This window comes from Oceanobacter antarcticus (assembly GCF_044962685.1).
Classification (GTDB): domain Bacteria; phylum Pseudomonadota; class Gammaproteobacteria; order Pseudomonadales; family Oceanobacteraceae; genus Oceanobacter; species Oceanobacter antarcticus.
In genome coordinates this window covers 115,343-173,013 of sequence record NZ_JBBKTX010000008.1, presented here as the reverse complement: position 1 = coordinate 173,013, position 57,671 = coordinate 115,343, and the positions used below count along the sequence as shown (strand labels likewise).

The 57,671-nt window shown below is 55.4% G+C and carries 51 protein-coding genes, 1 other RNA gene and 1 pseudogene (1 of these 53 cut by a window edge); 30 read left to right on the top strand and 23 right to left on the bottom strand.

Annotated features, from left to right (window positions below):
- The 3 genes from glnA to WG929_RS08525 all read left to right on the top strand — a co-directional run.
- Window positions 1-255 carry the 3' portion of a glutamate--ammonia ligase gene (gene glnA, locus WG929_RS08535; protein WP_416205718.1) on the top strand. Its footprint begins 1,152 nt before the window's first position, so 255 of the gene's 1,407 nt are visible here — the last part of the coding sequence; the start codon falls outside the window, past its left edge; the stop codon is at window positions 253-255.
- 263 nt (window positions 256-518) lie between these two features.
- Window positions 519-1,352 (top strand): alpha/beta fold hydrolase, encoded by an 834-nt coding sequence (locus WG929_RS08530; protein ID WP_416205717.1) that lies wholly within the window; start codon window positions 519-521, stop codon window positions 1,350-1,352.
- Between the two features lie 391 nt (window positions 1,353-1,743).
- Window positions 1,744-1,872 carry a hypothetical protein gene (locus WG929_RS08525; RefSeq protein ID WP_369856145.1) on the top strand — a complete coding sequence of 43 codons (129 nt, stop codon included), beginning with the start codon at window positions 1,744-1,746 and terminating at the stop codon, window positions 1,870-1,872.
- Here WG929_RS08525 and WG929_RS08520 read toward each other — a convergent pair.
- The 4 genes from WG929_RS08520 to WG929_RS08505 all read right to left on the bottom strand — a co-directional run bounded on the left by WG929_RS08520 (window position 1,862) and on the right by WG929_RS08505 (window position 3,227).
- Window positions 1,862-2,455 (bottom strand): 5-formyltetrahydrofolate cyclo-ligase, encoded by a 594-nt coding sequence (locus WG929_RS08520; protein ID WP_416205716.1) that lies wholly within the window; start codon window positions 2,453-2,455, stop codon window positions 1,862-1,864. The genes WG929_RS08525 and WG929_RS08520 overlap by 11 nt on opposite strands.
- Window positions 2,456-2,476: 21 nt before the next feature.
- Window positions 2,477-2,655: non-coding RNA, 6S RNA (gene ssrS / locus WG929_RS08515), on the bottom strand.
- Window positions 2,656-2,707: 52 nt separating this feature from the next.
- Complete coding sequence (locus WG929_RS08510) at window positions 2,708-3,022, bottom strand: cell division protein ZapA (protein WP_369856143.1); 315 nt, start codon at window positions 3,020-3,022, stop codon at window positions 2,708-2,710.
- The gene (locus tag WG929_RS08505; protein ID WP_369856142.1) at window positions 3,012-3,227 is read right to left on the bottom strand and encodes a DUF904 domain-containing protein; all 216 of its coding nucleotides are present in this window, start codon (window positions 3,225-3,227) and stop codon (window positions 3,012-3,014) included. The genes WG929_RS08510 and WG929_RS08505 overlap by 11 nt, the downstream gene beginning before the upstream one ends.
- Before the next feature lie 148 nt (window positions 3,228-3,375).
- Between WG929_RS08505 and WG929_RS08500 the strand changes: the two genes are divergently transcribed.
- From WG929_RS08500 to WG929_RS08480, 5 genes are all read left to right on the top strand, one after another.
- Window positions 3,376-3,930 carry a UPF0149 family protein gene (locus WG929_RS08500; RefSeq protein WP_416205715.1) on the top strand — a complete coding sequence of 185 codons (555 nt, stop codon included), beginning with the start codon at window positions 3,376-3,378 and terminating at the stop codon, window positions 3,928-3,930.
- A gap of 12 nt (window positions 3,931-3,942) precedes the next feature.
- Window positions 3,943-5,280, top strand: a complete 1,338-nt coding sequence (pepP, locus tag WG929_RS08495; RefSeq protein ID WP_416205714.1) for a Xaa-Pro aminopeptidase — start codon at window positions 3,943-3,945, stop codon at window positions 5,278-5,280.
- Window positions 5,281-5,394: 114 nt separating this feature from the next.
- Window positions 5,395-6,687 carry a 2-octaprenyl-6-methoxyphenyl hydroxylase gene (gene ubiH, locus WG929_RS08490; protein WP_416205713.1) on the top strand — a complete coding sequence of 431 codons (1,293 nt, stop codon included), beginning with the start codon at window positions 5,395-5,397 and terminating at the stop codon, window positions 6,685-6,687.
- The gene (locus tag WG929_RS08485; protein WP_416205712.1) at window positions 6,677-7,936 is read left to right on the top strand and encodes a UbiH/UbiF/VisC/COQ6 family ubiquinone biosynthesis hydroxylase; all 1,260 of its coding nucleotides are present in this window, start codon (window positions 6,677-6,679) and stop codon (window positions 7,934-7,936) included. The genes ubiH and WG929_RS08485 overlap by 11 nt, the downstream gene beginning before the upstream one ends.
- 144 nt (window positions 7,937-8,080) lie before the next feature.
- Window positions 8,081-9,286 carry a class I SAM-dependent rRNA methyltransferase gene (locus WG929_RS08480; RefSeq protein ID WP_416205711.1) on the top strand — a complete coding sequence of 402 codons (1,206 nt, stop codon included), beginning with the start codon at window positions 8,081-8,083 and terminating at the stop codon, window positions 9,284-9,286.
- A 108-nt stretch (window positions 9,287-9,394) separates the two neighbouring features.
- Here WG929_RS08480 and WG929_RS08475 read toward each other — a convergent pair whose 3' ends face one another.
- Window positions 9,395-10,642 (bottom strand): imelysin family protein, encoded by a 1,248-nt coding sequence (locus WG929_RS08475; RefSeq protein WP_416205710.1) that lies wholly within the window; start codon window positions 10,640-10,642, stop codon window positions 9,395-9,397.
- 37 nt (window positions 10,643-10,679) lie between these two features.
- The gene (locus tag WG929_RS08470; RefSeq protein ID WP_416205709.1) at window positions 10,680-11,339 is read right to left on the bottom strand and encodes a histidinol-phosphatase; all 660 of its coding nucleotides are present in this window, start codon (window positions 11,337-11,339) and stop codon (window positions 10,680-10,682) included.
- Between the two features lie 395 nt (window positions 11,340-11,734).
- Between WG929_RS08470 and rppH the strand changes: the two genes are divergently transcribed.
- Window positions 11,735-12,229 carry an RNA pyrophosphohydrolase gene (gene rppH / locus WG929_RS08465; RefSeq protein ID WP_416205708.1) on the top strand — a complete coding sequence of 165 codons (495 nt, stop codon included), beginning with the start codon at window positions 11,735-11,737 and terminating at the stop codon, window positions 12,227-12,229.
- 6 nt (window positions 12,230-12,235) lie between these two features.
- Window positions 12,236-14,521: a phosphoenolpyruvate--protein phosphotransferase gene (gene ptsP / locus WG929_RS08460; RefSeq protein WP_369856133.1), complete on the top strand. Its 2,286-nt coding sequence runs from the start codon at window positions 12,236-12,238 to the stop codon at window positions 14,519-14,521.
- Window positions 14,522-14,601: 80 nt separating this feature from the next.
- Here ptsP and WG929_RS08455 read toward each other — a convergent pair whose 3' ends face one another.
- Entirely contained in the window at window positions 14,602-15,348 is a 747-nt protein-coding gene (locus WG929_RS08455) for an NRDE family protein (protein WP_416205707.1), read from the bottom strand.
- Between the two features lie 144 nt (window positions 15,349-15,492).
- Here WG929_RS08455 and WG929_RS08450 point away from each other — a divergent pair, with 144 nt between their 5' ends.
- From WG929_RS08450 to chrA, 7 genes are all read left to right on the top strand, one after another.
- Window positions 15,493-16,287, top strand: a complete 795-nt coding sequence (locus tag WG929_RS08450; protein ID WP_416205706.1) for a sulfite exporter TauE/SafE family protein — start codon at window positions 15,493-15,495, stop codon at window positions 16,285-16,287.
- An 84-nt stretch (window positions 16,288-16,371) separates the two neighbouring features.
- Window positions 16,372-17,178 (top strand): prolipoprotein diacylglyceryl transferase, encoded by an 807-nt coding sequence (gene lgt / locus WG929_RS08445; RefSeq protein ID WP_416205705.1) that lies wholly within the window; start codon window positions 16,372-16,374, stop codon window positions 17,176-17,178.
- 26 nt (window positions 17,179-17,204) lie between these two features.
- Window positions 17,205-17,999, top strand: a complete 795-nt coding sequence (gene thyA, locus WG929_RS08440; protein ID WP_416205704.1) for a thymidylate synthase — start codon at window positions 17,205-17,207, stop codon at window positions 17,997-17,999.
- Between the two features lie 141 nt (window positions 18,000-18,140).
- Entirely contained in the window at window positions 18,141-19,856 is a 1,716-nt protein-coding gene (locus tag WG929_RS08435; RefSeq protein WP_416205703.1) for a putative bifunctional diguanylate cyclase/phosphodiesterase, read from the top strand.
- Window positions 19,857-19,991: 135 nt separating this feature from the next.
- Window positions 19,992-20,498, top strand: coding sequence for a type 3 dihydrofolate reductase (folA, locus tag WG929_RS08430; RefSeq protein WP_416205702.1), 507 nt, complete (start codon window positions 19,992-19,994; stop codon window positions 20,496-20,498).
- 57 nt (window positions 20,499-20,555) lie between these two features.
- Window positions 20,556-21,626, top strand: a complete 1,071-nt coding sequence (locus WG929_RS08425) for a patatin-like phospholipase family protein (RefSeq protein WP_416205701.1) — start codon at window positions 20,556-20,558, stop codon at window positions 21,624-21,626.
- A 163-nt stretch (window positions 21,627-21,789) separates the two neighbouring features.
- Window positions 21,790-23,013: a chromate efflux transporter gene (gene chrA, locus WG929_RS08420; RefSeq protein WP_416205700.1), complete on the top strand. Its 1,224-nt coding sequence runs from the start codon at window positions 21,790-21,792 to the stop codon at window positions 23,011-23,013.
- 15 nt (window positions 23,014-23,028) lie between these two features.
- Here the strand turns inward: chrA and WG929_RS08415 are convergent, their stop codons facing one another.
- From WG929_RS08415 to argE, 3 genes are all read right to left on the bottom strand, one after another.
- Window positions 23,029-23,865, bottom strand: a complete 837-nt coding sequence (locus WG929_RS08415) for a spermidine synthase (protein WP_416205699.1) — start codon at window positions 23,863-23,865, stop codon at window positions 23,029-23,031.
- Between the two features lie 16 nt (window positions 23,866-23,881).
- Complete coding sequence (gene argA, locus WG929_RS08410) at window positions 23,882-25,186, bottom strand: amino-acid N-acetyltransferase (RefSeq protein WP_416205698.1); 1,305 nt, start codon at window positions 25,184-25,186, stop codon at window positions 23,882-23,884.
- A 140-nt stretch (window positions 25,187-25,326) separates the two neighbouring features.
- Complete coding sequence (gene argE, locus WG929_RS08405; protein WP_416205697.1) at window positions 25,327-26,499, bottom strand: acetylornithine deacetylase; 1,173 nt, start codon at window positions 26,497-26,499, stop codon at window positions 25,327-25,329.
- A 14-nt stretch (window positions 26,500-26,513) separates the two neighbouring features.
- On the opposite strand from argE, the gene WG929_RS08400 reads away from it, so the two are divergent.
- From WG929_RS08400 to WG929_RS08385, 4 genes are all read left to right on the top strand, one after another.
- Window positions 26,514-27,905, top strand: a complete 1,392-nt coding sequence (locus WG929_RS08400) for a CYTH domain-containing protein (protein WP_416205696.1) — start codon at window positions 26,514-26,516, stop codon at window positions 27,903-27,905.
- Window positions 27,906-27,934: 29 nt separating this feature from the next.
- Window positions 27,935-29,707, top strand: a complete 1,773-nt coding sequence (gene tfpB, locus WG929_RS08395; RefSeq protein ID WP_416205695.1) for a type IV pilus assembly ATPase TfpB — start codon at window positions 27,935-27,937, stop codon at window positions 29,705-29,707.
- Between the two features lie 98 nt (window positions 29,708-29,805).
- Window positions 29,806-30,300, top strand: a complete 495-nt coding sequence (locus WG929_RS08390; RefSeq protein ID WP_416205694.1) for a 3'-5' exonuclease — start codon at window positions 29,806-29,808, stop codon at window positions 30,298-30,300.
- A gap of 209 nt (window positions 30,301-30,509) precedes the next feature.
- Window positions 30,510-31,979: a hypothetical protein gene (locus WG929_RS08385; protein ID WP_416205693.1), complete on the top strand. Its 1,470-nt coding sequence runs from the start codon at window positions 30,510-30,512 to the stop codon at window positions 31,977-31,979.
- Window positions 31,980-31,981: 2 nt separating this feature from the next.
- On the opposite strand, the gene lpxL is transcribed toward WG929_RS08385, so the two are convergent.
- The 3 genes from lpxL to hldE all read right to left on the bottom strand — a co-directional run bounded on the left by lpxL (window position 31,982) and on the right by hldE (window position 35,375).
- Window positions 31,982-32,893, bottom strand: a complete 912-nt coding sequence (gene lpxL, locus WG929_RS08380; RefSeq protein WP_416205692.1) for an LpxL/LpxP family Kdo(2)-lipid IV(A) lauroyl/palmitoleoyl acyltransferase — start codon at window positions 32,891-32,893, stop codon at window positions 31,982-31,984.
- A 74-nt stretch (window positions 32,894-32,967) separates the two neighbouring features.
- Window positions 32,968-33,939: an ADP-glyceromanno-heptose 6-epimerase gene (rfaD, locus tag WG929_RS08375; protein WP_416205691.1), complete on the bottom strand. Its 972-nt coding sequence runs from the start codon at window positions 33,937-33,939 to the stop codon at window positions 32,968-32,970.
- A complete protein-coding gene (gene hldE / locus WG929_RS08370; protein WP_416205690.1) occupies window positions 33,936-35,375 on the bottom strand; it encodes a bifunctional D-glycero-beta-D-manno-heptose-7-phosphate kinase/D-glycero-beta-D-manno-heptose 1-phosphate adenylyltransferase HldE in 1,440 nt (479 codons plus the stop codon). Before hldE ends, rfaD begins: the two co-directional genes overlap by 4 nt.
- 51 nt (window positions 35,376-35,426) lie before the next feature.
- Between hldE and waaA the strand changes: the two genes are divergently transcribed.
- A complete protein-coding gene (waaA, locus tag WG929_RS08365) occupies window positions 35,427-36,728 on the top strand; it encodes a lipid IV(A) 3-deoxy-D-manno-octulosonic acid transferase (protein WP_416205689.1) in 1,302 nt (433 codons plus the stop codon).
- Window positions 36,729-36,843: 115 nt separating this feature from the next.
- Complete coding sequence (locus WG929_RS08360) at window positions 36,844-37,695, top strand: substrate-binding periplasmic protein (RefSeq protein ID WP_416205688.1); 852 nt, start codon at window positions 36,844-36,846, stop codon at window positions 37,693-37,695.
- Window positions 37,696-37,736: 41 nt separating this feature from the next.
- Here WG929_RS08360 and WG929_RS08355 read toward each other — a convergent pair whose 3' ends face one another.
- Window positions 37,737-39,653 carry an ATP-binding cassette domain-containing protein gene (locus WG929_RS08355; RefSeq protein WP_416205724.1) on the bottom strand — a complete coding sequence of 639 codons (1,917 nt, stop codon included), beginning with the start codon at window positions 39,651-39,653 and terminating at the stop codon, window positions 37,737-37,739.
- A gap of 28 nt (window positions 39,654-39,681) precedes the next feature.
- Here WG929_RS08355 and WG929_RS08350 point away from each other — a divergent pair, with 28 nt between their 5' ends.
- Entirely contained in the window at window positions 39,682-40,209 is a 528-nt protein-coding gene (locus tag WG929_RS08350) for a TIGR02444 family protein (protein ID WP_416205687.1), read from the top strand.
- Window positions 40,210-40,247: 38 nt separating this feature from the next.
- On the opposite strand, the gene WG929_RS08345 is transcribed toward WG929_RS08350, so the two are convergent.
- Window positions 40,248-41,027: a nucleotide-binding protein gene (locus tag WG929_RS08345; RefSeq protein WP_416205686.1), complete on the bottom strand. Its 780-nt coding sequence runs from the start codon at window positions 41,025-41,027 to the stop codon at window positions 40,248-40,250.
- A 141-nt stretch (window positions 41,028-41,168) separates the two neighbouring features.
- Here WG929_RS08345 and WG929_RS08340 point away from each other — a divergent pair, with 141 nt between their 5' ends.
- Window positions 41,169-41,630 (top strand): DUF4124 domain-containing protein, encoded by a 462-nt coding sequence (locus tag WG929_RS08340; RefSeq protein WP_416205685.1) that lies wholly within the window; start codon window positions 41,169-41,171, stop codon window positions 41,628-41,630.
- Between the two features lie 69 nt (window positions 41,631-41,699).
- Here the strand turns inward: WG929_RS08340 and WG929_RS08335 are convergent, their stop codons facing one another.
- The 3 genes from WG929_RS08335 to WG929_RS08325 all read right to left on the bottom strand — a co-directional run bounded on the left by WG929_RS08335 (window position 41,700) and on the right by WG929_RS08325 (window position 44,004).
- Window positions 41,700-42,671, bottom strand: coding sequence for a WD40 repeat domain-containing protein (locus WG929_RS08335; protein WP_416205684.1), 972 nt, complete (start codon window positions 42,669-42,671; stop codon window positions 41,700-41,702).
- A gap of 164 nt (window positions 42,672-42,835) precedes the next feature.
- On the bottom strand, window positions 42,836-43,312 hold the full coding sequence (rsd, locus tag WG929_RS08330) for a sigma D regulator (RefSeq protein ID WP_416205683.1): 477 nt from the start codon (window positions 43,310-43,312) through the stop codon (window positions 42,836-42,838).
- Window positions 43,313-43,491: 179 nt separating this feature from the next.
- Complete coding sequence (locus WG929_RS08325) at window positions 43,492-44,004, bottom strand: disulfide bond formation protein B (RefSeq protein ID WP_416205682.1); 513 nt, start codon at window positions 44,002-44,004, stop codon at window positions 43,492-43,494.
- A 176-nt stretch (window positions 44,005-44,180) separates the two neighbouring features.
- On the opposite strand from WG929_RS08325, the gene WG929_RS08320 reads away from it, so the two are divergent.
- Entirely contained in the window at window positions 44,181-44,588 is a 408-nt protein-coding gene (locus tag WG929_RS08320) for a flagellar basal body-associated FliL family protein (protein WP_416205681.1), read from the top strand.
- Between the two features lie 89 nt (window positions 44,589-44,677).
- On the opposite strand, the gene gshA is transcribed toward WG929_RS08320, so the two are convergent.
- On the bottom strand, window positions 44,678-46,276 hold the full coding sequence (gene gshA / locus WG929_RS08315; protein WP_416205680.1) for a glutamate--cysteine ligase: 1,599 nt from the start codon (window positions 46,274-46,276) through the stop codon (window positions 44,678-44,680).
- 274 nt (window positions 46,277-46,550) lie between these two features.
- Window positions 46,551-47,426, bottom strand: a complete 876-nt coding sequence (locus tag WG929_RS08310) for a helix-turn-helix domain-containing protein (protein ID WP_416205679.1) — start codon at window positions 47,424-47,426, stop codon at window positions 46,551-46,553.
- 161 nt (window positions 47,427-47,587) lie between these two features.
- Between WG929_RS08310 and WG929_RS08305 the strand changes: the two genes are divergently transcribed.
- From WG929_RS08305 to WG929_RS08295, 3 genes and pseudogenes are all read left to right on the top strand, one after another.
- Window positions 47,588-49,633, top strand: a complete 2,046-nt coding sequence (locus tag WG929_RS08305; protein WP_416205678.1) for a TonB-dependent receptor — start codon at window positions 47,588-47,590, stop codon at window positions 49,631-49,633.
- An 8-nt stretch (window positions 49,634-49,641) separates the two neighbouring features.
- A pseudogene (locus WG929_RS08300) lies at window positions 49,642-50,808 on the top strand (PepSY-associated TM helix domain-containing protein).
- On the top strand, window positions 50,805-51,023 hold the full coding sequence (locus tag WG929_RS08295) for a hypothetical protein (RefSeq protein ID WP_416205677.1): 219 nt from the start codon (window positions 50,805-50,807) through the stop codon (window positions 51,021-51,023). Before WG929_RS08300 ends, WG929_RS08295 begins: the two are co-directional and overlap by 4 nt.
- A gap of 53 nt (window positions 51,024-51,076) precedes the next feature.
- Here WG929_RS08295 and WG929_RS08290 read toward each other — a convergent pair whose 3' ends face one another.
- From WG929_RS08290 to trxA, 3 genes are all read right to left on the bottom strand, one after another.
- The gene (locus WG929_RS08290) at window positions 51,077-53,437 is read right to left on the bottom strand and encodes a Tex family protein (RefSeq protein ID WP_416205676.1); all 2,361 of its coding nucleotides are present in this window, start codon (window positions 53,435-53,437) and stop codon (window positions 51,077-51,079) included.
- A 647-nt stretch (window positions 53,438-54,084) separates the two neighbouring features.
- Window positions 54,085-55,347 carry a transcription termination factor Rho gene (gene rho / locus WG929_RS08285; protein ID WP_369856097.1) on the bottom strand — a complete coding sequence of 421 codons (1,263 nt, stop codon included), beginning with the start codon at window positions 55,345-55,347 and terminating at the stop codon, window positions 54,085-54,087.
- Window positions 55,348-55,519: 172 nt separating this feature from the next.
- Window positions 55,520-55,846: a thioredoxin TrxA gene (trxA, locus tag WG929_RS08280; RefSeq protein WP_369856096.1), complete on the bottom strand. Its 327-nt coding sequence runs from the start codon at window positions 55,844-55,846 to the stop codon at window positions 55,520-55,522.
- Window positions 55,847-56,005: 159 nt separating this feature from the next.
- Here trxA and ppx point away from each other — a divergent pair, with 159 nt between their 5' ends.
- Window positions 56,006-57,511 carry an exopolyphosphatase gene (gene ppx, locus WG929_RS08275; protein WP_416205675.1) on the top strand — a complete coding sequence of 502 codons (1,506 nt, stop codon included), beginning with the start codon at window positions 56,006-56,008 and terminating at the stop codon, window positions 57,509-57,511.
- Window positions 57,512-57,671 lie beyond the last annotated feature (160 nt).

Here is a 57,671-nt window from a genome sequence, read left to right as displayed (position 1 = left end):
AAAATCCACCCTGGGGATGCGGCAGATAAAGATCTGTACGACCTGCCAGCAGAAGAGGCGGCGGCTATTCCACAAGTGTGTGGCAGCCTGCGTGAAGCTCTGGACAGCCTGAAAGCTGACTGTGCGTTCCTGACTGAAGGTGGCGTGTTCACTGACGATATGATCGAAGCCTACATCGATCTGAAAATGGAAGATGTTTACCGCGTAGAGCATACGACTCACCCGGTAGAATTTGACATGTACTACTCCGTTTAATCTTCGGATTAACGGTTCGTAATAAGAAAGGTCGCTTCGGCGGCCTTTTTTTGTGGTTTATTATCTTTATCGTTGTTTGCAGCGGGTACGCAGGAGGACAGATAGGCGTGGAGAAAACGACCAGAGAATTATGGAATTCATACCCACTTCGGAATGCCCTGCCTGACTGGCGCGAAAATTGGCAGCAATCGGCTCCCGAGGCATTGCTGAGCGCGTACCGGCATTATTATCGGCTGGCCGAGAAGGGGGTCTGCCAGCACCGTATGGGGAAGCTGACGAGCGCTGGCTTTGATATTGCGGTGCAGTATTGGGAGTGCCCTGAGGCTGCAGGCAATCTTATTCTGGTGCATGGTTATTACGATCATGTCGGGCTGTATGGCAGCCTGATTGATTTTTGCCGGGAACAGCGTCTGAACCTGGTGGCGTTTGACCTTCCTGGTCATGGTCTGTCTGGCGGTGAGCCTGCCAGAATCGACGATTTTGACCAGTACGAAGCAGTCTTTTTTGATGTCTATCAACAGGCTGAAAAACAGCTGCCAGCGTTGCCCTGGCTGGCTGCCGGGCAGAGTACCGGGGGAGCCATTCTGGCCAGCTATCTGCTCAAGCGACGTCCGCTTGCAGGTCAATCCGGGCCGCTGGAAGTGTGGCTGCTGGCGCCCTTGTTGCGGCCGGTCGGGTGGCGCAGTGGCCGCTGGGTGCACGCCCTGGCGCGCTTGTTTGTTAGCCGGGTGCGGCGGCGGTTCGCGCTGAGCGGAAATAATCCGCTGTTTGCTGAATTTATTGCGAGTGGCGATCCTTTGCAATCACGGCATCTGAGCGTGCACTGGGTAACGGCGCTCAAGCGCTGGCTGGCCTGGATCGAACGGCAGCAGCCATTAGTCTATCCGGTACGCATGATCCAGGGCACTGCCGATCAAACGGTAGACTGGGGCTACAATGTACCGGCTTATCAGCGGTTGTTTCCCGACTTGCGGCTGACGCTGATAGAAGGCGGGCATCATCATCTGGTGAATGAAACTCCAGAGCGGCTGGAGGCAGTTTATCGTGCCTTGTTATCGGGTCTGGATGCCGTGTTGCCTGCCAAGGCTTCGGAGTAGTGCTTTGGTGTCAAAACAGGGCAGGGAGTCGCCTGCCTTTGGGGCAGCGCCTTGTGAATGGGCAATATCCGTGAAGCCAGTCAATTATTGACCTGAATGTGTGCTTGTCGGCCACCAGAGTCCGGCTCTATGCTGTGATCCGAAGTAGGGCAATGTCTGGGTCTGGCGTCGATTTTCGGGTTTTTACTGATAAAACTGTTATCGCCTGGAGCAATATTTAAAAACAGTTGAACTATTTTGGTGCGGATGAGACCAATTCATATTTTAGTCATTACTTGTGACTAAAGTGGCAGAAATATTGCTGAAACACGGACAAAGTAGCCGCACCTGCCTGTTGTCGTACAGGTAGAACACGAGCATAAAGAGTAGAGCTTAGCTGGAGTCACTTTCAATGAAGAAACCAGATTTACTGGTCTTTATAGGATTGGTTGTTATTTTGGGTGCCGCGATTACCGGCATGACAATCAACGAAAATCAGCGTCCGTCTGCCGTTCTGGCATCGGAACATACTATTCGCTAGAGTGCTGACACATTCGCAGCGCGGTATCGGTAGCAATAGCAGATAACGGAATATCCCAGACTTCTGCAGGAAGCGCAGAAACGCATTGAAACTCATGGGCGCAACCAATGAGTCGCGGCTTGTTGCCTGCGTGTCGGGTAAAGGCTAGTGATCGGTCGTAAAAGCCGCCCCCCATACCCATGCGATTGCCATGCGGGTCAAAAGCGACCAAGGGCAAGCAAATCACCGACAGAAATTTTGCCTGTTGGTGCGTGTTGTAGCGGAAATCCGGTTCGGCAATGCCAAAGCGGTTGGTGCTCATGCGGGTGGTGGCCTGGTAGCGAACAAATGCCAGTTCCCCCTGGCGCAGTGGGTGCAGGGTGGGCAAGTAGACGGCTTTACCCATCCGGGTCAGTTGTTTGATGATCTGCTCAGGGTTTATTTCTCCATCATTTACCAGGTACAGCGCTATTCGCTTGGCGGCAAGGAGCGCACCTGGCTGTAACAGCGTGCGTTTCAGACCGTAGGCCGCTTGGTGTTGTTGCTTTGCTGTCAAGGCACGCCGTTGCTGGCGCATGGCTTTGCGAAGCTGATGCTTGTTCATAAAATTCGAAGCAAACCGGAAAGGAACCCCGCCGCACCGCTGTCGGAAAAAGCCCTTGAACCCAATGGTTCAAGGTGGTGGGTCATTCGCTGAATAAGGCTTTCCGGTAGTCGGACATGCGCACAACAGCGACTGAAACCCTCCGGGGTTGTGGTCATCGGCTCGAGGTCTTTGTCGACTGGCCAATGCAGCAGGGAGTTTGTGAAGTATATCAGAGATCAGTGGCTCTGCGAAAAGTCTGCGACAGGACGCTCAGAGTTCGCGCTGGATCGAGAGATTCAGCGCGCTGTCGAGACGGGTGTTCAGGTCTTCGAAAATACTGGCTTGCTGATCCAGCTCACTTTGCATTTCGAGCAGCTGATGGGCAATGTTCAGCGCCGCGATAACCGCAATCCGATCAGTGCCAGGCACCTTGCCCGAGGCTGATGTGGCATTTTTTATCTCGACCATCTTTTGATCCAGCAGCCGTGCGGCATCACGCAGCTGCTGCTCGGCACCCGCTGGGCAGTTGATTCGATATTCACGTTCCAGAATGGTGAGATTCAGGATCCTGGGGTCATTGGCCACAGTTGCGCTCCAGCACTTGCAATTTTTGTATCATTTCATGAACCTTGCGGCGTGCCGCTTCATTCTGCTGTACCAGTCTGGCCCGTTCAGACTGCCAGTTCACCTCTTCTGCGCGCATGCGCTGGTTTTCTTCACGCAGTTCCTGATGGATAGCGAGCAGTTTCAGGATACGCTGCTGCAGGCTGGGCAAGTCGTTTGCTGGCATAACATCCTTCTGGTTCAGAGCCAAACTGGGGCTACTACTATAAGAGCCGTCCAAGTGGCTGGTCAATCAGGCTGTCAATTCGTTGTAAAGCGGGAAACCCGAACGATGGCAATGTTAGAATGGGCAGATTGATTATATAGAGGTTGTTATGAAAATTGACTTTGCCAGCACAGCGGATATCTGGCTGGAAGCCCGTTGTTACCAGTCCCCATCGGCCTTGCACGGCTGGTTGAGTGGTTATCTGGCCAGTGGTTCCCGTCTTACCCACAAACAATGGCTGACAGAAGCGACGGATTATCTGGAATTGGAAGTTGCCCCGGAACCGCCACTGTCGGACATGCTGCCAGAATTTTATGACTGGGTGCTTGCAGTGATCAGTGCTGAAGAAATGGCCTACAGTCCATTATTACCGAGTGATGAAGATGCTGACGTCGCCGAACAGGTGGAATGTCTGGCAGAGTGGAGCAAGGGCTTTCTGGATGGCTTTGGTGCTTCAGAACGTTCGGCCGGGCAGTTGTCGGAAGACGTCGTTGAGGTCTTGCGTGATCTGGATGCCTTTTCCCAGGCCCAGGTTGACGATCTTGACGATGCGGGCAACGAAGGCATGTATCTTGACCTGTCTGAGCACGCTCGCGTGGCTGCTCTCACGGTGTTTTACAATATGAACCGTTCTGCAGGTTCGTCATCGACAACCCTGCACTGATCTGGAGATGGTATGAAACTGGAAGCATCCGAATACGCTCGTCGGCGCCAGCAGTTGATGGCGCAAATGAGTGATAACAGCATCGCTATTATTCCATCGGCTCCTGTCCATGTGCGTAACCGGGATGTGGAATACCTGTTTCGTCAGGATAGCGATTTTTATTACCTCAGCGGCTTTGACGAAGAGCATTCGGTGCTGGTGTTGATTCCGGGCCGTGAACATGGCGAATACGTGCTCTTCTGCCAGGAAAAAATCAAACAACAGGAAATCTGGACCGGACGACGGGTAGGGCCAGAAGCGGCGCCCGACGTGCTGGGTGCGGATGATGCGTTCCCGATCACCGACATCGACGACATCCTGCCGGGGCTGATCGAAGGAACCGATAAAATTTACGCCAATCTGGGTGTCAGCCCGGATTTTGACCGTCAGCTGATGGGCTGGGTCAACCATATCAAAGCCCAGGTACGTAACGGCTCACACCCACCACGGGAATTTAGCGGGTTGGATCATCTCCTGCACGAAATGCGACTGATCAAGTCGGAGGCCGAAATCGTCCTGATGCAGCGTGCAGCAGATATCAGTGCCGCCGCTCATTGTCGAGCCATGCAAATGGTGCAGCCGGGCATGTTCGAGTATCAGCTGGATGCCGAGTTGATGCGCACCTTTATGGCGGCGGGCAGCCGCTGGCCAGCCTATCCCTCCATTGTGGGGAGCGGTGAAAACGGCTGTATTCTGCACTACACCCGCAACGATGCACCGATTCAGGACGGCGACCTGATTTTGATCGACGCCGGTTGTGAGCTGGACTATTACGCCTCGGATATTACCCGTACCTTTCCGGCGAACGGCCGCTTTAGCGCTGAGCAAAAGGCGTTATATAACCTGGTTCTGGACGCCCAGTATGCGGCGCTTGACTGGATCAAGGCCGGAAATCATTGGAATGATCCGCACGATGCGGCCGTGACGGTGCTGGTCGAAGGACTGCTGGCACTCGGCCTGTTGTCTGGCGACGTGGATGAGCTCCTCGAATCCGGTGAATACCGCCGCTTTTATATGCACAAGACCGGCCACTGGCTGGGAATGGATGTGCACGATGTCGGCGAATACCGGATTGATGGAGCGCCAAGGCTGTTGGAAAACGGCATGGTCATGACGGTGGAACCTGGTCTTTATGTGGCCCCGGATGACGAGACCGTCGAGGCGCGCTGGCGCGGTATCGGTATCCGTATTGAAGACGATGTGGTGGTACGCCCGGATGGCTGTGATGTACTGACTGCCGGAGTGCCCAAAACAGTCGAGGAAATTGAAGCCCTGATGCAGGGTGGAATGCAGGGTCAATTGACTGACTGAGGGCAATGCCCGATGTATTTTCCTGACGCTGGTGGGTGGCGGATCGTGGAGGGCTATTGACCCTGGTGCGGGCTGCCCGTCAGAGTACTGCCTGCCGAATAGCGAGCCATATTCATGACCAACTCTGTCTCATCTTCCACCGCCTTTGATCTGGTGATTCTCGGAGCCGGAATGACCGGCGCCAGTCTGGTGCACCTGCTACAGCCTGCTTTGCAAACTGGCATGCGTATCGCCCTGATCGATCGCCAGCAGATCCATTGGACTGAGGATGTACTGGAACGCCCCCCCAGTTTTGATGGCCGTGCCACGGCGCTGGCCTGGGGTTCGCGTCAGTTGCTGCGGCGAATGGGTTGCTGGGAGGCGCTGATCGATCGAGCCTGTGCGATTCAACATATTCAGGTATCTGATCGCGGCCGTTTCGGGCAAACCCATTTGCACGCCAGTGAGCAGGGCACCGAAGCGCTGGGCTATATCGTTGAAAACGCCGTACTGGGACGAGCCCTGCTACAAGGGCTGGGCGCTTACCCGAATGTAACCTTGTTGTCAGACACCGACGTCCAGCGGGTTGATATGATCTCTGGTGGCAGTCAGCTGACGCTGGCTGGTGGCGAGAGCATTACGACGGCTTTGCTGGTGCTGGCCGATGGTGGTCGTTCTGGTCTGGCGCAGCAGTTGGGTATCCGGCAGCAGCGTGAAGAGTATGACAGTGTCGCATTGGTGACTCAGGTCGAGATGGATCGTGAGCATTTGCACTGGGCTTACGAACGTTTCAGTGATCATGGCCCGGTGGCGTTTTTACCTTTGCAGCAGCGCCACTTTGCCGTGGTCTGGACGCTGCCTCCCGACGATTGTGAACGCATTCTGGCCTTGCCCGATCCGCTGTTTGCTGAGCAGTTGCAGCAACAGATTGGCTACCGCTGTGGTCGTATAAAACGTATTGGCGAGCGCTTCAGTTACCCGCTGGCACTGGTGTGCAGTTGCGAACAGGTACGGCGTGGATTGGTGTTGCTGGGTAATGCCGCTCACAGTCTGCACCCGGTAGCAGGGCAGGGCTTTAATCTGGCGCTGAGAGATACCGCTGCCCTGGCCGCACGACTGCTGGAAAGCTGGGCAATGAAGCGACCGTTAGGGGATCTGGCCGTATTACTGGATTACGCCCAGCAGCAGCAGCGTGATCAGGGCAATACGATTATTGCCAGTGATCTCTTGCCGCGCTTGTTTGCCCACCCCGGCAAGTTGACGGCGCTGGGACGTGGTGCGGGGCTGATGGCCTTGGCCAGCCTGACCACACCGCGCCGCCTGCTGGCACTGCATGCCATGGGGCTTGGCCAGCCAGCACCCCGTTTTGCGTCTGCGCCAATTTCGGCTCAATCCTTTTCCCGGTTGGAGTCTGCCGATGCGCTATGACATTGTAATTATTGGTGCCGGACTGGTGGGTCAGTCGCTGGCGGCGGCGCTGGCGAGTGGTAACCCGGCGCTGACGGTCGCACTGGTCGATCCCGCTTTGGCGACACCGCCTGACTTGCCACCAGAATTACTGCCAGCGTTGCCGGATTTGGCCGCCAACGGGCTGGACAGCTTTGATCTCCGGGTCAGTGCCCTGACGGCGCGCAGTCAGCACTTGCTGACGGCAATCGGCGCCTGGCAATGGATACGGCCAGCACGACGTCAGCCTTACACCCACATGACGGTGTGGGATGCGGAAGGCACCGGAGAGGTCAATTTTGATGCCGCCGATCTACATGTGCCCTGCCTCGGTCATATTATTGAAAATCGCGAAACCCTGGCCGGATTGCGGCAGCGACTGGCTGCCTGTCCGGCGGTGACATTGATAACGCAGCCAGTGCGTTACCTCGATAGCCGCCGGGCCGATGGCCTGACGCCGGTGGTGCTGGAGCGAGGCAGCGGGCAGGACAGCGGCGGGCAGGGAGACACCTTGCTGGCCAGCCTGGTGGTGGGTGCCGATGGTGCCCACTCCCGTGTGCGGCAATGGGTTGGGCTACCGACCAGTGAATGGGATTACCAGCATCAGGCGCTGGTGGCGACTGTATCCACTGAGCGGCCAATGGCGGCGACGGCCTGGCAACGTTTTCGACCGCAGGGACCATTGGCATTATTACCCATGCCTACCAATCCCCGGCTGGCCTCGATTGTCTGGTCGACCAGCGACACCGAAGCCAATACTTTGATGGCGCTGGACAATGCGGATTTTTGTACCGCATTGTCAGCGGCATTTGAACAGCGTCTGGGTGCGATCACCGCCTGTTCACCACGCGCCGCGATTCCTTTACGCCAGCGCCATGCCCGACGTTACTGGCAGGATGGTGTGGTATTGGCAGGGGATGCCGCTCACACCATTCATCCGCTGGCCGGTCAGGGGGTTAATCTCGGTTTCAAGGACGTGGAGGTGTTGGCTGAAGAAATTCTGGCGGCGGTGGCGCGAGGTATCTCTCCAGGGCACGATCAGGTTCTGGCCCGTTATCAACGCCGGCGGCAGCTTGATAATCTGGCGACCATGGCTGCCATGGAAGGCTTCAAGCGCCTGTTTGCCGCCGATACTCCACTGATCCGGTTGCTGAGAAATAGCGGTATGACGCAATTTGACCGGCTGTTACCGGTCAAGCAGCACGCGATGATGCAGGCGATGGGGCTGTGATGGGGTTGTAGTGAAAGCGGGTTTGGTGGTCGCTTGTATCACTGGCGGTGCAGCAATGCATGAAGAGTGCAGGAATGGTTCGCTGCCAGTGCCCCGAACCGATATAATGCCCGGTTCTTTTTGCTCCGCCCTATTGAGGTCTCCATGTCTGAAGCTGTTTCCTGTCTGCGATTGAATCCACAGGCCGAGCGCCGTCTTAAGTCCGGCCATTTATGGGTTTACAGCAACGAGGTGGACATCAAAAAAACACCGCTGCAGGGGCTGCAAGCAGGTAGCCAGGTGGTGATTGAAATGGCCAATGGCAAAGCGCTGGGCAGTGCGGTGATCAGCCCGGATCAGCTGATTTGTGCACGACTGATCAGTCGCGACAGTAAGCAGTTTCTGGACAGCTCTCTGATTGTGCATCGCCTCAAGGTGGCATTGAGCAGTCGTGAGCTCTGGTATCCGGAGGGCTGTTATCGCTGGGTCTATGGCGACAGCGACGGCCTGCCGGGTCTGGTGGTTGACCGCTTTGGCGGCGTCGTGGTGGTACAGATCTCCAGTGTATTGATGGAAACCTTGCGTCAGGAAATTGTCGACGCGATTATAAAGGTCATCAAACCGGACGCCGTGGTGTTGAAAAATGACGGCAAGTTGCGTGCGGTTGAGGGCTTGCCGGAATACGTTGAAGTGGTCTACGGCGAGCTGGAAGATAATTGCGCACCTCTGGTCGAAAATGGCACCCGTTTTATGGCCCCTGTGATTGACGGTCAGAAAACCGGCTGGTTCTACGATCATCGCGAGAATCGTGCGGTGCTGAATCGTCTGGTTACTGGCAAACGGGTGCTGGATGTCTTCAGCTATATCGGTGGCTGGGGAGTGCAGGCCGCACGGCATGGTGCTGCTGAAGTGCATTGCGTGGATTCGTCTGCCAAGGCGCTTGACTGGGTCGCCCAGAATGCAGAATTAAACGGCGTTGCTGATCGTATGACCTGCTGGGAGGGTGACGCTTTCGAAGCCCTGCGTCAGCTCAAGGACAGCGGCGAGCGTTTTGATGTGGTGGTGGTTGATCCTCCGGCACTGATTCCCCGTCGTAAAGACATTAAAGCCGGTGAACAGGCGTATCACCGCTTGAATCAACTGGCCATGCGGTTGCTGAATCGGGATGGCTTGCTGGTCGCTGGCTCCTGTTCCATGCATCTGGGAGAAACCCGTTTGCCAGGGATCATCCGCACCTTGGGGCGGGAACTGGATCGAGACGTGTTGATTCAGCATGTCGGCAGCCAGGGGGCTGACCACCCAGTGATTCCGGCGATCCCGGAAACCCGTTACCTCAAAGCCGTGTTTGCCCGCGTGTTACCAACGCGTTAACTTCGACAACCACCACGTAGGGCCCGGCTCCGTCCGTGGCCGTTGCCGTCCGTTGCCGTTGCGCGTATCCCTGTCGTTGCACCATTTTATGGGGCGTTTCGGAAGGGTTTAGTGCGTATCGGGCAATGTCAGGCGTAACACGCTGGCGGTTTGTTGCAGCAAGGTATCCAGCTGCTGGACGCTGGCCGTCAGTGTGATGGCTGCGGTGGCCGATGGCGTGTGTTGCTGCTCCGCCGTGGTATTGCTCTCTGGTGCTGGCGCTTGGTTCAACGCCTGTGCCAGCGTGGTTTGCCATTGCCTCAGCAAATCCGGTTGCGTGGTACTTAATAACGGCACCAGCGCACCGGGGTGGGATTCACTGCCCAGTAGCCAGAGTTGCATGCCTTGCAGTAAGGCGAGGCTGTCCTGCTGGCTGGTGGCGCTGAATTCACTGCTGTTTCCCGGCAGGCGTTTTTCCAGCAATTCGGTTCTGATCAATCGCGCACTGGCGCTCATGCCAGCCTGTAATGCGGCTGCCGGTGTGCTGCTGGCAACCAGTCGAGCGTAATAGCCAGTCTCTCGCTCCCAGCGACGTTGCAAGCGGCGCAGGTGGTCAAGCAGTTGTGCGGTGACCCGTTGCAGATATTGGCGACGGCGATCCTGGTTGATGACGCCAGGCGGGGTGTCTTTGTTGAGGTGGTTATCAGCGGTGTTGTCGGCATGAGTAGCGGTATTCTTGTTGCTGCTACTGCCCGCTACTGCTGTTATGGTTTCAGTCTGCAGGTAGTCGCTGGCACTGCGCTGTCCGTCACTGCCCCAAAGCAAAAATTCAATAACATGAAACCCCAGGCTGACCGATGCCGGATCGGCGAAACCATGCTGCTGTTGTAGTGTGTCGCTGCTCAGTGGCAGAGTCAGATCGTTAACGATACCGGTAAAGGGATAGCCTGGCAGATAGTCGATGTAGCCACCTTCAATCGGCCAGCTGTCAATCAGGCTCAGCGTCTGGTGATAGCTGAGTCCCTGACGTTGCCATTCAACGGGGTCGGTGACCGGCAGGAAGCCATACAGGCGAGCACGCAAAAAAGCGCTATAGCTGTCGCGCCAGGCATCGCGGCTGGCTGCCAGTGTGAACGGGTTGGGATGGTCGAGCAGGGTGGTAATGGCATTTTGCAGGGCCTCTGCGCTGGCACAAGCCTGGATATGGCTGTCAAGGGCCGAGTGGATCAGGTGGTCGTTGATCTTTTCAGGATGCGTCGCCGGATCGCCGGTGAAATCGACCGCAGCCGGTAATGGTTGGGCTGGTGCCGGTGCTTGATCACAACCGGCAATACAGAGCAGCAGTAGGCTATACAGCCAGATAACGACGTGTTTCATTCGGTGTCTCTTGGTCGTACAGGGGAGCGTCGTGCTGTCAATTATCACGTAATGAAATCACCGGCCAACCGTGCTGGTTGGCTTCTGCTGCCAGGATGGCGTCCGGGTCAACAGCGACAGGCCGGTCAACCAGCCGCAATAATGGCAGGTCGTTGTGGGAGTCGCTGTAGAACCATGCGCCTTCCATGGTTTGTTGGCGTTCATTCAGCCAGGCGTTGAGTCGCGTCACCTTGCCATTCTGAAAGCTGGGAATGCCCACGATAGCGCCGGTGTACTGGCCGTTGATGACTTCCGGGTGCGGCGCAATGATATTGTCGATGCCCAGTCGCTCGGCAATTGGGTAGGTGATAAAGCCGTTGGTTGCGGTAATAATCAGTAACTGGTCTTCCTGATTCCGATGGTTCTGGATCAAATCACGGCTTTTCTGGCTGATCAGTGGTTCAATACGCTCTTCGAGAAAACGCTGGCGCTCGGCCAGCATCTGCTCAAGAGGGTGATCCAGCAACGGCTGCAAGGCGAAGCGCAGGTAGTCGTGAATATTCAGGGTGCCGGCCTGGTACTGCGCATAGAACTGGTCGTTGCGATATTTGTGCTCCGCTGGGTCAACCAGGCCGCGATCAGCCAGATATTGGCCCCATGCGTGGTCGCTGTCGTCGGATAACAGGGTGTGGTCGAGGTCGAAAATTGCCAGAGCCAAGCGATCCTCCCGGATGAATTGCAGAAAGAGCCGCATTCTATTATGAATGGACGGCACAGGTCACATTTTTACAGGTTATTGAAAGTCTAGCGGCGTGGCGATGACGGCATGAAAAATGACCCAGGAATGCCAGGATACAACGCATCATCGTGCTTTCTTGGTCATTTGGGCATTGACCTGCGGTTTGAAAGCGCTTGTGGATCATTCGCTTCAAACAATCGGTCATTGGGTTGGCGGCTCTGATCCCCCCGTCTTGTTCTGCCGCTTGCCAACTTCTCATGGTTCAGGTGAGGATAAAGAATGACAATCAATACCAGCGAGTCGGTGCATGCCGCTTGACCTTTGCGTTGAAATGGGCAAGTTTTGCAACTCTGTAATAATTCTCGGATGGCATTGTGATTGATGATCAGGGTTACCGCCCGAATGTCGGTATCATTCTGTGTAATGACCTGGGCCAGGTGCTCTGGGCCAGACGCATAGGGCAGGATGCCTGGCAATTTCCACAAGGCGGTATCAAACAGGGTGAATCCCCGGAACATGCGCTTTATCGGGAGTTGACCGAAGAAGTGGGACTGACGGCCGAGGATGTCCAGATTCTGGGTTGTACCCGTGGCTGGCTGCGTTATCGCTTGCCAAAACGCATGATCCGTCAGGGCCGCCAGCCGGTGTGTGTCGGACAAAAGCAAAAGTGGTATCTGTTAAAGTTGACCACGGAAGAAACACGAATCGACGTGGCCGCATCACCCAAACCGGAATTTGATGGTTGGGACTGGGTTAGTTACTGGTTTCCGCTGGGGGAGGTAGTCGCTTTCAAGCGCGATGTCTATCGTCGCGCAATGACTGAGCTGGCGCCGAAAATCGCTCGCTTGCAACGTAAAAGCACCAGTTGAGGTCCTATGCTCGACATACTTCGCCGAATCGTCCAGGAGGTCAGCAGTGCCAGCGATCTTAATGATGCCTTAAGAGTGGTGGTGGTGCGTATCCGTGAGGCCATGGAAACCGAGGTATGCTCTGTTTACCTGTTTGATGCGGACAGCAAGCGCTATGTGCTGATGGCCACTGAAGGCCTGAAGCAGGAAGCCGTTGGCCGGGTCAGTCTCTCTTCATCCCAGGGGTTGGTCGGATTGGTCGGCGCACGCGCCGAGCCTATTAATATTGATAATGCCCCTTCACATCCCAAGTTTCATTTTTTGTCCGAGACAGGAGAAGATCCGTTCCTGTCGTTTCTTGGTGTGCCGATTATTCACAACAAGCGCCTGATGGGTGTGCTGGTGGTACAGCAGCGTGACAGCCGCCAGTTTGATGAAGGGGAAGAGGCCTTTTTGGGCACCATGTCGGCGCAGCTGGCAGGGGTGATTGCCCATGCCGAAGCCACGGGTAATATTCTTGAATTGACGCCTGCCAACACCGAGCGCAAGAGCACCCGCTTCAATGGTGCGCCAGGGGCTGCTGGTGTCGGGTTGGGAACGGGTTATGTGATTACGCCGGCCGCCGATCTGATCAGTGTGGTCGACAAGATGGCCGAGAGTATTGAGCTTGAACTGGAAAATTTTGATCGGGCATTGATTGCCGCGCGTGGTGAAATCCGCCAGCTCGGTGCCCAGCTTAGCAACGATTTGCGCCCGGAAGAGATGGCGCTGTTTGATGTGTATATCAATATGCTTGACGACAACGCCCTGGGTGCGGAAGTCACCGGTCGTATTCGTGAAGGTCATTGGGCTCCCGGTGCCTTGCGACAGGTGGTGATGCAGTATGTTGGCCACTTCCAGTTAATGGAAGATGTCTACCTGCGCGAGCGGGCGACGGATATTCTTGATCTGGGCACCCGGATTTTGGCTCATCTTCAGGGCGTTTCCGAAGATGAGCCGGAAGAAGATGAATTTCCGGATGACTGCATTCTGGTCAGTGAAGAGTTGACCCCGGCGATGTTGGGAGAGGTGCCTACCAGCAAGCTGCGCGGGCTGGTGTCGGTGAAGGGTTCCTCCAATTCGCACGTGGCGATTTTGGCTCGGGCGATGGGTATTCCAACCGTGATGGGGGTGGTGGATTTACCCTATGCCCAATTACATGGCAAGGATCTGATTGTGGATGGTTATCGGGGGGTGTTGATTTCCAACCCCAATGAAGAGATCCGCGAGCAGTATCAGGAAATTTACGAAGAAGAGCTGGCGCTGCAGGAAGATCTGGAAGTACTGCGGGACGAACCGGCGATTACTCTGGATGGTCATCGTATTCCGCTGTGGGTCAACACCGGTTTGCTGACCGATGCCTTGCGCAGCCTGGATCGCGGTGCCGAAGGTGTGGGTTTATACCGTACCGAAGTCCCTTTCATGATGCAGGATCGTTTTCCCAGTGAAAGTGAACAGCAGAAAATCTATCGTCAACAACTGGAAATGTTTGCACCGGCACCGGTGACTATGAGGACACTGGATATCGGCGGCGATAAGTCGCTGACCTATTTCCCGATCAACGAAGCTAACCCCTTTCTGGGCTGGCGGGGTATCCGGGTGACACTGGATCATCCGGAAATTTTTCTGGTACAGGTGCGGGCGATGCTGAAAGCCAGTGAGGGTCTGAATAATCTGCGCATCATGTTGCCGATGATCAGCAGTGTGCATGAAGTCGATGAGGCATTGCACTTGATCTATCGTGCCCACGCCGAAGTCATCGAAGAAGGTTGCGATGTCGATATGCCGCAAGTGGGGGTGATGATCGAAGTGCCCTCGGCGGTATTCCAGATTCGTGATCTGGGCTTGCGAGTCGACTTCTTGTCGGTCGGCAGTAATGATCTGACCCAGTATCTGCTGGCGGTGGATCGTAATAACCCGCGGGTTGCCGATCTCTATCAGGCGTTTCATCCAGCGGTGCTGTCGGCCCTCAAAATCATTGCAGAAGCTGCCCATGAAGTGGGTAAGCCGGTCAGTGTCTGCGGGGAGCTGGCGGGTAATCCGCTTGGCAGTGTGCTGTTGATGGCGATGGGTTATGACATGTTATCGATGAACGCGACCAATTTACCGAAGGTGAAATCGGTAATCCGGGGCATCAATCTGGAGTGGGCGCAACGCCTGCTTGATCAGGTGATGCAGATCGAGAGCGCCCATGTGATTGCGGCGATGGTGCAGCTGGCGCTGGAAAAGGAAGGTTTCGGTCGTATCATCGGCCCGGCATCAGGCCGATGCTGATGCCGGTGTCCTGTTGATCCTGCCATTCAATCGCTCTCTAGCGGGTGTTTGAGTTGTTTTGCCAGATGGCTGTTCGTCCGTTAGTCAGGCACCAGGAAACGGCGCGACTGGCCGCTTTCTCCATTCTCAAGCCAGAGTTGCTCTTCGATTGCCAATCGCTGCCTGCGGCCAATCAGGCTGCTGCTGCTACGGGTACCGTAGCGGGCCGAGGTAATAAACTGGGCCGATAATAGTCGTTCCAGTTCAGCCGTTACGCCGGTATCGGGCAGGCAGTGGTCTGGCCATGGCGTACGCCGGTTCAGTAGCCGGGTTAATTGATGCTGATCCCCCTGCCATGTTTGTAACTGCGTCCGTGCCAGTTGGGCTTTGGGCCAGTCGCTGTCGAGCCGGGCATTGCTGAGTACATGTTGTCCCGGAGTGACGGCATGAGCCGTGGGTTGCGGCGTATTGGTGATGTACCACAGTTGTTCGGGGGTACCACACAGCAGGTTGAAACGGCCATATTGCGATGCTTCTGACAGCAGCGAACGGGCAAAGGCGGCTGGTGTTTGGGTGCTGCTGAGGTAGCGGGTTACCAGCTCACCACGGGAGCGAGCATTAGCGGGTGGATCGGGCAGGCGAATATTGGTGACGGCGGCGAAGCGCAGATCCAGGGTGATGCCAAGCCAGGTGCCACCTTGTTGTAAATCCTGCCCGGCGAGCAGTGTTGGCTGGCCTGGCCAGCGATGCAGGGGGGCGGTCGGGCGGGCATGAAACTCGTCACGATTGGCGGCCAGGGCCAGCCATTGTTCGGCACCGGGTTGCCAGTCAAATACGATCAGGCACATGGGGTGTCCTTAATAGACAGGGTCTTCAAGGTTACCGCTATCGTTAGCGCTTGGCGACCGTTGCCCGGTTGGCGTCGTTGTTCGCCATTGACGTTGCGCTGGGTCATAATGCGCGCCTTGAATTTTCTGCCCGGGAGGTGGTCTGTGGTCACGCTGTTGATGTATCTCGCCGTCGGTGCCTTTGCCGGGACACTGGCCGGGCTGTTTGGCATTGGCGGTGGCATGATCATTGTTCCGGCGGTGCTGTTTGCGCTGGCAGCCGAAGGCGTCGGCGTTGATGTGATGACCCATATGGCGGTCGCTACCTCGCTGGCGACGATTGTCTTTACTTCCGTCAGCTCAATCCGTGCCCATCTCCAGAAAGGCGCCATCGACTGGCATATGGTGTCGTTGATGACACTGGGTATCGTTGTTGGCACCAGCCTGGGTGTGGTGTTGATTGCTGAGGTACCGGGGCCGCTGCTGTTGAAAATTATCGGTGTCTTTGCAGGATTGCTGGGGGTGCAGATGTTTTTTGGCTTGCAGCCGCGACCCGGTGATTCACCTCCTGGGCGCAAGGAGCTGGCGGTGGCCGGCGCAGTTATTGGCTTTGGTTCCTCTTGGTTCGGGATTGGCGGTGGGACGTTTGCAGTGCCCTATCTGAGCTGGCGCAAGATGGATATGCGGCGGGCGGTGGCGACGTCAGCGGCCTGTGGTTTCCCTATCGCGCTGACGGGGGCGCTGGCTAATATCTGGTCGGGCTGGGGCAACCCGGAGTTGCCTGCCTGGAGTTCTGGGTTTGTCTATTGGCCCGCTGTCGCCGGTATGGTGCTGACCAGCGTGCCGTTTGCCCGACTGGGTGCTCATCTGGCTCACCGGCTGGATCAGGGCAAGCTGAAAAAAGCGTTTGCGGTGTTGTTGATTTGTGTGTCGATCAAGTTTTTGAGCCTGTCATTTTGATGTCGAACTGGCTCGCTAGACTCTTGTCGCAGTATCCATTGTCCTCGCTTCTGGCCGGGGTAACTTTTTTGCAAGGACGTCACCATGTTGACCTATCCCGAGATTGATCCTGTTGCATTGGCCATCGGGCCGTTAAAAATTCACTGGTATGGCCTGATGTATCTGCTGGCCTTTGGTGCCGCCTACTGGCTGGCAACCTGGCGGGCGCGTCGGCCTCACTCCGGCTGGAACGATCAGCAGGTGTCGGATCTGGTCTTTTTTGGGGCCATGGGAGTGATTCTGGGTGGCCGTTTTGGCTATGTTTTGTTCTATAACTTTCCACAATTTCTGGAAGACCCGTTATGGCTGTTCCGGGTTTGGGAAGGGGGGATGTCGTTTCATGGTGGCCTGCTGGGCGTACTGGCGGCTCTGGGCTGGTTCAGTTTCAAGTACAAAAAGAATTATTTTGACGTAGGCGATTTTGTTGCACCACTGGTGCCGATTGGCTTGATGTTCGGCCGTATTGGTAACTTTATTGGGGGTGAACTCTGGGGCCGTGTGGCAGACCCTGCGTTGGTACCCTGGGCGATGGTTTTCCCTCGTGCGGACGACTTGCCGCGGCACCCGTCGCAGTTGTATCAGGCCGGTCTGGAAGGTTTGCTGCTGTTTGTGGTAGTGCTGTGGTACTCCAATCGTCCGCGTCCCAGAATGGCAGTGGGCGCCGTTTTTCTGTTCGGATACGGTATTCTGCGCAGTGTCGCCGAATTTTTCCGCGAGCCGGATGCCCATATCGGGTTTGATCTGTTTGGCTGGATGAGCCGTGGGCAGTTGTTGAGTCTGCCGATGATTCTGGCCGGATTGATTTTGCTGCTGGTGGCTTATCGGCGTAACCGTTTTGCACCCGTCAGTTGAGCATTTTTTGATAAAAAGGGTAATGTATGAAGCAGTATCTGCAACTGATGCACCATGTACGTGAGCACGGTGTGTTCAAGCAAGATCGCACCGGCACGGGCACCTACAGCTGTTTTGGTTATCAGATGCGGTTTGATCTCAGTGAGGGGTTTCCGCTGGTGACCACCAAGAAACTGCATCTGCGCTCGATTATTCATGAGCTGTTGTGGTTCCTCAGTGGCGAGACCAACATCCGTTACCTGAAAGAAAACGGGGTGTCGATCTGGGATGAGTGGGCCGATGAGGATGGCAACCTAGGGCCAGTGTACGGCTCTCAATGGCGCTCGTGGCCGACCGCGAAGGGTGAGCATATAGATCAGATCAGCCAGCTGATTGAGCAGATCAGGAATAACCCTGATTCTCGCCGTCTGATCGTCAGTGCCTGGAACGTTGGTGAAATCAGCAATATGGCCTTGCCTCCCTGTCATGCGTTTTTCCAGTTTTACGTCGCCGATGGCAAGTTGTCTTGCCAGTTGTATCAGCGCAGTGCTGATATTTTTCTCGGTGTGCCCTTTAATATCGCCAGCTATGCCTTGCTGGTGCATATGGTGGCGCAGCAATGTGATTTACAGGTTGGTGATTTTGTCTGGACTGGTGGTGACGTGCACCTGTACGCCAATCACCTGCAACAGACGGATGAACAGTTGTCTCGCACTCCGCTGCCGCTGCCGAAGCTGGTGATTCAGCGCAAACCTGAGTCACTGTTTGACTATCGTTTTGACGACTTTGTTATTGATGGTTATCAGCATCATCCGCATATTAAGGCACCGGTTGCAATCTGAGCAGAGCCGCTGCTCTGGGGGATGATCGGCATCAACCCCTGCTTGTTCCCGTGATATCCATGCCCCTGATCAGGGGCTGTCCATTCCGATAAAAGTATCAGAAACCGGCACCTTGCTGATCCGTGTCTATACTCAGAATTCATGATTGATCTGAAGTTGAGCGTTATGGATTCAAGCGCGCCATCTTATCGCTGTACCAGATTGCTGGTGTGTGCACTGGATGCGGGGACAGAGTCTCCCCGGTTGGTCACCCGTGTGCCACAGGAATGGCTGTCCTCGCTGGAGCAACTCATCGAGCGCTGGCTTGGTGCTGGTGATGTTATTTGTCTTGTCGGCCGTCAGGCTGACGATACCTTGCTGGATACCGTCCGGCACGTGCGCCTGCAATTACCAGCAGCGGCACTGGTGATTACCCTGGATGCGATCGACAGCGAGGCGGTAGCACGGTTGATTCCTTGTGGTGTACAGGAGGTTTTTGCTGCACAGCAGCTGGAACAGGCGCAGACGGATCAGTTATGCGAAGGCGCAGTCGTCCGGATGGAATACGAACAATCGCTGCGTCGTCTCAGCCATTTTGATCCGTTAACCGGCTTGGCTGGCCGGGGGTTGTTTCAGGATAGACTGGAGCAAAGCCTGATTCAGGCGCATCGCAACGGCACCAATGTGGGGTTGTTGTTTATCGACCTCGACCGTTTTCGGGTGGTGAACGATGTCTACGGCCATCAGCTGGGCGACCGGTTACTGATCGCGAGTTCACAACGGCTACAGGAAAAACTGCGCCGTTCGGATACGGTCGCCCGGCTGGGCGGTAACAGTTTTGCCGTGATTCTGGATGCCGTGCGGGGTGTCGAGGTGGTTACTGCTATTGCGCAAAAACTCATTCATGCGCTGAAAGCGCCTTTCCGCATCGATGGCCATGAAATTTTTGTAACGGGCAGTATTGGGGCGGATTTGTCTTGTGAGGCGAACTACGATTCCGGCCAGATGGTGCGCCGTACCGAGTTGGCATTACACCAGGCCAAGCGGGATGGCCGTAATGGCTGTCAGGTTTTTACGCCACAAACCGCTCCTATGGACAAGATTCGATTGGGGCTGGAAAGTGCCTTGCACCATGCTCTGGAACGGGATGAGCTGCGTCTGGTTTACCAGCCGCAAGTCTCGGTGGTTGGCCAGCATTTTGTTGGTGCCGAAGTGCTGTTACGTTGGAAGCATCCGGTATTGGGATGGGTATCTCCGACGGTATTTATTCCGGTGCTGGAAGATACCGGACTGATTGAACCGTTTGGTGAATGGGTACTGCGACGTGCCTGCCAGCAGTACAAGCGCTGGCTGGATGACGGCGTGGTCGGTTTGAACAGTAAAATTTCAGTCAACCTTTCCCCGCGCCAGTTTCGTCAGCGCGACCTGGGAGAACGTATTCAGGCGGCGATTCAGGATACCGGGCTGCCACCGACCAGTCTGGCCCTGGAAATTACCGAAAGTACCTTGATGTACAACCTCGAACAAGGCGCGGTTTTGCTCCGTCAGTTACGACATCTGGGCGTCAGTATTGCTATTGATGACTTCGGTACGGGTTATTCGTCACTGGCCTATCTGAAAGACCTGCCGATTGATTATCTCAAGATCGACCGCAGTTTCGTCAAGGATATTGTCACGGACCGCAATGATGCCGCGATCGCCAACTCGATTATCGGCCTGGCGCACAACCTCGGGCTGAAAGTGGTGGCGGAGGGGGTTGAAGAACAGGATATCCTCAACGTACTGGCGGATTTGGGTTGCGATCAGTACCAGGGCTATTTTTTTGCCCGTCCGGTCGTCGCCGATGAACTGCCGCTGTTGATTGCCGGCTGCGACTGAACCCGCCATGAACCCGGCAATGTGCTGTCCTGTTTGGTGCTGGCTCTGCTGCCGGGTGGGCGCTATCATCGGGTGCTTCATCGTCTGGCTGCTAGCGGCCATGGCACTTCCCCGGTTCGAAGCGGTTTTTTTGCTATGAAGTTGTCCCTGATCGTTGCCCTGTCGCGCAATCACACTATCGGTCTCAATAACCAGTTGCCTTGGCACCTGCCTGGTGATCTGAAGTATTTCCGTGACAGCACCATGGGCAAGCCTGTCGTCATGGGGCGCAAAACCCATGAAAGTATTGGTCGGGCGTTGCCCGGTCGCGCCAATATTGTGATCAGCCGCCAGCCAGGCTATCAGGCCGACGGCGTGGCCGTGGTCAGCAGTCTGGAGTGTGCCATCGAACTGGCGGCCCGACTGGCACTACAAACCGGTGCCGAGGAAGCCATGATTATGGGGGGGGCTGAGATTTACCGGCAGGTATTGCCGCTGGTTGAGCGCTTGTATCTGACGGAAGTGGATGCCGATATTGAGGGTGATGCCTTTTTCCCCGAGTTCGATCGCGCCGAGTGGCAGGAGCTGAGCAGTGAGGTGCATTCACCGAGTGACGCTAATCCGTATCCCTACCGTTTTGTGGTGTACGAACGCAGATCTTGAGTCCAGCCCTTAATCCTCTCATCATAGCGGCCCATTGTACTGAGCAGGGTTCGGGCTGTGTCCAATTTACCATTAAAGGTGTTTGCTGGCGTCGAGGCGCTACAGCATATTCGTGACCATGGTTTGCAAGCGGACGATATCCAGGTGGTGCTTGGAGCATCCGGTGGCCCGAAATGGCTGGCACTGGCAGCGATGGATCGCTACCTGCTCAGTGAATGGTTCAAGCACCGCACCGAGCCGCTGCATTTGCTCGGGACTTCGGCCGGTGCCTGGCGGCTCAGCTGTTTTGCCCAGCAGGATCCGCTGGCAGCGCATCGGCGATTTCTGGAAGCCTATGTTAGCCAGCGCTACTCGGCCAAACCCACGCCTCTGGAAGTGGCTGCTGAATGTCGCCGTATGCTTGACCTGGCGTTGGGTGAGCAAGGCATAGCCGAAATTCTGGAACATCCCTTTATGCGCTATCATACTCTGGTCACCCGCTGTCGGGGTTTGACCGCCAGTGATACCCGATGGCTGCAAACAGCCGGCTGGCTCGGGGCTATCGGGGCGAATCTGTTGTCGCGCAAGGGCATGCGACCCTGGATTGACAGGGTGTTGTTTCATCATCCTGAGAAACCGCCGATCGACTATTTCCCTCATTTACCCGCCCGTCATGTGACATTGACTGCGGCTAACCTGCGTCCGGCGATCTTGGCGACCGGTGCGATTCCGCTGGTGGTTGCCGGGGTACGCAATATTGTCGGTGCGCCAGCAGGTACTTACCGGGATGGTGGTATTACCGATTATCAGTTTGACCTGCCGGTGTTACCGAAAACCGGTTTTGTGCTTTATCCCCATTATTTTGCCCAGGCACCCAAGGGTGGCTGGTTTGACAAGCGCTTGCACTGGCGAACGGCGTCTCGTGAACATTACCGCCGCACCATCATTGTGGCACCGTCATGGGAGTTTGCGGCTACCTTGCCGGGAGGGCGGATCCCGGATCTGGATGATTTTTACGACTTTGATTACCCTCAGCGCTGCTTGCGCTGGGAGCAGGCACTGGCTGCTTGCGAAGCGTTGGCGGATACCCTGGATCGGATTCACAGCCAGCAGCGCTGGGCCGAAATAGCCGAACCCTTGCCCTGGTAAAGACAGAACGAGCACAATTGACTCTTGAATCAAGGGGGCATCTATTTAATCCGGTGCCGCTCTGGGCTTTCGGATGGTGTCGAATCACGAAGCCGGTTTGCAGGCCTGACGGGTCACGTCAAAAGCCGGTAATACTCGCGCAGAGTCGTGCAGGATTAAATAGATGTCCCCTCAACACGACCGCGACAGGAATCGTATGGCACGAGTGAGCGAAGTATTCCGGGTTTTTCTGCTGCTGGGGCTAACCGCCTTTGGCGGCCCGGTTGCCCATCTGGGTTATTTTCGTACTGAGTTGGTGGATAAACGCCGCTGGTTGAGCGACGCCGCATATGCTGACCTGGTGGCTTTGTGTCAGTTTTTGCCTGGCCCGGCCAGTTCCCAGGTGGGGTTCGGTTTGGGATTGATGCGCGCCGGCTGGCCGGGAGCGTTGGCTGCCTGGTTGGCGTTTACGCTGCCATCGGCGCTGGCGCTGGTGTTACTGGCAACACTGGCCAGTACCGCAGCGGGTAGTCTGGCGGCACTGTTACACGGTCTCAAGGTGGTGGCGGTGGCGATTATTGCCCATGCGGTACTGGGGATGGCGCGTAATTTGTGCCCTGATCGGGCGCGGGCGTCGATGGCGCTGCTGGCGGCGGCGCTGGTGCTGTTACTGGGAGGCTTGAGCGGACAATTACTGGCGATAATGGCGGGTGCCTTGGCCGGTGCGGTCTGGTGTCGTCATCTGGCTATTCCAGCAGCGGTGGCACCCTTGTTCGGGGTTTCCCGAGGGGCTGCGGTAGTGGCTCTGGGGGTGTTTGTCGTGCTGTTGGCCGGGTTGCCCTGGATGGCAACGCTGACCGCGCAACCCGGCTGGCAGATACTGGACAGTTTTTATCGCGCTGGTGCATTGGTATTTGGCGGTGGGCATGTAGTGTTACCGCTACTGGAAGCCGAAACCGTTCAGGCCGGTCACATCGGAGCGGATGCCTTTTTGGCCGGATATGGTGCCACTCAGGCAGTGCCGGGGCCGTTGTTTACTTTTGCTGGTTTTCTCGGTGCTGAATGGGCGGAGGGGCTGGGCGCATCCGGGACAATGATCTGGGGACTGGCCGGGTTGGCGTTAGTCGCCGTGTTTTTGCCAGGATTGCTGTTATTGATCGCGGTGTTGCCATTCTGGCAATGGGCTGGTCAATGGGCGGGCTTGCGGGCGGTGATGGCGGGTGCGAATGCTGCTGTGGTGGGTATTCTGGGAGCGGCACTGTATCAACCCGTCTTTACCAGCGCCATTCAATCATCCGCTGAGCTGGTGCTGGCGCTACTGTGTTTTGTCTTGTTGACGGCCTGGAAGGCACCCTCCTGGTTGGTGGTGCTGGTGGGGGCGGGTGGTGGTGTGTTGCTTGGCCCATAAGCACCCGCTCAATTGCTAATCCTTGTCGGACATCAGATTGCCCAACAGCAGGTGGCTGCATTGCCGTTCCTTGTTGTAGGATCTGTCGCGAAAGAAGGGCCGCCCGGCGCGCCACACGTTGAAGCCCAGTTCCGCCGACCAGCGTTTGGCCTGGGCTTGTGCCTGTTTGGCAGCGGGGATTGTTGAGGCGGCTAGCGGCGGTTTTTGTGCCCACAGAATCCAGTTGCCATCTTTTGTTGTGGCATGCCGTGTTATGGGGAAGCGTTGCTTTAACTTCCACAGCCAGATGGCCTGATCGCGGTGTTCACGCCACAGGTTCAGTACCAGCCAGCCACCAGGAGCCAGATGCTGGTGGCAGTGATCCAGAAAGTTTTCCTGCAGTTGTTGCTGATCCAGTCCGTCGGCCAGAAACAGATCGCTAAGTAACCAGTCGACGGCGTTGGCAGGCGCTTGCGCCAGCCAAACGCCTGCATCGGCAATATTGACGTTGAGGTGGTCATTGCGAGGCAGGGCAAAATACTGTCGTGCCACCTGTAATACCGCAGCGCGCAGTTCCACTACGTTGATTTGGGCGTCGGGGAGCAGACGGTGGATGGCACTGGTCAGTAGCCCACCACCCAGCCCCAGCAGGCTGATCTGCTGCGGGGGCTCGGCAAACAGCAGCAGTGAAGCCAGCATGGCGCGGCTGTATTCATGCTGCAGCTGTATTGGCTGATGTTTGAGCAAGCAACTTTGTTCATCGGCGGTGCCGAAACTGAGGTAGCGTTTGTTGCCGTCATCAAACACCTGTATGACGCCGTAATCGTCGTAGCGCCGGTGTATTTCATTGGCAGCAATAAACCACTCACTCATTCTGTGATGCCTGTGCTCAGAGTGTTTTCAGGAATACCTTGGAGTTACGCTGGAAGTTATAGAGTTTCTGGCGCTCTTCGGGTAGATCAGATACTTGACCAGGCACAAAGCCTTGCTCAATAAACCAGTGTGCGGTTCGGGTCGTTAGTACAAACAGTTGTTGATACTGACGTCTGCGGGCTTCCTGTTCGATCTGTTCCAGCAATAGCTGGCCGCGATGGCCGCCACGATAGTCGGGATGCACGGCGACACAGCCAAGCTCGGCACGATCATCAGAATAAGGATACAAGGCGGCACAGGCGGTGATCATGCCGTCACGTTCGATAACGTAAAAACGGCTCAACTCGGTTTCCAGCAACTCCCGTGAACGGCGTACCAGGATACCGGCATCTTCCAGCGGTTTCAGCAGGGAGAGAATGCCACCAACGTCATCAATTCTGGCGGGTCGCAGCTGGTCGTAAGGATCCTGGCTGATCATGGTGCCTTTGCCCTCACGGGTAAACAGCTCCTGCAACAGCGCGCCGTCGTGGTGAAAGCTGATCAGATGGGCGCGGGGCACGCCCTGGCTGACAGCTCTCAGTGCCGCTTCGGCATGGTTGCGGGCTTCGCCGCTGAATTGTGGCAAACGTTCTTCCAGACTGCGACAGGTCAGCTGTTGCAGGGTGCTCCCGTTACGGTTCAGCAGGCCGTCATCCTGGCCCATCAGAATCAGCTTGTCGGCGCGCAGGCTGGTAGCGGTGTGGCGGGCGACATCTTCAACGGCGAGGTTGAAGACTTCCCCTGACGGTGAGTAACCCAGGCAGGACAGCAGCACAATGTTACCGGCTGCCAGCAGATCCGTAATGGCGCTGTGGTCTATCCGGCGAACTTCGCCAGTGTGCTGGAAGTCGATGCCGTCAATCACTCCCATGGGTCGGGCGGTGACAAAGTTGCCGCTGACAACCCGCATGCGGGCACCGTGCATGGGGGAGTTGGGCAGCCCGACCGACAAGCGCGATTCAATATCGGCCTTGACGTAGCCAACGGCAGCCTTGACGGCAGTCAGGGCCTGACGGTCGGTGATACGGAAGTCCTTGTGGAAGGTGCTCTGTGCCCCCAGGCGCTCAAGGGCCATGTCGATTTGTGGTCGGGCACCGTGTACCAGTACCAGGCGTACGCCAAGACTGGTAAGCAGGGCGATATCCTGCACGACGTTGGTGAAGTTGGCATCGGCGATGGCATCACCTTCGCACATCAGCACAAAGGTTTTGCCCCGGTGTGCGTTGATGTAGGGGGAAGACTGGCGAAACCATTGCACGTAAGCGGTGGTGTCAGGGGTCACTGGCGTCAATGCTGTGTCTCAGGCAAATAGGGTTTATAAACTGATTTAACCACGCTCACTGGCTGCGGACTACTTCTGCCGCTGAAATGGCAGTCCAGCGGCAGCGGTGCGAGCTACTGTGAGTGTGATGTCTGGCGACTCTAGCGCTTCTCTTCGAGACAAAATTGCTGTATCAGCGAGCGAATCAGCTCGACCCCCGGCGCTATCTGGCTGAGCGCCAGAAATTCATCAACCTGATGAGCCTGATCAATGCTGCCTGGCCCCATGACGATGGTTTCAAATCCGAGGGCCTGTAGAAAGGGCGCTTCGGTGGCAAAAGCGACGGCTTCACTGCGATGGCCGGTCAACCGCTCTGCCGCTTGCACCAGCGGGCTGCTGGCAAGGGTTTCAAACGGTTCGATACCCGGGAAGTGGGTTTCCAGTTCAAAAATAACGTTATTCCGGGCAGCTATCGGACTCAGCCGCTGGCGAATTTCGTGGCGCAAATCGTCATTACTCATACCGGGCAAGGCGCGCAGATCGAAGGCCAGTTCGCAACTGCCGCAAATCCGGTTGGGGTTGTCGCCACCGTGGATACAGCCAAAGTTGAGGGTGGGAACCGATACCGTAAAATGGGCATTGCTGTACTGTGCAGCCAGTTCCTGGCGCAGGTTTTTCAACTCGCCGATGACATCGTGCATGGCGTCAATACTGTTGATGCCCAGTGCCGGGTTGGACGAGTGTCCAGCACGTCCGGTCAACCGTACGCTTTCCATGATAATCCCCTTGTGCATGCGGATAGGGCGTAGGCTGGTGGGTTCACCGACCACCGCATAACGGCCCTTCAGTCGGCCCTGGCGGGAGAGGTCGCGGGCGCCGCACATCGAGCTTTCCTCGTCGGCAGTGGCCAGAATCATCAAGGGTTGTTTGAAGTCGCTGCTATGAAACGCCTGTACGGCTTCCAGTACCAGAGAGAAAAAGCCCTTCATATCGCAGGTGCCCAGGCCATACAGACGACCGTCCCGCTCGGTAAGGGTGAAGGGGTCTGAGATCCAGCGCTCCGGGTTGCAGGGCACGGTGTCGGTATGTCCACTCAGCACCAGGCCACCATCCCCCGTTCCTCGTGTCGCCAACAGATTGGCTTTGCCCGGATTATCTGCCACCGGTAGAATTTCAGTGGCAAATCCCAGTGTTTCAAACCAGTCGGCCAGGCTCTGAATCACCGCCAGATTACTCTGGTCGTATTGGGGCAGCACCGAGCTGATACTGTTGTGACCAACCAGTGTGGCCAGGCTTTCGACAAATGTGGGTACTTTCTTGACAGAATTGGACATGAAGCAATGACCTTGTGCTTGCGCAACCTGACGAGCGTCATGACAATAGCGGCATGACCTATGAAATCGAGCTCAAATTACGTTTTGCTCCAGACAAGACGGCGGCATTGCAGCAGGCGCTGGATGTTCGGGCAACCCGTGGCGGACATTCTACGCTGAACAATACCTACTTTGACACTGAGGATGGTGCTTTGTCGCGCCAGGCCTGCGCCTTGCGGATTCGCCAGAAGGGCGAGACCGCCTTCGAGCAAACCTTGAAGACCCTGGGGAGCAGTCAGGGCGGCTTGGCGGTGCGCCATGAATGGAACTGGCCACTCGATCAAGGGCAGCTGGATGCCTCCTTGCTGGCCTCCGACGAGGTATTGGGGCACTGGCCTGATGGCATCTCTGCCGACTCCCTGATGCCCCTGTTTAACACTCACTTTGAACGTCAGCGCTGGATTTGGCAGCTGGGTCAGAGTGAGGTGGAAATTGTGCTTGATCAGGGCCTGGTACAGGTGCAAGGCGCCGAGATACCGCTGTGTGAGCTGGAGCTGGAACTGTTGCAGGGTGACCCGGCAGTGATCTGGTGGATGGCGGAAGCGCTCTGTACTGAAGTGCCCTTGTGGATCAGCGATATCAGCAAGGCTGAACGGGGCTACCGGCTGCTCGGGCTGGGCCGCGACTGGCAACAGCAGGGTGATGTTTTTGAGGTCGGTGTCGACTTCGCCAATTTGCCAGATCAACTGAACAATTGCTTCGAATGGATCAAGCGGGCGTTAGAGACCCTGCTGTGGGAAGCACCGCCACCCACCACTCAACTGGCCGTCGGCTTTGCCGCCCATCTGCTGGCATTTTTCACATTGGCCCGGCTGGAGCCGTCGTACCGGCAATGCCTGCCGACAGTGACCTTGGTTAATCCGTCGCTGGCACTGACGAGTGCCTGTCTGGTACGGACGGAGTTTGCCCAGCAGTCGCCGGTTGTACAATGTGCAGCCACACATATAGCCGAGTGGCGTGATCAGCCGATGCTGGCTCAGACCTTGTTGAAATTGGGTCACTGGTTGTGGCAGTTGCAGACGAGTACCAGCACCCCGTTGCCGCAACAGGGTAAAATGACATCCAATCGGTTGCTGGCACCGTGTCAGGGTGATCCAGAACATCGCGAGGCATGGCTGGAGCAGCCGCAACGGCTGGTCGAATGGATGTTACTGGACGACGGCCAGGCATTGGCTTCCCGCTGGCACCATGATGTTCGCACCAGCGCTGCCGAACTACTGGGTTTGCAGCTTGAACTAACGGCTATTCGACATTACACCCCGACGTTGAATCGAGAAGACTGGCGACAACGTTGCCAGCAGCGGGATGCCCGTCGGTTACAGCTGTCCAGCTTGTTGATCCAGCTGTCAGAACGCCCCCCAGTTTAATCCACTTTTACTATCCCTGGAGTTTTTCCATGCAGTCTAGTGCTGATCGCCAACTGAGTCTCACCGGTCTGCTGGAGGATATGCGCAGAGACAAGTTGCTCAGCCCTAACGATTATGAACAGGCGTTGGGTATTCGCCGTCAATCTGGCGAAGCCAGTCTTCATCCGCTGACCTTGCTGGCGCGACAGAATTTTCACGATGCCCGTCCGAACGGCAAAACGCTGACAGAAGATGCCCTGTGCGAGTGGCTGGCCGGTCGAGTGGGGATGACTGCCTGCCAGATTGATCCACTGGAAATTGATGTGCCCTTGGTCACGGATGTGATGTCCTATGCCTTTGCCGAACGTCATCGTATTCTCGCAGTGCGGGTGACCAGTGATGAACTGGTGGTGGCTACGGCAGAACCGGATGTGGCCAGTTGGGTGGGTGATCTGGAGCATGTCTCCCGGCGCACAATTCGTCGAGTACTGGCGGCACCTTCATCGATAGAGCGTTACCGGGTTGAGTTTTATCAGTTGGCCAACTCGGTCAGCCGTGCGCGTGGGGATCATGCCGGTGCCAGTGCGGTGCAGAACCTGGAAACCATGCTGGAGCTGGGCAAAGCCAAGGCTCCCGATGCTAATGATGAGCATATTGTCAATATTGTCGACTGGCTGTTGCAGTATGCTTTTGATCAGCGCGCCAGTGATATTCACCTGGAACCGCGCCGCGAGGTAGCCCATGTCCGCTTCCGGATTGATGGTGTACTGCATAATGTGTACGAGTTGCCTGCCCAGGTGGGCACTGCGGTGCTGGCACGGATCAAATCGCTCGGACGTATGAATATTGCTGAAAAACGCAAGCCACAGGACAGTCGGCTAAAGTCAAAGACACCTTCCGGACAAGAAGTGGAATTACGTTTGTCGACCTTGCCAACTGCCTTTGGTGAAAAGCTGGTGATGCGCATTTTTGATCCCCAGGTACTGGTGCGCAGCTTTTCTGAGCTGGGTTTTGGCAAGGAGGATCAGCGCCGCTGGCAGCAAATGGTCAGCAATAATCACGGCATCGTCTTTGTCACCGGTCCTACCGGCTCCGGTAAAACGACGACACTTTATTCCACGCTGAAGCAGTTGGCGACGACGGATGTAAACGTGTGCAGCATTGAAGACCCGATTGAAATGGTGGAAGCGTCTTTTAATCAGATGCAGGTGCATCCGGGTATCGACCTGACCTTTGCCAGCGGGGTGCGGGCTTTGCTGCGACAGGATCCCGACATCATCATGGTAGGGGAGGTTCGAGACCTTGAAACGGCAGAGATTGCGGTGCAGGCGGCGCTGACGGGCCATCTGGTCTTGTCGACGTTGCATACCAATGATGCACCTTCGGCGTTTACCCGATTGCAGGAGCTGGGGTTGCCAGCTTATCTGATACGCTCCAGCGTTCTGGGCGTGATGGCGCAGCGGTTGATTCGTTCATTGTGCCCTCACTGCAAGAAAAAACAGCCCACTGACGAAGCGGTATGGAAGCAATTGACGGCGCCCTGGTTGGTGAAAACCCCCGAACAGGTGTACACCGCCGTTGGCTGTCTTGAGTGCCGAGGTACCGGTTATATGGGCCGTATGGGTATCTATGAAGTGATGCCGATGACCGAAGCACTGGAACCCCTGGTCAATGAGCAAACGGATCAGCAAAAACTGCGGCAGGCGGCGATGAAAGAAGGCATGCACAGCTTGCGTCTCAGTGGTGCCCACAAAGTCGCAGCAGGTTTGACAACAATGGAAGAGGTAATGCGTGTCGCACCATTAGCGCGTCATTCAAGCTGATATGGTTAACGGCGATTCAGTAACGCGAATCGTCATGGAGCGTAAAGCTTCCAGCCGCTACAATGACGAACAGCTCATCAAGGCAACAGGACATTCAGGTGCAAACACTCGTTCCTCCGATTATCGATCTCGAAGCATCGGGCTTCGGTTCAGGCAGTTATCCGATAGAAATCGGATACGCGCTGGAGGATCGTATGGTGAATTGCTGCCTGGTGCGCCCGGCCCCGTCGTGGCGACACTGGAGCGATGACGCGGAAAAAATTCATGGCATCTCCCGCAACATGCTTGAAGAGGACGGTCTGAGTCCTCGCGAAGTGGCGTTACGCCTGAACGATGCCCTGCGTGGCAAAACCCTGTACTCGGATGCCTGGAGTTATGACAGTTCCTGGCTCGGACGACTGTTCGATGAAGCTGAGCTGATACAGCGCTTCCGTATTGAGACCATCAACCGACTGCTCACCCAGGAGCAGATGGAAGCCTGGCACGACACCAAAGACAGTCTGTGGGCTGAAATGAGCATCGACCGCCATCGGGCTGCCAATGACGTACGGGTGTTACAGGAAACGTTCTTGCGAGTCACGGGTCGGGTCTGAATTCAGCATCGCGGTTGTTATTTGTTCTCTCGACCCTTTTGTTCGGGGTTTTCCCGTCATTCTGTCTGTTATGCCGTAACTGGCAGCGGTTCTGGCTATTGTCGTTAAAAACTTGCGGGTTGGTTCGCTGGTTTTGTCGTGCAAACATGGCTACATTAAACGCCCCTCATTCTGGCCCTACTGGCCTCTGACGAGAACTGGAGATAAGAATGGATATCAGCCAGTTAATACCACTGGCAGTGCAGCTCGTGACCCTGGTCGCCCTGTTTCTGGTGGTTATCCCGTTAAAAAAACGTCTTGAACAAATTGAATCCCATCAGAAAATACAAGCTGCCGAGCAGTCAGAGCAACATAAACTCAGCTCAGAAACTCTGGACAGTGTGGTTAATGAAATCAAGGATCACTTCGAAATCAGCCTGAACAATCTGCTGCGCGATACTGATGACATCAACAACAATCTGAAAGTTAATGGTGAACAAAGCCAGCGCGCACTGGAATTGCAGGAATTGGCGTTCAGTGAAGCCACCACCGGCAATACCCGGATCCAGGATGTGTTGTCGGAAAACCATCGTCGTCAGCAAAAATTGATTGAAGACCTGACCCGTACTTCGGTGGCTGCATTCCGTGAAACGACCGCTCATGTGCAGGGGAATGTTCACCAGGCGCTCGAAGTGCACAACGGCGCCTTACTCAAACTGAGCGAATCTTCCCAACGTATGCTTGGCGGTATGACTGCGAATTTTAGTGAAATAAGCAAGGAAATTGCCACCCTAAAAAAGGCGGTGGCAGCGATTATCAACTTCCAGCGCAGTTTTGATCACACAATAGCCACCCGTTTAGAGCAGGCGCTGGAACCGGTGGGCGAGCAGCAAAAGCAGCACGTAGCGGAGCTTCACTCGGTATTTGAGCGTCAGGGTCAGCAACTGGAGCTGGCCGAAACATTCATGACCACATTGGCAGACATCAATCGTTCCTTGCAGATGCAGCGGCAGCAGTTACATGACGTGAGCGAGAATAGCAGCACTGTTGCCGATATGACGGAAAACCTGGTGCGTAACCAGCTGGAAGCCAGCACCTTTGAGCGTCGGCATGAGTCCCTCAGCCAGGAAGTGGCAGAACTGTCAGTGATGATGCAGCCGCTACTGGAATCCATTCATGATACGCATCCGGCGGCGGCTGGTGATGCCGCAGCGCTGGCCGAATCTCTGGATGCGTTGCGTCTGGCACAGCAGCAGGCGGCGACGGAGCTACATGACCTTCGGCAAGTGATGCAGTTGTTACGTCTGCAAAAACTGGTATCAACCGGGGTCGCTGATCAGGCGCTGTCCGCTGATAGCAATGCCAATGGTGCCCGGATCGAAACGATGGATATGGTGCAGTATCTGAGTCCGTGCCGCATCGAGCGGGTAGAAGACAAGTCGACGGGGGAGTCTACCCGGTTTGAGTTTGATGACAGCGGTCGCAAGCTGACGGCGGAAACCTTTATCAATGACCGTCTCAAGTACCGGATGCATTTTGATGTGACCGGTAATCCGACCCGTTCTTCCGAATACGATGAGTTGGGCCGGGAAGTCTTTCAGTACGACTATAATCCGTTTGGTGAACTGGTCAGGAAGACTCAGCTGCATTATGACTCGACGGGTATGGCCGCTGGCAGCACCGAGACCTTGCTGGTCTGATTTTAACGATACAGGTTGGCTTTGCCGTTGCCAGCGTCAGGTTGAGTCTTGAAACGGCGATGTAACCACAGATATTGTGACGGATGCTGGCGTAATTGCTGTTCGATAAAAGCATTGGCGACACGGGCGTCCTCTATGTCGTCACCGCTTGGAATCGGCAGCGGTGGATGCACGGTAATGTCGTAGCCGGAATTGTCATCTCGGCGGAAGTAGGTCAGCGGCATGACCTTTGCGTTGCCCGCTTTGGCAATACGCGAAGTCGCGGTAATAGTCGCGGTCGGAATACCAAAAAAATCCACAAAAACGCTGTTCTTGCGGCCAAAATCCTGATCTTGTGCGTACCACAGGACTTCGCCCTGCTTGAGGCAACGAATAAAGGAACGGATGTCCTTGCGGGTATAGCAGCCTGTGTAGAGTTTTTGCCGTTGTTGCTCCATCAACCAGTTCATCACGGGGTTATCCTGTGGCCGATAGCTGACGTTGGCCGGTAATTGGGTGACAAACAGCGCGCCTGCCAGATCCAGCATGGAGTAATGTGCTCCCAATAATATGACCCCCCGGCCAGTGGCCAGTTCGGCCTTTAATTGCTCGAAGCCGTGAAAATGGGTGCGATCCAGCAGATAGTCCGGTCGCCGGAACCAGCCGATCAGGGTTTCCATCAGACCAATACCGTTGTCGATAAAAATTTGCCGTACCAGCTGGGTTTGTTGTTGCTCGGCCTTTTCTGGAAAGCAGAGACGCACGTTCACCGTCGCAATATGGCGGCGGCTTTTGCCGGTTTTGTACAATATCAATCCCAGTGTTTTACCAATCGCCAGCTGAATCCGATAAGGCAGGTAAGTCATGGATATCAGCAGGCCGGTTCCGAGCCAGACAGGCCAGTAACGGGGATGTAACAGATGCTTCGGAGGCATGGGAGAAATCTCTATCGACGTCCGGCAGATGATCCGGCAGGGCGGCCGGATCTGAACCTTCTGTATGGGTACGCTCAGTGCTGGTCGAGCCAGTTCATATAGGCATAGACACCGGTTTTGACATCGGCAAAGGAGTGGTCGTAGCCGACGCTGCGCAGGGCACTGATATCCGCTTCGGTAAAGCTTTGGTAGGCACCCTTGAGGTGATCCGGGAACGGCATGTATTCCTTGCGGGCGTTGCTGCCCTGTTCGCCATGCCAGGCGATCACGGCATCGGCAACGTCATTAAAGCTCTGGCATTGGCCGGTTCCCAGGTTAAAAATGCCACTTTTATCCGGGTTGGCCCAGAACCACAGGTTGACCTTGACGACATCACCCACAAACACAAAGTCGCGGCGCTGCTCGCCATCGGCATAACCATCACAACCGGCGAACAGCTTGCAGAATCCGTTGGCCTGAATCTGGTTGTTAAAATGGAAGGCGACGGATGCCATGGAACCCTTGTGTTGTTCGCGCGGGCCATAGACGTTGAAATAACGGAAGCCAACGACCTGGCTCTGAAACAGCGCCGGTGCGCTGCTACGCAGTTGGCGTACGTACTGGTCGAACTGCCACTTGGAGTAACCATACACATTCAGTGGCTGCTCGAAGCTGCGTTCTTCCTTGAAGACGGCACTGCCACCATAGACGGCGGCACTGGAAGCATAGAGGTAGGGAATGCGTTTTTCGAGACAGGCATGCAGCAGGATTTTGGAGTATTCGTAATTGTTCTCCATCATGTACTTGCCATTCCACTCGGTGGTTTCGGAGCAGGCACCTTCGTGGAAAATAACCTCAACATTATCCAGCAGACCATCATCCAGCTGTACTCGCTGGAGAAAGTCTTCCTTGTCGAGGTAGTCGGCAATGTCGCAGTCGGCAAGATTGTAGAATTTTTTGCCGTCGCTGAGGTCGTCGACCACAATAATGTCACTGCGGCCCTGTTCGTTCAGGGTTTTGACAATGTTGGCACCAATAAAACCGGCACCGCCGGTAACAATGATCATACCTTGTTCTCCTCGGAATTCTGGATGCGTTTGACGATGGCACTGGTAGAGCAGTTGTCTTTGAAGCTGAGGATGATGACCTCACCACCGTTGTCCTGAACACAGCGGCCACCGGCAATCTGGTCAACGCTATAGTCTCCACCCTTTACCAGAATATCCGGTAACAGGCGACAAATCAGGCGCTCAGGGGTGTCTTCGGCAAAGGGCACGACCCAATCGACACTTTCCAGTCCGGCGAGCACCGCCATGCGGTGATCAATTGGATTGATCGGCCGACTCGGGCCTTTCAGACGGCTGACGGAATCATCGGCGTTGACCGCGACCAGCAGCCGGTCGCCGAGGGCCTTGGCTTCCTTGAGATACTGCACATGGCCCGGATGAAGAATATCGAAGCAACCGTTGGTCATCACCAGGGTTTCGCCACGTGAGCGGGCCTCTTCAACCAGTATCGCGAGGCTGTCTTCGTCAAACATGCCAGCTCCCTGGTGGCTTTCGCTGCGTAACTCGGCGCGCAACTCTTCTGTGGTGACGGTCGCGGTGCCGAGCTTGCCAACCACGATACCGGCACCGGTGTTGGCCAGAATCGTGGCTTGCTGGAGGTTGCAGCCAGCGGCCAGAGAGGCCGCGAGCACCGAAATGACGGTGTCGCCAGCGCCGGTGACGTCAAAGACTTCGCGGGCGCGAGTCGGCAAGTGGAACGGCGGCTGATCCTGGCAAATCAGCGTCATGCCTTTTTCGCTGCGGGTAATCAGGATGGCGTCCAGCGCGTAGGTGTCGATCAGGACCCGACCTTTGGCCACCAGTGTCTCGTCATCCGGGCAGTGACCCACAACGGCTTCAAATTCGCTCAGGTTGGGGGTAATCAGGCTGGCGCCACGATAACGTTCAAAGTCAGTGCCCTTGGGGTCGACCAATACCGGGGTGTTGGCCCGGCGGGCGGATTTAATCAGTCGTTGCGGGTTGTTCAGGGCACCTTTGCCATAGTCTGACAGTACCACGACGTTGGCTTGGCTGATCTGCTGGTCATAGGTCTCGACCAGTGTCGTCATATCGGTGGCGTGAAAAGCTTCTTCGAAATCAAGCCGGATCAACTGCTGCTGACGGCTGATAATACGCAGCTTGGTGATGGTCGGGTGACTGGCATGTTCGAGAAAATAACAACTCACTCCGGCCTGCTGTAACAAGCCGGATAATTGGCGGCCATTGTCGTCGTTGCCGGTAATCCCCAGCAGCTCAACATGGGCACCAAGCGTGGCAATGTTGAGAGCAACGTTACCGGCACCACCGGCACGGTTTTCACTGTCCTGGATCCTGACCACTGGCACAGGCGCTTCTGGAGAAATGCGGGAGGTCGGGCCTTGCCAGTAGCGATCCAGCATGACGTCACCAAACACAAGCACGTTGGCCTGGTGGTAGTCGGGAACTTTGGTATCCATCGTTATTAACGCGCTGAAAAAGGAGGGCCGAGTCTAGCACAATGGCTTGTTGTGCTACCATTCTCCGCCCTGTTCCAGCGAGAGAACTCACTTGTGGCGCGGCTTGTCTATACTATTTTACTGACCCTGATCATGCCTGTTCTGCTCTGCCGAATCTGGTGGCGCGGGCGACAAAATCCGGGCTATCGCCGGCGTGTTGGCGAACGATTGGGTTGGGTGATCGCTCAGCCCCAGCCTGGTGCTATCTGGATTCATGCGGTTTCTGTCGGTGAGACGCTGGCGGCAGCGCCGCTGATTGATCAGCTGTTACAGGATTATCCGAACCGCACTATCTGGATAACCAGTACCACTCCGACCGGAGCGGGGCAGGTCGAACGTTTGTTCGGCAACCGGGTTAAGCGCAGTTTTATGCCCTATGACCTACCGCTGTGCTGGTGGCTGTTTTGCCGTCGGCTCAAGCCTGCCTGCCTGGTGGTGATGGAAACGGAATTATGGCCAAACCTGTTGGCATGTTGCCAGCAACGCCGGATTCCAGCCTTGCTGGCGAATGCCCGACTGTCGGCACGCTCGGCGCGAGGCTATGCTCGCCTGGCGGCGCTGACCCGTCCGATGTTGCAGCGTTTGACCCGTGTGGCGGTACAGAATGAGGCGGATGGCCAGCGTTTTCTGGATCTGGGTTTGCCACCTGTGCGGCTGGCGGTGTGTGGCAGTCTCAAATATGACGTGGTGGTGCCTGCGGGTATAGAGGATCAGGCTCACGATTTACGTCAGGGCTGGGGAGCTGATCGCCCGGTTGTGCTGCTGGCATCCAGTCATGAGGGCGAAGAAGCGCTACTGATGGCTGCAGCCCGACAATGGATACAGCGCTGGCCGCAGCTGTTGCTGGTGCTGGTGCCCCGACACCCGGAGCGATTTGACCCGGTAGCACAATCCTGTCTGGACGAAAGCTTTATTGTGGCCCGTCGCAGTCAGCAGGAGTCCGGCAATGGTTGTCAGATTTATCTGGCGGACTCTATGGGTGAAATGCTGCTGCTGCTGGCGGCAGCGGATGTCGTGGTGATGGGGGGGAGTCTGGTGCCGCGAGGTGGCCATAACCCGATCGAACCCGCTGCATTGGGCAAGCCGGTACTCATGGGGCCATATTATTTTAATTTTCAGACTGTGGTGGATGAGCTGAAAGCTGAAAACGCCTTGCAGCTGACAACCCACTCTTCGTTGGTGACGGATGTGGCGCGATTGCTGGACGATCCGCAGCAGCGGCAGCACATGGGTTACGCCGGACAAAACAAGGTTCGGCATAGCCGGGGAACGGTCGCCCGGCTTGTGGCAGAGGTGGCGGCGTTATTGCCGTAAGGTGCTGGAGGCGGTGTTAATGGTTGGAGAAATGATCGGCTGCCTCTTCGACGGGTTGTTTCTATAAATTTAGGGTCTTGCGTTCAATAAAATGATTAATAACTGGCGGTTAACAATGCGTTTGTTTTGGGGTGATCGTTTGTCGTGGAATATGGATGCCTGGCGCGACGGGGTGAGCCGTTGTGTTCGTGGACTATTGCCGCTCCTGCTTGCCGAAAGCTTTCTGGTGATGGCGAATGAACCCTTGCAGCTGCTGGCTGTGGAGGAGCCACCGGCCAGTTATACTGATTCGGATGGCCTTGTCAGTGGTTATGTGACGGATATTGTTCGTGAAATCCAGCGGCGTATCGGTAATGACGATACGATTCGTATCGTACCGGAGCAGCGGGCACTGGAGCTGGCGCAGGAACAGGCGAATGTCGTACTGTTCGGTTTTTCAAAAACACCGCTACGGGAACTGAATTTCCATCTGATTGCCCAGGTATTGAGTAAGTCCTGGGTGCTTTATGGTCGCAAGGACTCGGGTTTGACGCTGGAGTCGCTGGAGGATTTCAAAGGACTGGCAGCGATTGGCGTGGTGCGCGGTGATATCCGCGCTGAATATCTGCAGCAGCATCAATTTTTGAATCTGAACGAGGTGTCGCGACATGAGCACAACGTCAAGAAGCTCTATCACCATCGTATCGATGCGCTGTTCTACGAGCCGCTTGGCCTGGCCGATGTGTGTGCCAACCTGAGCTTGCCACTGTTAGCCTTTGAACCCTTGCTGACGGTGCGTCGATCTGAGGTATACATCATGATGTCACGCTGGGGTACCCCCAACGAGGTGGTGGTGCAATGGCAGTCGGCTGCCCGAAAGATGCAGCAAGATGGCACGTTTGAGCATATTGCCCGGCTTTGGGCTGATAAAATTTATCAGCGTTACGGCGTTCATAGTGAAATCAAAGACGGCATGCTGAATTTCTGAGCAATCAGCAGCAGTGGGCCGTCCAGTACGCAGGTGTCTGATCAGTCGCTGCTTTCCAGTTGCTCGGTCAGCTCCATCCATACCATTTCGATGTCTTCCAGCTTGGCTTTGGTGTCTGCCTGTTCGGCTAACCGCTGTTTCAGTTCATCCTTGCGGGCGTCTTCGTAGAGACTGCTATCGGCGAGTTTTTCTTCTACGGCGTTAAGCAGACCTTGCAACTTTTCCATTTGTTTTTCTGCGGCTTGTTGTTGTTTGCGCAACGGTGCCAGGCGTTGGCGGCGTTCAGCATCCAGACGTTTCTGTTCCTTGCGGTCAACGGCATTGGTCGTGGCGTTCGCGCTGTGGCCGTCAGTGCTGCCAGGGTCGACATGGGCAGTACCCCATTGGCCACGGTTGTTGAGGTATTGATGATAATCGTCAAGGTCACCGTCAAATTCCTGCACCTTGCCATGATCGACCAGCCAGTATTCGTCGACACTGGCCTTGAGCAGGTGGCGATCGTGACTGACGATGAGGATGGCACCGGGAAAATTCTGCAGCGCCAGGGTCAGGGCTTCGCGCATCTCGATATCGAGGTGGTTGGTCGGTTCATCCAGAATCAGCAGGTTGGGCTTCATCCAGGCGACGCAGGCCAATGCCATACGAGCTTTTTCACCACCGGAGAAGGGTTCGATCACTTCCAGTGCGCGCTCGCCATGAAACCCGAAGCCGCCGAGAAAGTTGCGAATCGACTGCTCGCTGGCCTTGGGCTTCAGCCGTTGCAGGATCAACATGCCGGAGGCTGAGGTATCGAGGGATTCGAGCTGGTGCTGGGCAAAATAACCGATGTGCAGGTGCTCGCCACGGGTACGTTCGCCGTTGAGCAGCGGAATTTCTTCGCACAGGGTTTTTAACAGGGTCGACTTACCGGCTCCGTTCGGGCCAAGTAAACCGATACGGTGACCTGGTACGATGGACAAGTTAACGCCGGGGAGCAGTATCCGGTCACTACTGGGCTGGTGATAACCCAGGTCGGCCTGCTTCAAGGTCAGCAGCGGACTGGACATCTGTTCGTGACAGGGGAATTCAAACCGGAACGGCGAGTCGACGTGGGCCGGTGCAATCAGCTCCATACGTTGCAGTTCTTTCAAACGGCTTTGGGCCTGCTTGGCCTTGGATGCCTTGGCGCGGAAGCGGGCGACAAATTTTTCGATCTCTTCAACACGGGTTTGCTGCTTCTCGAACAGGGTCTGTTGCTGGGCCAGCTTTTCTGCCCGCAGACGTTCGTAGGCGCTGTAGTTCCCCGGATAAAGTGTCAGCTTCTGCTCATGCAGATGGACAATATGGTCGGCGACACCGTCGATAAAGTCACGATCATGAGAGATAAACAACAGCGTGCCAGGGTATTTGCGCAAATACCCTTCGAGCCACAGCGTCGCTTCGAGATCAAGGTGGTTGGTTGGCTCGTCGAGTAATAGCAGGTCGGATGGCATCATCAATGCCTGCGCCAGATTCAGCCGAATACGCCAGCCCCCGGAAAAGTCTTTCACCGCACGCTGCAAATCGGTTTGGCTGAAGCCCAGGCCATGCAGCAGTTGCTCGGCCTTGACGGGAACTTCGTAGCCCTTGTGCTGATCCATGCGGTCGAGCCAGAGGGTCAACTGGTTATCATCGGTAGCGTTGGCGATGCCAGCCTCGATAGTGCGATAGGGCTTGTCGCCGTCAATCGCGTAATCCAATGCGCTGCGCTCGCTGGCAACCACTTCTTGCGCCATATGAGAAATTCGCCATTTGGCGGGAACCTCCAGATCTCCGCCATCCACCGTCAATTCGGCATTCAGCAGTGCAAACAGACTGGACTTGCCAGCTCCGTTAGGGCCGATCAGTGCCAGTTTCTGGCCATCATGGATACGCAGACTGGCATCTTTCAACAGGGTTTGCGTACCCCTTTGCAGGGAAACCTGATTAAATTCGATCATATTCGACAAGTGACTAAAGGTAGCGGCAATGGCGGCGCAGTGTGCCACAGAATCCCTGGACAACCCACTGTGGCAATTCGCCCAGCGGTTTTACCAGGTGAACAGCGTTGAGCAGCGGTTGCTTGAGCTTCAGGATGAGGGGGTCGATGTACTGCTGGTGCTAGCGGCATTATGGCTGGCCAGTGACTGGCGCGCTTGGCCAGAAGATGAGCCGTTCCAACAGTCGTTGACCGGTTATGTCGGTTGGCGTGACAGTGTTATCCGGCCGTTGCGGAGTATACGCATCACGCTGCCACGAGAGCAGGACAGCAACCGTTTTGCTGGCAGTTTTCGTCAGCGAGTCAAAGACCTGGAGCTGGAAGCGGAACAGTTTGGTCTTGCCGGTCTGTTTTCTTTGCTGGACGACGTTGCCGATGACTGCCCAGAAGACGAAAGTCTGGCCGATTGTGTGATGGAAAATTTGGCGTGGGTACCGGGGTTGCCGCGAATCGATCCGCAGGATGAGTCGCCCGAACCACTGATCGACGCACTGGAGGTTTATCTCGAACAAGAGTAACTCACCTGCCGCTGGCAATCCGGCGTGTGGCAGCGCTGTTAGCGCGTCAGTCGACGACAGAACTCGACTCGGGCGCGGGTGTCGTCCAGCCACGCCAGCAAGGCGTCCCAGTGTGCCAGATCCTGGGTTTCGACCTGCTGGTCGTCGATGATTCCCTGCCCCAGTTCGCTGGTTCTCACATAGCGTTGGGTATCCCTCAGGGTGGTAATAAAGGGGATGCCGAGACTCTTCAGAAACAACGTCAGCTTGGTGTAAACCAGGGTGTTCTTTCGGGTTCGGTTGGCGACCACCGCGATTGCTCTAGGTGATTGCCGAAAACTTGGTGACAGCATGACATCCCGAATAAATGTCGTCGCAGCGCGAATATCGATAGCCGATGGCAGCACTGGTATGATCACCACATCGCTGTGCCGGATGCGGTCGCTGAGGGCATTACCTGTCAGTCCGGCCGGAGTATCAATCACAATCATGGCGGTGTTGCTGGGTACCCGCATTTCCCAGCTGCGAGTGCCCTGGGTCTGGCTCCGCCGGGTGGCACTGACACCGGTAATGTCGGGAAGCGCTCGATCCCGTGCTGCGAGCCAGTCAGTGGCCGACGCCTGGGGATCGTAATCGATCAGCGCGGTAGGCAGCTGTCGGGCGGCAAAAAAACTGGCCAGATTGGTTGCCAGCGTCGTTTTACCACAGCCGCCCTTGGCATTGGCTATCAGCACCCGAAACGGCTTTTCGTGACGAATTATCCGAACACCGGCATCCTTGCTTGGCGATCGGGTGGCATTTGTCGCAGAATCACTTCCCGTTGCGGAGGCATGGGCCACGGTCTTTTCTCCCTCTTCTGAACGTCGTGCAGGTGTCCGGAATACCGGGTTTCGGGTTAAATCGGGTAGTACCTGCAGACACAGATGCTCTGAAACATAGGCTACAATCAACAAAAAATAAGCGTATCAAGGGATGATCAAATGTTAAAAGCCAGAATTCTGATTCCGCTGGCATTACTGTTGGCCGGAGCATTCATAGCACCTTACTTTCTCAAAGGCCCGGACGGCAAGCCATTGATGGCGTTTGTTGAACAAGTGGATTCGACGCTGTCGACGGCCGCAACACGGCAAATCTATTACAAATGGCAAGACCCCGATGGTATCTGGCATTTTGGTGATGAAGTACCTGAGGGCATTAAGGCGATACCGGTGCATGTGGATACCGCTGCCAATATTCTGGCACCAACTAGCGTCCCTAAACCGGAAGCGGACGACAACACTAAAAAAAAGGGACTGGCTGCAACGGACGATCCCGACAGGGTAAAACCGGGCCTGGAAGCCCTGTTTAACCCCAAGGCTGCCGAGCAAACACTGAATGACGCCAAAGCGGTGCAGGAAATGCTGAACGAGCGGAATAACCAGTTGGAACAAATGACGCGTTAAGGCCTGACAATCTGCCGCCATTGCCAAAACAGTTGACGGCAGCAGCCAGAGAAGCTGGGCTGATGTGGGTTATTGCAGCTGATAGACCTGGCCGTTGGTGCCCACCGCCAGATAGTGGCTGCTGCCGAAGGCAACGTCTTCAACCAGGACTCGGGGCTGATTCCAGACGCTATTGCCGGTGATACGCCATTGGCGGAGTAGGGTGCCATCGGTGGTGTGCCACAGACTGACCAGGCCATCACTACTGCCGGTCAGCAGTTGTGATCCATCGGTCGAAAAGCGGGCGCAAGCATAATAGCCCACCGGTTTGGGCAGCTCGATTTGCAGTTGCCCTGAGGATACTTCCCATAACTTGCCGGTTTCCCTCAGCGCTGAGCTGAACAGCCAGCGGCCATCGCGGCTCAGGCTGACGGTACGCACCTGATTGCCGTGGGCAAGGCGCAGCAGTTCCTTGCCGGTTTCCAGTTGCCAGATCCGGGCCGTAAGATCGTCGCTGGCACTGGCGGCGAGCTGATCACTACCATCCAGGTCGACATCAAATACCGCGCCATCGTGCTGCAGGCGCTGGCGAATACCGCCGTTCTGGATGTCAAACAGGGTGGCGGTGTAGTCTCGCATCGCCAGCAAGGCGTAGCGCCCGTCACTGCTGAGGGCCAGATCTTCAATATCACCAGGGGTGTTCCAGAAGCTGACGGCTTCGCCGGTCTGGCGTTGCCAGAGGACGATGGTGCGATTGTCGGCGCTGGCAACAAACTGCTGGTCGGCGGAAAAGGCGCTGGCTAATACACCGGTATTGCTGCCTTCGCGGTGGTTCCAGTCAAAATGGCGTTCCGGTGGCCACAAACTCCAGAGGCTGCCGCCGTTATGGATGCTGCCCACCATCAGCCATTGGCCATCCTGACTGAAGGTTGCGGAATAGACTCCCTGGTTGGCGACCGTGGCAATGGATTCCGGGGCATCACCACCTGGTAAACAACCTGTCAGTAACAGGCAACAAAGGGTACTGGTGACCAGCCGGGCACTGGTTTTCAAACAAGGCATGATCCATCTCCTGACCGGCAATTGCAGTGGTGCCGGAAGTCACACAGAGCGAAACCGAGGTTGCGCAGGGACGGCTGAATAAGAGGCAGCTGGAGAGAAGTGTAGACGAGGATAGTCGGGCGGGTGCTTCGAAACCGCTCGTGGGTTTCGAAGCGGTATCAGGCTTACTCGGCCACCAGCTCGCGATGCGCGGTGTGCAGCCGTTCAATCAACTGGTCTTCCAGCTGGAAACGTTCTTCCAGTACTTCGCCCAGACGCGACAGGTCTTCTGACAGTTTGGTCAGCTGCTCCAGATCACAGGAACGATCGTAGCTGTCGTTGAAGTCGACACACTGAGTGGTCAGTTTATCCAGATTTGGCACGACCTGCTGGGCAAATTCCAGACCGCCGTCGGCGTATTCGCGGGCCTCGACCATCAATCGCTCGTAAATCTCAAAATGCCCGGCGGAGCAATAGTCCATCATCCCCTGGCAAAAATTCTGCAGCAATTCGGCCAGTGGTGTTTCTTCATGGCACAGCGGTTTGGCAGTGGAAAGATGACAAAACTGGACGATCAGCGCCTGGCGTTCATTCAGCCAGCTGTCGATCATTTTATGGACGCCACCCCAGCGTTCTTTGGCAGTGTTGACTTGTTCTAGCATATGGCACTCCTGTCTTTGGTCGTGAGTCTGTCCCCTGTGTTAACAACAGGACAGAGAACAGCCTCTGCTGGCGTTAAAAGCCAGAGCTGGCGTGATCAATATAGGCAAGGTTAAAACCCCTGTGCAAGCGGCTTTTTTAACATTTGCCGCTTGCAATCTGGCGAGTATCTGCTTGTTGGTCAGGACTTCCGATCACCGCGACGCCAGCTGCTGATCAGCGCAATCAGACCCGCGATGGCAAAGGCAATAAAGAACAGACGAGTCCATTCCGGCATGCTCATGTCCCAGAACATCCAGGACACATCGGCGCAGTTGCCGTCGCCATGCAGCATGATGCTGATCAATTCGTTCATGGGCAGGGTTTCAAGCAGGTAATCAAAGCTGGGGCCACAGTCCGGCACGTCTTCTGGCGGCAGATGCTGAATCCAGATGTGATGGTCAGCAACAACGGCACCAAAAATGGCTGACCCGGTAGTCAGCGCCAGTGCTAACCGCGACATCCAGCGAAAACCATCAAAAATAAATGCCAGCAAGCAGCCAATGCCAATTAACAGGGTTGCCAGGCGCTGCACCATACAGAGCGGACAGGGCTCCATGTAGAGCACAATCTCAAAATAATAGGCTGTGCCAAGCAGGGCAGCACAGGTCAGAAATCCGGCCAGATAGCCAAAACGCAATAATCTCGGGCTCATGGGTTTGCCTTATGCGAAATCGTGATGATGGGCGAGTGTATCACAGCCTTTTGTACGGGAACCCGGTCATGGCGGTGCAAAACCTGCGTCTGCAGCAGGGCCTGCTAAGCTTGTTTCAGAGGTTCTTCAATTCAAAGTGGCCGCGATGGCGGATGTCAGTCAGCGGGGAGTGAAAAATGTTCCGTCTGGTCGGATTTTTGTTGTTTATCGGGATATTGGCAGGTTCTCAGGCGCATGCTGAAGATGAGCAGGGCGCGGTGCCAACAACCCAGTACATTTATTTTGAGCCAGCACTGGTGATCAATTTTGGCAGCAGTGGCCGTATACGTTATTTACGCACCGAGATTGCACTTAAGGTGTCTTCAAAAGAAGCGGCGGGCAAGGTCAGCCAGCACAAGCCTTACTTGCGTAATACCTTGGTGTTTTTGCTCAGTGGACAGGAATCTGACGCAGTGAATACGTCCCAAGGGCGTGAAATACTGCGCAAGCAGGCGCTGGAAGCGGTGCGGGTTACCTTGCAAACCCTGGAAGGGATGCCTTATGTCGACGATCTGTTTTTTAATACGTTTGTGGTTCAGAACTGAGGGGATGCCCCACGGTTTGAACCACAAACACCATTGTCATCGTCTTGTTTCAATTCTGGTTGGCTGAACGCTGATCCTCTGATTGATGCTCAGCGTTTCAGGTAATCGGCAAGGAAGTCTTCGAACGAGAGGGTATCACTGGCTTCAATCCGGGCCTGTTCGTCCAGCGACTGGCGCGCCAGAGTTTGCCAGTGACGGTTAACCTCGGCTGCCAGCGGTTGTGACAGGGTTTTACGGTGTTGTCTGGCCTGTTGCAGGGTAAATTCGCTGAATTCCAGTCCTTGCTCCTGCAGTGCCGCCAGTACTTGTGCCGACGGTGTGTGCGACGGATCCGTCAGTTTCAACCTTTGTTGACCGAGTGTGTCGATGTGAAAGCTGTGGTGGTTGGCGGTGTCCATTTGTTGCGCCAGTGTTTGCATGTCATCCAGTAGTGCCAGTCCCCATTGCTGCAGACTGCGCTCCTCGCCTTGGCAAATCAGTGTCAGCCCTGGCTCCCGACCGCGCATCACGGTGCGTTGCTGATTGGTCTGGATATCCTGATATTCGTTGTCGGCAATGGCATCACTGGATTGCAGCAGGCAGTAGCACAGGAACAGATCCATAAAGGCCGTTTGTGGCACATCGATGCCAACGGGCATAAAGGGGTTCAGGTCGGTATTCCGCACTTCGATGTATTCCACGCCAAATTTGTCCAGTGCTTCCAGCGGTTTTTCACCCTGGCGAGCGATCCGTTTCGGGCGGATATCGCTGTAGAACTCGTTCTCGATTTGCAGCAAGTGGGTATTGAGCTGCTGGTATACGCCGTCGTTGTTTCGTACTCCCAGCTTTTCGTACTCGTCGACCTGAACATGAATGGCATCGCCGAGTGTCGCGACGTAGTCGTCGACGCTGTTGTAACACACCCGCAAGCTGGACTGGGCATTGTTCTGATAGCCCAGGTCACTCATCCGCAAGGAGGTAGCGTAGGGCTTGTACAGCGTGTGCTGATGCAAGGTGTCGAGGTTGTGTTCTCGTCCGGCGAGGAAGCTGCTGCTGACCGCTGGTGACGCGCCAAACAGGTACAATAATAACCAGGAGTAGCGGCGGAAGTTACGGATCAGGCCGAAATAGCGTCGTGAGATAAAAGACTGCATGGATTCGTCGGGCCGGTTATCCAGTGCCTTCAGGATTGGCCAGAGTTCGTCAGGGAGCGAGAAGTTGTAATGGATCCCGGCAATACATTGCATGGTGCGGCCATAGCGGTGCCACAAGCCATGACGATAGACATGCTTGAGCTGACCCAGATTGGAGCTGCCATAGGTCGCAATCGGTATGCTCATCTCGCCCTCCAGAATACAGGGCATGGAGCTGGGCCAGATCAGTTCGGCATCCATCTGGCTGAAGGCAAAGCGGTGTGCGATATCCAGGCAGGCGATCGCGTCGTGGCCGCTGCGGCAGACCGGAGTAATAAATTCCAGCAAGGCTTCGGAGTAATCAGTGGTGATACTCGGGTGTGTCAGGGTCGAACCGAGACCCTTGGGATGGGACTTTTGGCTGATCACGCCGTCGTTATTGCAACGTAGACCTTCCTTCTCGATACCGCGCTGTAACCGGGTCAGCAGGGCTGCGTGTTGCGGGTTTTGCAGCAGAGCCAATGCGTCACGATAGGCTGCATCTCGGAAAGCATGAGGAAGGGTTGTTGTCGCCAAGGTCGTCTCGATTCAGAACAAATGTTGGCGGAGTATAAAAGAAACTGCGCTGCTGTAGTACGGGGGTCTTTTCGTCGCCCGGAAAATCACTTTTCCACTACGGGGTCGCGATGGTCACCTGGCTCTGACGATTTGTGGGCGGGGTGATGCACAATTCGATTTTTCGACACATCTTCACGGCGGGTGTTTGCTGAACAAAGCCAGTTATTTTTGTGGCCTATGCTCCCAGCGCTGAGAACCTGGCTTTGGCGAGACGGAGCTATTTCGCTGGCGATTATTGGTTGTGTGAATGTTTCCACTGACTGGGGAGACTACCAACCCAGTGCTTGAACGCTGCGGCGAATTTGGCCGGGTTGGAATAGCCTACCCGGAGGGCTGTTTCAGTGACCGTCGTGTCATTCAATAAGAGCAGCCGAGCCAGTTTCATTCGTTGAAACGTCAGGTACTGATAAGGGGTGTAACCGGTTTGGCGTTTGAAGGTGCGGGTGAAGGTTTTGGCATCCAGGCCGCAGGCATGAGCCAACTCCGTGACTCGCAGGTCACCGTCCAGCCGGGTATCCATCATTGCCATTGCGGCCTCCAGTTTTCCGCAGTTACTGGTTGTTATGCGCGTCGGGTAGCGCTGACTCCGCAGCAGCTGGGTTAACCGGTAGATCAGCAACGATACCCCATGGTCGAAAAAGGCCGATGCTGCGCCATGGGATTCGGCGTTGCGTAGCAGGGCCAGCATCAGTTCCGTCAGCAGGGTGTCATCCAACAGTTGTCGGGTAGCCGGGCGCAATTCTTCCGGGTTGATCGAGCCGCTGTGGCAGGCGGGAATATCGTCGATATCAAAGGCGATAGCCAATGTGTCCATGGCGGGGGTGAAACCTTCGGCAGCGCTTTCCGGCAAGGCAAAGCCCGCTCTGCCTGGTTGCCAGACATCGTCTAGCAGGACGCTGTTGTTTTTCCTGACCGTTCGTCCACCCCCCCCAACGCATAACATAAATACGGCATAGGGCCGGTCGCGGCCGATACCTGAAAATGCCCCGTAGCTGGCCTGGCTGATAACGACTGAACCAGACGGATTGGAGATCAGTGTGTTGCTGCCCTCGCCAAGGGAGTTGAGTTGTTGGTAAAGCTTATCGCGGTGGTTCGACCAGTTCGTCATGGCGTCTTCAGTTTGTCGTGATGACCTTGCCAAGTGTCCTTTTTGGAGTGGTCGGAGTTGGTTGTAACGCTACTATTAATACGAAGGATTTTCAATTGCAACTATTGAAGGTCACGTATCCCATAACCAACTGACAATGTAATCAAGCCAGGAGAATCGTCGTGAACCTGAAGATCAACCCGCTGGTGTGGCTGGGCAGTGCTGTGGTGGCAACCACATCTGTTGCATCTTTGGCAGAATCTGGCCAGCAGATAGAAGATAACCGGACTGTGCTCATTGAAGAAATCGTGGTGAGGGGAGAGAAAACCAGTCGCCCCCTGAGTGAAACGGCGTCCAGTGTGTTGGCCAAGACAGGAGAAGATCTGGACAGTATGGCAGGGGTGCAAATGTCTGGCGATTTGCTGGAACATATTCCCAATATCGTAACCGTTGAGCCGGGTAACGATGCTCCGGCCGTGCGTGGTATTGATGGTACCGGGCCAGCATCTGGCGCCAATGCCTTTCTGGCCGGCACCCGACCGCGCCTGACCTATCAGGTGGATGGACGTACACTCGGTTTTAATGAGTCGGTTTTCCAGTCTGCGAGTTTGTGGGATATCGATCAGGTCGAGGTCTACCGGGGGCCTCAGAGCACGCTTCAGGGGCGTAACTCTATTGCGGGGGCGGTTGTAATGACAACCGCAGATCCCTCGTTTGAATGGCAAGGAAAAGTTCGCGCCATGGTCGGTCAACAGCAGCATCGTGGCGGTTCATTCGTGGTGTCTGGTCCGCTGCTGGGTGACACGCTGGCTTTTCGTTTGGCGGGTGACTCTCAGCGGCATAAAACAGCGGTGGATTTTACCCCGTATGCGGAAGAGGACGAACCGGATCGCTATCGAACCCAAACGCTGCGAGGCAAGCTGCTATTTGTACCTGCTGAGGGTTTTCGTACCCTGCTGACGGCAGGTGTGACGGATGGTCGCGCTCCTCAGTCCGAGCGAGTCGTGCGGCCGTTTGAAGAACGTGAAGCTGAATTTCCCAATCAGCCGACATTTCATTCCCGTAACGTTTACGGGGTGCTCAATAGCCAATGGCAAGTGTCGGATCTGATCGCGCTGGATGTTTCGCTTCAAACCACCGACTTCCATACTGACCGCCATGCTTTGACAGGCCAGGGTAATCTGGAGATTGATGGCGTGGAGAAGGTCTTTCAGCCCATGCTGCGTATCGGTGATGCCGCGTATGACACTGTCTCCGGTTTTCTTGCGGCCTATGTGTTTCGCAGCGAGCAGGATGAATATATTGATCTGTTCGGCGGCGGCACTTTCCGCGATGAAACGGATAATGATGCCGTTTTGGGTGAACTGAACTGGCACATCAGTGAGGCAATGACATTGATACTGGGCGCTCGTTACGAAGAAGAATCCCGCTACCGGGTCGGTGGCGCAGGCCCGTTGCTGATTGACTTCGAGGATGAGTACAAGGAATTTTTGCCAAAAATCAGCGTCAGCTTTTATCCCGACGAACTCTGGACGCTGGGACTCTCCGCCGGTCGAGGATACAACGGCGGTGGTGCCGGAATTACGTTCAGTTCGCCGTTTGTGGATTACAGTTATGACCCGGAATACATCTGGAATTACGAAGGCTTTATGCGTGGGCAGCTGATGGATCAGCGGATGGGTGTTACGGCCAACGTTTTTTATAACCGCTTCAGCGATATGCAACTGCCGTTCAATCTCGCTTCCGGCTCGACGGTGATTCGTAATGCCGACAAGGCAACCACCTGGGGCCTGGAAGCGGGCATGGACTACTATTTCTCGGAAGGGAATGAAGTGTATCTGAACCTGGGCTTGCTGAAGACGCGGGTCGACCGTTACGACGACGAGACGGTTGAGGGTAATCAGCTGGCACGTTCCCCGGCCTACTCTCTGGACACTGGTGTACTGGCAACACCATACGATGGTCTCGAACTGACACTCAGCGTGCTGTATACCGATGCGTACTACTCGGATGCGACCAATACGCCGCGTGGCAAGGTCGATCCGTACGCCGTCGTCAACGCTCAGGTCAGTTACGCGATCAAGCAAACCCGGCTGTTCCTCAGCGGTAAGAATTTGCTCGATAACGACAGCGAAGTCTCGATACTGACGGGCGACACCGCCGCCGATGATGCCGCGACCTTATTGCAACCCAGAACGCTGTTGGCCGGCGTTGAGTTTGGGTTTTAGGTGGCGCTATGACATTAACTGGGCGAACGGTCAAGCGTTGGTATTTGGTTCACAAGTGGTCCAGCCTGATATGCATGCTGTTTATGTTGCTGCTGTGTATTACCGGGCTACCACTGATTTTTCACAGTGAAATTGATCAGTTGACTCACAAACCGGAGTTTATCGGAGCGGTGCAGGGGAGCTCGTCTGCCAGTCTCAACGACATTGTTGAGTAATCAAAGATGGCAAAGCCGGGTTGGGAATTGGTGTTTTTGGTCTGGGATGACGAGCAGCCGATCATACGTGCCGTCATGGGTGAAAGTATGAACGTCAGTGAAGGCACGGCGTATTTTCTTACGTTTGATCGACGTACTGGCAAGCGTTTGCTAGCCCGCCCTCCCAACGAAGGCATCATGTTCTTGCTGCTTGATTTGCACGGCAGCTTGCTGGTGGGGCTACCGGGAGCCTTGTTCCTGGGTTTGATGGGAGTGCTGTTTGCGGTTTCTGTCATCAGTGGTCTGGTGGTCTATGCCCCTTATATGCGCCGCTTGCCCTTTAGCGCAGTACGGCGTGAACGGGGGCCTCGCATCCAATGGCTCGATATTCATAATACGACGGGCATGGTGACGACCAGTTGGGTCATGATCGTCGGAGTGACCGGTATCATTCTGACGCTGGTTCAACCGCTCAGTTTGTTGTGGAAACATGGTCAATTGGCCGAGATTGCTGCGGAATATCAAGGTACTGCCCTAACAGCACCTGTGGTCAGCCCGGACAGGGTTCGAGACGCTGTGTTCGTCAAAGTGCCGGATGCGGATATCTCTTTTATGTCGATGCCTGGCAGTCCATACGCGACACCGCACCACTATGTCGTGGCTTTGAGAGGTAATACGCCACTGACGGAACGCCTGATCAAGCTGGCGATTGTGGATGCGGAGACTGGCCAGTTGGAGGGTATCAAGAACACACCCTGGTACCTGACCATGGTGAACTTGTCAGTGCCGTTGCACTTTGGCGATTATGGTGGGTTGCCACTTAAAATCATCTGGGCAGTGCTGGATCTTATAACCATCGTCGTGTTGGGATCCGGGGTGTATCTGTGGCTGGCCCGTGGCCGCAAGGGCGCAAAACGAGTCGAGGAAATATACGACGCTGCAGCACAGCAGCAAGAACCACCCCATGGGGGCCGCGTATGAACAACCCCGGAAGATTACGCTCTGGCTGGGAAATTTATCGCTGGCCGCTGCTGGTTAATATGCTGGCATTAGCGGGGATTTTTGCGGCACTGATTGGTAATGGATGGTGGGATGGATTTTCCTGGCTGACGCTGGGATTGTTGTCGGTCGGAGTGTCATTGACTATCGGGACACGGCGACTCAATGTCATGGCGAGACAGCATATAGGCCCCTGAAGAGGGGCAGCAACACCCCGCGTTACATGCGGGGTGTTGCTCATCGCTTCAACTTATTTCTTTTTGGCGTTGGACAAGGCCGCTGCCAGTGCTCCGGCCATGGCGCCCTGGCCTTGTGGCTGTTTGTCGCCAAACGAGGTTCGGTTTTGGCCGCCGCCTCGTTTGGGGCCATTGTTGCGTTGGCCTCCGCGATTGGCTTGTTCAGCGGCTTTTTCATTGGCATCGTCACTCAGCCGCATCGACAGACCTATACGTTTACGCTCAGAGTCCACTTCCATGACTTTGACCTTGACGATATCACCGGCTTTGACGACATCGCGGGGGTCTTTGATATAGCTGTCAGACAGTGCAGAAATATGCACCAGTCCATCCTGATGCACGCCAATATCCACAAACGCACCAAAGGCGGCAACGTTCGTAATGACACCCTCCAGCACCATATTGGGCTTCAGGTCGGAGATTTTTTCAACGCCTTCCTGAAATTCAGCAAAACGGAATTCCGGGCGCGGGTCTCGTCCCGGTTTCTCCAGTTCGGAAAGAATATCTTTTACTGTGATTAATCCGGCCTGCTCGCTGACAAACTGCTCGGCATTAACCGATGTGAGAAACGCGTGGTCACCGACCAGGCTGCCGATATCCTTGCCGAACTGCTTGGCGATGTTATTCACCAGCGGATACGACTCGGGGTGTACGGCGGAGGCGTCGAGAGGGTTGCTGCCGTTCATAATACGCAGGAAACCGGCCGCCTGTTCGAAGGTTTTGGCCCCCAGTCGTGGCACCTTGGCCAATTCCTTACGGCTGGTAAAGGCGCCGTTTTCGTCACGAAAGGCGACAATATTGTTAGCCAGGGTACTGTTCAAACCAGAGATGCGGCTCAGCAACGGGACAGAGGCGGTATTCAGGTCGACGCCGACCGAGTTCACACAATCTTCTACTACGGCATCCAATGAACGGGCCAGCTGACTCTGGTTGACGTCGTGCTGGTACTGGCCAACCCCAATGGACTTGGGTTCGATTTTCACCAGTTCTGCCAGTGGATCTTGCAGACGTCGGGCAATAGAAACGGCGCCACGAATGGTGACGTCGAGATCCGGAAATTCTTTTGCTGCCAGCTCTGATGCCGAATACACCGAGGCACCGGCTTCGTTGACCATGATTTTTTGCACTTTCTGGTTGGCATCCAGCGCCGGATTGATCTTTTTCAGCATATCGCCGACAAACTTGTCGGTTTCACGGCTGCCAGTGCCGTTGCCAATGGCAATCAGTTGCACGCCGTGTTTGGCGATCATGACTCTCAGTACCGCTTCCGATTCCGCAAATTTGTTCTGCGGCGGCGTACAGTAAATCGTGCTGTGGTCGAGCACCTTGCCGGTACTGTCGACCACGGCAACTTTTACGCCGGTACGCAAACCCGGGTCGAGACCCATGGTGTTTTTGGCGCCAGCGGGGGCGGAAAGCAGCAAGTCTTTCAGATTGTCGGCAAAGACCTTGATGGCCCCTTCTTCGGCACTTTCCCGCAACTGCCCGACCAGCTCGGTTTCCAGATGCGTCAACAGCTTGATGCGCCAGGTCCACTTGACGACTTCGGCGAGCCAACGATCTGCGGCTCGGCTTTCATTTTTGAGGCGGAAGTGCCCCGCAATCATGGCTTCGCACGGACTGCCTGCTTGTTTGTCTGCCAGCTCGGCTTGTGTCACCAGTGAGAAACCCAGTATGCCTTCGTTACGGCCGCGCAGAATCGCCAGCGCACGGTGACTCGGTACGCTTTTTAACGCTTCGTCGTGTTCAAAGTAGTCGGCGAACTTGCTGCCTTCGGCTTCTTTGCCGGGGATAACCCGGACAGACAAGGTGGCTTCTTGCTTGAGAAACTGGCGTAGTTTGGCCAGCAGGTTGGCATCTTCGGCAAACCGCTCCATCAAGATGTATTTGGCTCCATCCAGCGCGGCCTTGGTATCTTCCACGCCCTGCTCGGCATTGATAAAGCCTGTGGCTTCGGATTCTGGCGTCAGGGTCGGGTCTTGCAGCAGGCGTTCGGCGAGTGGTTCCAGCCCAGCTTCAATGGCGACTTGGCCCTTGGTGCGGCGTTTTTTCTTGTAGGGCAAGTACAAGTCTTCAAGCCGGGTTTTGGTATCGGCAGTGAGAATGTCGCGTTTTAACTCGGTGGTCAGCTTGCCCTGCTCTTCAATGCTTTTCAGGATGCTGTCACGACGATCTTCCATCTCGCGCAGATAGCGCAACCGCTCTTCCAGATTCCGCAGCTGGGTGTCGTCCAGTGCGCCGGTGACTTCTTTCCGGTAGCGGGAGATAAACGGCACCGTAGCACCTTCATCCAGCAAGGTAACGGCGGCGGATACCTGTTGCGGGCGGATGTTGAGTTCTTCAGCAAGGCGTTGGCCTATGGATTCGAGCAGCATAAGGAAAAGATCCAGGTTCGATTTTCAAAGCAGCGCGAAGTATAGCGGGATTGGCGGGCCGGTGCTGCAGATCACTTTTCTCTCAGGCGTTGACGGTTCCCTATGTGTCAGCAAGCAGGAGTGGGCGGTTCAATAAAATTGTCGCTGACAGTTAGGGGGCGGTCGGTTTCGACATGTTTATACTGCTACTGGCAAAAGGGAAATGAAGAGGAAGCCAACAAGGCATTTGCAGCGGCTCTGGCCAATTTGCCGCTGATTAGCCGCAGTTCGGCACTTACCTTGGTTTGCCAACTTTCCGGGGTGCTGGAATCCCGTCCTGAATGTGCCGAGGTTTATGCCTCGTTGCTGGAAAAAATAGCGTTGCGGCGATGGATCCGAGAGCACCCCGCGCATTTTGGTGACGAGCGAAAGGGCTTGCCAGTCAGCGAGTGAAGACAATTGATTCAGCGAAGTATGCTGAACAAGCTCAATGGTATTAACGAAAGTGCACCTGAATTTAAAGCATAAAAAAATCCAGACCCCCATGAGAGTTCTGGATTTTTGTGTTTGATCATTCAGACAAAGCACTTAACGGGTAAAAATCAACCGAACGGTGCTTTTTGTTATCCGCTCAAACATGGTCTGAGCGGATATTTAGCGCATAAACATTACTTGCCGCCACGCATGGAGTCGAAGAATTCATCGTTGGTCTTGGTTTGGCTCAGCTTGCCAAGCAGGAATTCAATCGACTGTACGTCTTCCATTTCTGTGAGCAGTTTGCGCAGAATCCACAGACGTTGCAGGGACGATTCATCAAACATGATGTCTTCGCGACGGGTGCCGGAACGGCGGATATTGATCGCAGGGTAAATCCGCTTTTCCGCGATCTTGCGATCCAGATGCAGCTCCTGGTTACCAGTACCCTTGAACTCTTCGTAAATCACTTCGTCCATTTTGGAGCCAGTGTCTACCAGTGCGGTGGCGATAATCGTCAGGGAGCCGCCTTCTTCAACGTTACGGGCGGAGCCGAAGAAACGTTTTGGCTTTTCCAGTGCGTTGGCATCAACACCACCGGTCAGTACCTTGCCGGAGCTGGGTACTACGGTGTTGTAGGCCCGTGCCAGACGGGTGACCGAGTCGAGCAGAATCACCACGTCACGTTTGTGTTCAACCAGACGCTTGGCTTTTTCGATCACCATTTCGGCGACCTGGACGTGACGAGCGGGAGGCTCATCGAAGGTTGATGCAACCACTTCACCACGAACCGAGCGTTTCATCTCGGTCACTTCTTCCGGCCGCTCGTCAATCAGCAGCACAATCACATCACATTCCGGGTTATTCCGGGTGATGGACTGGGCGATGGTCTGCAGCAACATGGTTTTACCGGCCTTGGGCGGCGCAACAATCAGACCGCGCTGTCCTTTACCAATCGGGGCTACCAGATCCAGTACGCGGGAAGAAAGGTCTTCGGTCGAGCCATTGCCTTGTTCCAGAAAGAAGCGATGGTCAGGGAAGAGCGGGGTGAGGTTTTCAAACAGAATCTTGGATTTGGCGTTTTCAGGTTTGTCGTCGTTGATTTCGGCGACTTTTAACATCGCAAAATAACGTTCGCCATCTTTAGGGGGACGGATTTTTCCTGAAATCTTGTCACCCTTGCGCAGATTAAAACGGCGAATCTGGCTGGGTGAAACATAAATATCATCAGGACCGGCAAGATAAGAGCTACTGGAGCTTCTTAAAAAGCCAAAACCATCCTGCAGGATTTCCAATACCCCATCACCATAAATATCTTCCCCGCTCTTGGCATGATGCTTGAGAATGGCAAAGATAATATCCTGTTTACGGGTACGACTCACATTCTCGAGATTCATTTCCTTGGCGATATCAAGGAGTTCGGGAACGGCTTTCAATTTAAGGTCGGAAAGATTCATAGGGAAAGATAAGTGCAATTTAGTGGGTGTTGGGGCGGAGCTTGAAACGATATCAAGAGGAGAAATGCTTTGGAGAACCCAAGGCGTAAAGAAACTATAGACTCAATATATGGGGGTGTCCAGCCCAAAAGGTGCGGTTGCACCTTTTGGGTGTTGCAAGCAGGGTGAATACTTACAGAGCTTGCTGGATAAAGGCCGTCAGTTCGGATTTGCTCATGGCGCCAATCTTGGTCGCTTCAACGTTTCCGCCCTTGAACAGGATCAGGGTCGGAATGCTGCGGATACCGTATTTGGGTGCTGTGGCTTCGTTCTGGTCGATATTCAGTTTAGCAATTTTCAGCTGACCCTTGAATTCTTCCGCAATTTCTTCCAGCACGGGAGCAATCATTTTGCAGGGGCCACACCATTCAGCCCAAAAATCTACCAGTACCGGCAGGTCGTTACTCAGTACGTCCGTTTCAAAACTGTCGTCACTCGTCATCAGAATGAGATCGCTCATGGTTTCCCCTTGCGTGTTGAGGTCATAATTAACGTCATTGTACGCTGGACCCTGTGGGAATCAATCGCAGAGATAGATCAAAGATCTACTGGACGCCTGCTCTTGTGAGTTGCATATTCGGGGCTTGCCCTAAAAAAGACAGTTTCAGGACTTCGAGTTATGTCAGATACCTCAGCCCAGCCAGGCGAATTGATTGCAGCGGTTGATCTGGGCTCCAACAGTTTTCATATGGTCGTCGCCCGCGAATTTCATGGTGAATTTCGTACTCTGGAACGGCGTGGACAAAAAGTGCAGCTAGCTGCTGGTCTGGATGAGCACTACATGCTGTCGGAAGAGGCACAGCAACGCGGTCTGGATTGTTTGCGAGAGTTTTCCCAGCGTTTGCAGGGCATGGATCCTGCCAAAGTGACGGTGTTGGCAACCAACGCACTGCGTGCCGCCCGTAACCGCCAGGAGTTTATTGAACGGGCCGAGGCGGTACTGGGGTATCCCATCGAAGTCATTGCCGGGCGCGAAGAAGCCCGTCTGATTTATCTGGGCGTTGCGCATACGCTGGCGGATGATATGGGGAATCGTCTGGTGGTCGATATTGGTGGCGGCAGCACCGAGTTTATTATTGGTGAACGGTTTGAACCGAAGGCGCTGGAAAGCCTGCATATGGGTTGTGTATCGTTCACCCGGCGATTTTTTGCCGATGGCCTGATTACCGAAGCCGCGTTTGAGCAGGCAGTGGCCGCTGCTCGTCAGGAGTTGCTGAACATAGAAACCCATTACAAGCAGCTTGGCTGGCAAAACGTGGTGGGATCTTCCGGCACGATTCGGGCAGTCGAGCAGTCCGTGGTGGAATTTGGCTGGTCAACGGAAGGGATAACCCGCCCGGCATTAAAAAAATTACGCAAGCAGGCGCTGCAATTTGCCACGCTGGATGATGTGGTATTACCTGGAGTCAAAGTCGAGCGTCGTCAGGTGTTTATTGGTGGACTGGCGATTTTGACGGCGGTATTTGACACCTTTGATATTGAACACATGGTGTATTCCGATGGCGCCTTGCGTGAAGGGGCGTTGTGGGATTTGTTCGGGCGTTCGAGTCACGAAGATGTACGCCAGCGCACAGTTCAGTCGCTGAAAGAACGCTTCTATGTCGATGATGCGCAAGCGGCCAGGGTGAGTGACATGGCTCGTGCGCTGTTTGTGCAGGTGAATCAGCACTGGGGGATGGACGACAGCCTGGTGCGCTGGCTGTTGTGGGGGGCAGAGTTACATGAGATTGGCTTGAGCCTCTCTCACAGCGGTTTCCATAAACACGGTGCCTATCTGCTGCAGCATGCCGACATGCTGGGCTTTACCCGCCAGGGACAAGTGAAGCTGGCAGCTCTGGTACGTTGTCACCGGCGTAAATTCAGCCTTGAGGAACTTGCGGCGGTACCTCCCGGGCGTCGGCAGTTTGTGATTCAGCTGACCCGACTGCTTCGCATTGCGGTTATTTTAAACCACAGCCGGGGAGCGCATCCGGTGCCGGTGCCTGTTGTTACCATTGCTGAGGATAATCAATTGCGACTGCAACTGCCTGAAGGTTGGCTGGCGGAGCATCCGTTGACGGCAGGTGATCTGATGGCGGAAGTGGAATTCCAGAAAGCTGCTGGCATGGCGCTTGGTGTGAGCTAGGGGGCGTTCTCAATTGGTCAATCGGACCTGCTGAGAGCCCGTTGGCTCCAGAACAAGGCATGAGGAGTGTGGTTTGGCGTGCTAAATAAGCGACGAATAACACCGTTCTGGAGTCAACTGGCCTCAGTCCGATAGGCTTCAGACCAAAGGCTCGCCATAT

Excerpts from the sequence above, each read along its gene's own strand:
- WG929_RS08530 (WP_416205717.1), top strand. The coding sequence starts at position 519 with ATGGGGAAGCTGACGAGCGCTGGCTTTGATATTGCGGTGCAGTATTGG.
- WG929_RS08525 (WP_369856145.1), top strand. The coding sequence starts at position 1,744 with ATGAAGAAACCAGATTTACTGGTCTTTATAGGATTGGTTGTTATTTTG.
- WG929_RS08520 (WP_416205716.1), bottom strand. The coding sequence starts at position 2,455 with ATGAACAAGCATCAGCTTCGCAAAGCCATGCGCCAGCAACGGCGTGCC.
- WG929_RS08505 (WP_369856142.1), bottom strand. The coding sequence starts at position 3,227 with ATGCCAGCAAACGACTTGCCCAGCCTGCAGCAGCGTATCCTGAAACTG.
- WG929_RS08500 (WP_416205715.1), top strand. The coding sequence starts at position 3,376 with ATGAAAATTGACTTTGCCAGCACAGCGGATATCTGGCTGGAAGCCCGT.
- pepP (WP_416205714.1), top strand. The coding sequence starts at position 3,943 with ATGAAACTGGAAGCATCCGAATACGCTCGTCGGCGCCAGCAGTTGATG.
- ubiH (WP_416205713.1), top strand. The coding sequence starts at position 5,395 with ATGACCAACTCTGTCTCATCTTCCACCGCCTTTGATCTGGTGATTCTC.
- WG929_RS08485 (WP_416205712.1), top strand. The coding sequence starts at position 6,677 with ATGCGCTATGACATTGTAATTATTGGTGCCGGACTGGTGGGTCAGTCG.
- WG929_RS08480 (WP_416205711.1), top strand. The coding sequence starts at position 8,081 with ATGTCTGAAGCTGTTTCCTGTCTGCGATTGAATCCACAGGCCGAGCGC.
- WG929_RS08475 (WP_416205710.1), bottom strand. The coding sequence starts at position 10,642 with ATGAAACACGTCGTTATCTGGCTGTATAGCCTACTGCTGCTCTGTATT.
- ptsP (WP_369856133.1), top strand. The coding sequence starts at position 12,236 with ATGCTCGACATACTTCGCCGAATCGTCCAGGAGGTCAGCAGTGCCAGC.
- WG929_RS08455 (WP_416205707.1), bottom strand. The coding sequence starts at position 15,348 with ATGTGCCTGATCGTATTTGACTGGCAACCCGGTGCCGAACAATGGCTG.
- lgt (WP_416205705.1), top strand. The coding sequence starts at position 16,372 with ATGTTGACCTATCCCGAGATTGATCCTGTTGCATTGGCCATCGGGCCG.
- thyA (WP_416205704.1), top strand. The coding sequence starts at position 17,205 with ATGAAGCAGTATCTGCAACTGATGCACCATGTACGTGAGCACGGTGTG.
- WG929_RS08435 (WP_416205703.1), top strand. The coding sequence starts at position 18,141 with ATGATTGATCTGAAGTTGAGCGTTATGGATTCAAGCGCGCCATCTTAT.
- folA (WP_416205702.1), top strand. The coding sequence starts at position 19,992 with ATGAAGTTGTCCCTGATCGTTGCCCTGTCGCGCAATCACACTATCGGT.
- chrA (WP_416205700.1), top strand. The coding sequence starts at position 21,790 with ATGTCCCCTCAACACGACCGCGACAGGAATCGTATGGCACGAGTGAGC.
- WG929_RS08415 (WP_416205699.1), bottom strand. The coding sequence starts at position 23,865 with ATGAGTGAGTGGTTTATTGCTGCCAATGAAATACACCGGCGCTACGAC.
- argE (WP_416205697.1), bottom strand. The coding sequence starts at position 26,499 with ATGTCCAATTCTGTCAAGAAAGTACCCACATTTGTCGAAAGCCTGGCC.
- tfpB (WP_416205695.1), top strand. The coding sequence starts at position 27,935 with ATGCAGTCTAGTGCTGATCGCCAACTGAGTCTCACCGGTCTGCTGGAG.
- WG929_RS08385 (WP_416205693.1), top strand. The coding sequence starts at position 30,510 with ATGGATATCAGCCAGTTAATACCACTGGCAGTGCAGCTCGTGACCCTG.
- lpxL (WP_416205692.1), bottom strand. The coding sequence starts at position 32,893 with ATGCCTCCGAAGCATCTGTTACATCCCCGTTACTGGCCTGTCTGGCTC.
- rfaD (WP_416205691.1), bottom strand. The coding sequence starts at position 33,939 with ATGATCATTGTTACCGGCGGTGCCGGTTTTATTGGTGCCAACATTGTC.
- hldE (WP_416205690.1), bottom strand. The coding sequence starts at position 35,375 with ATGGATACCAAAGTTCCCGACTACCACCAGGCCAACGTGCTTGTGTTT.
- WG929_RS08360 (WP_416205688.1), top strand. The coding sequence starts at position 36,844 with ATGCGTTTGTTTTGGGGTGATCGTTTGTCGTGGAATATGGATGCCTGG.
- WG929_RS08355 (WP_416205724.1), bottom strand. The coding sequence starts at position 39,653 with ATGATCGAATTTAATCAGGTTTCCCTGCAAAGGGGTACGCAAACCCTG.
- WG929_RS08350 (WP_416205687.1), top strand. The coding sequence starts at position 39,682 with ATGGCGGCGCAGTGTGCCACAGAATCCCTGGACAACCCACTGTGGCAA.
- WG929_RS08340 (WP_416205685.1), top strand. The coding sequence starts at position 41,169 with ATGTTAAAAGCCAGAATTCTGATTCCGCTGGCATTACTGTTGGCCGGA.
- WG929_RS08335 (WP_416205684.1), bottom strand. The coding sequence starts at position 42,671 with ATGCCTTGTTTGAAAACCAGTGCCCGGCTGGTCACCAGTACCCTTTGT.
- rsd (WP_416205683.1), bottom strand. The coding sequence starts at position 43,312 with ATGCTAGAACAAGTCAACACTGCCAAAGAACGCTGGGGTGGCGTCCAT.
- WG929_RS08325 (WP_416205682.1), bottom strand. The coding sequence starts at position 44,004 with ATGAGCCCGAGATTATTGCGTTTTGGCTATCTGGCCGGATTTCTGACC.
- WG929_RS08320 (WP_416205681.1), top strand. The coding sequence starts at position 44,181 with ATGTTCCGTCTGGTCGGATTTTTGTTGTTTATCGGGATATTGGCAGGT.
- WG929_RS08310 (WP_416205679.1), bottom strand. The coding sequence starts at position 47,426 with ATGACGAACTGGTCGAACCACCGCGATAAGCTTTACCAACAACTCAAC.
- WG929_RS08295 (WP_416205677.1), top strand. The coding sequence starts at position 50,805 with ATGAACAACCCCGGAAGATTACGCTCTGGCTGGGAAATTTATCGCTGG.
- WG929_RS08290 (WP_416205676.1), bottom strand. The coding sequence starts at position 53,437 with ATGCTGCTCGAATCCATAGGCCAACGCCTTGCTGAAGAACTCAACATC.
- rho (WP_369856097.1), bottom strand. The coding sequence starts at position 55,347 with ATGAATCTTTCCGACCTTAAATTGAAAGCCGTTCCCGAACTCCTTGAT.
- trxA (WP_369856096.1), bottom strand. The coding sequence starts at position 55,846 with ATGAGCGATCTCATTCTGATGACGAGTGACGACAGTTTTGAAACGGAC.
- ppx (WP_416205675.1), top strand. The coding sequence starts at position 56,006 with ATGTCAGATACCTCAGCCCAGCCAGGCGAATTGATTGCAGCGGTTGAT.